Origin of the sequence: Thioclava sp. IC9, from assembly GCF_002213225.1 — a bacterium.
Classification (GTDB): domain Bacteria; phylum Pseudomonadota; class Alphaproteobacteria; order Rhodobacterales; family Rhodobacteraceae; genus Thioclava; species Thioclava nitratireducens.
The window spans coordinates 1-48,123 of the sequence record NZ_NBNX01000011.1 but is presented as its reverse complement, the minus strand read 5'-3'; the positions used below and the strand labels follow the sequence as shown (position 1 = coordinate 48,123).

Here is a 48,123-nt window from a genome sequence, read left to right as displayed (position 1 = left end):
TCCCGAACCGCCGGCCAGATGAAGGAACTCTCCTCAAGCCGCTTGTAGGCCATCACCAGCCCGGTGCCGTCCCAGAAGAGGATCTTCAGCCTGTCTGCACGCTTCGCGCGGAACAAAAACACGGTGCCAGTGAACGGATCCTCCTTCAGGACCGATGCGACCTGCGCGGCGAGACCGTCGTGGCCTTTCCTGAAGTCGACCGGCTGGGTCGCCACGAGGATACGGACGGTGTGGGACGGCATCATCACGAGGACGACCCGAGCGCATGGACGATCTCGGCAATCCGCACTGCCGGGGTGTCGGCGGCAAGCGCGATCGTCACGTCACCGAAGACGAGGTGGAGGCTGTCGTCCGACTGCCCCGAGGGCTGCGGCGCCTGCGGGGGCTTCGGCTCGCACAGGACAACCGGCGCGAAGGCAGTCGGCTCATCCGACATCTCGGCGGCGGGCAGGACCAGCTTGCCCTGTTTGGCCAGGCATCGCCACGCCGACAACTGGTTCGGCTTCATCCCGTAACGCGCCGCCACGGCGTTCACCGTCGCGCCCGGCTCAAGTGTCTCCGCGACAGCCTGTGCCTTCACCTTCTCCGGCCACCGGCGGTGCCCGCTCTCGAAGATCTCAACTCCCAGCGATCTGAGAAACGCAGTCTGAGCATCCATTGCGAAACGCACTCCCATCTTGAGATGGGTATCACCTCGCAGTCCGCGCCGGCGTAGACAACGTGCCGCTCAGACACCGCTTACATTCGGGCGATGTGTCGCTGCTTACGTGTTCAGCCGAGTGGCTTCTACGCGTGGCTGAAGGCCCCACTGAGCAAGCGAGCTCAAGAAGAGGAGCGGCAGATTGCTCTGCTGAAGGAGGCTGGGTAGAAAGTGGCAAGGTCTACGGTCACCGCAAACTGCATGACGACCTTCCCGAGCAAGGCGAAAGCGTCTGCCTGAACCGTGTTGCCCGCCTGACCAAGCTGGCCGGCATCAAGGCGCAGATCGGTTACAAGCGTCGACCGGGGAAGTATGGCGGCAAGCCCTCGGTGGTCGTCGACAACACACTGGACCGGCGGTTTGACGTAGCGACACCGGACAGCGTCTGGGACGAGACCTTGTTCGCCATTGGTTCAAGAACAATGGTCGAGTGACATCACCTATATCCGCACGCAGGAAGGCTTCGCCTATCTTGCCGTTGTCATCGATCTCTTCTCGTGTCGTGTCGTCGGATGTCCGTGTGCTTATGAGCACTTTCCGAGGTGACTGCCCGAGTTGTCCACATAATTCGACCAAACCGAGAGATTATCGAGATTTTTCAAAACCGATTTTTCACTCGCCTCGGCTAAACTGAGATCACTCAGAAAGCAAAGGACAACATCATGCTCGACATCCTCCCCAACTCGGGCCCGCGTCATGACTTCGCGGTCTTCGCAACCAGCCTCGCCTATACCAGCGCCGAAATCGCGGCGGCGTTCGAATATCTCGACCGCAAGGAACGGCGCACCAACCCTCCCGGAGACTTCGATCATCGCGGGCGCTTCTTCGCTGCCGAACGCACGATTGCCGTCACGTTTTGCCGCGCGCCTTCGGCTGCCTGGCCATTCTCCCAAATGCTCGCTGCCCGGACCGCCGATCATTGCGCCGAGCTCTTCGACGTCGACGAAGCCAAGCATGTGAAGCGATTGGCGCTTGCCTTCGGGCGGTTTCGCGGCGGCGAAACTTTCGAAGATTTGCGTCCCCTGCTCACCCCTGGCATCCGGGCGCGTCAGGCTCGCTCCTGACGCCCATTTCATTGGTTCGGGTTGCGGGCCGGAAAGTCCCTCCAAGAAGAAATGCGAGGAGCATCCGGCGCTGACCAGCTGGATCTGCCTAAGCCCGCCGACGCACGACATGGTCTGCGCGAGAAGCGGGCATTCGTCCGACAATCAGGCGCGCTGAGCGAGTTGCTCGAACAGCGCGCGACGCAGGCGGCTCAGCAGCGCGACGCGGCGATAGATCAGCAGGTAGATCAGGAAGACCACTCCGACCCCGCAGCCAAGCGCCACGGGATCGCCGGGCGCGACGACCGTGATCGTGCAGGCGATCAACGAGAGCGGCCAGAGAAAAACACTCGTAATCGGATTGCGCATCCGAGGCACACCGATCACCTCCGCTATTCGCTTGGCGCGGCTACGATAGACAAGACTGTGCAAATGGAGCCGATCCGCTTCTCCGGGGGTCGTCCCATTGCGTTTCGCGCGTCGACGGATCGACACAAGCGTCTCGATCCAAGGATAGGATAAGGCTAGAACCGCGATCAGCGGCGAGTATTCCGGATTACGCACAGGCAGGATGATCCCGATTACCGCAAGCACGAACCCCGTCGTATAGGCCCCGGCATCGCCGAAAAAGAGCTTTCCAGCGGGAAAGTTCAGCACGAAGAAACCCGCGATTGCGCCGATCATTAGCAGGCATATCGCGAGAAGCGCTACGTCGTCCGAGCGCGCCGCAAGGATCGCAAAACAGCTCAAGACAATGAGGGCGGTGCCCGACGCGAGCCCGTTGACTCCATCGATGATGTTCAACGAATTGGCGATGCCGCCGATCGCCAGAACACTCAGTGCGATTCCGAAGGCCGGATAGCTCAACAGGAAATCGAGCCCCGGGATATCCGCGCGCTCGATATGATAGCCAGACACCAAACAGAATATCAGCCCGGCAAGAACCGTCGCCACCAGGCGCCATTTCGCCGAAACTTTCTTGGTGATGTCCTCGATCACGCCGGAGAGAAACGCGGGGAGCGCGCAGAGGCAAATCATCCACCAAAGCCTGCGCGCCTCAACCGGCAACATGACTGCAGCGAGACAGGCGCCCAACAACACTGCGATTCCGCCGATCCGCGGCGTCGGAGCATCATGAATCTTCTGCACGCCATCGCTGCCGTCATGTGTCAGCGTGCCGTGAAATTTCTGAGAGACGACGATGAGGCCGGAGAGAAGGAAGGAGATGGCAAAGGCAGCGTCGAGATAAGAAGGCAATGCACCAATTCCTTCAATCAATCCCCTAGAGCCTGGCGAAGCGCGATGCGCGCGAACTGACGTTCGGAGAATTTAAACTTATTAATTAAAAGCCGGTTAACATTCTCAGGACCTCTATCCAAGTCAAAACGGCCAATCCGCCATGGGCGGCGAAGCATTTCACTATTGAGCCATGCTGCGCATCAGGGCCAGGCAACAATGGCGATTGCGGATCAGCGCCGAAGCACCGACAAGAGCTTCATGGACACGATCTTCTTCATCGCCTCCAAGCTCGCAGCCCTCCTGCTGCGCGCGGAAACTTGGGAAGCGCTTTTGCTCGCAGGCGCTCTCCTTGCGCTCGTGAGGAGTCGCATACGCGCGTCGCGCAGGATGCTTTCTCTAGCGCTGGCAGCCCTGCTCGCTCTGGGCATCTTTCCTCTCGGCGATCTCCTGATCGCCCCGTTGGAGCGAACCTATCCGACCAACCCACGACTTTCTCACGTCGACGGGATCATCCTCCTGGGCGGCGCGGAGGATGGCGACGGCACGGCCCGCCACCATCAAGTCCAACTCAACGCCGCCGCCGAGCGCGTTACCGCTGGGCTCGCCCTGGCGCATCGCTTTCCAGATGCAAGGATCCTGCTCTCTGGCGGCAGCGGCGCCCTGCGCGACCTGGCAAGAGAAAGCATGCCCGGCGCCGAGGTCATGGCAGCCGCCTTTCGGGAAACGGGTATCCCGCAAACGCGGCTCCTTCTCGAGAGCCGCTCGCGCAACACCAGTGAGAACGCGCGCCTCAGCCACGATCTCGCGCAGCCCAAACCGGGCGAGATCTGGGTGCTCGTCACGAGCGCCTTCCACATGAGACGTGCGATGGCGAGCTTTGAGCGCGCCGGATGGGACGGGCTCGTCCCCTACCCTGTCGATTATCGCGCAGAGGGGTTTCTCGATGGCATCGGCTGGGATCTCGCGGGCCATCTCGACACGCTGGATCTCGCGATCAAGGAATGGGTTGGCATCGCGGCTTACGCCGCGAGCGGGAGATAGGTTATCCGGGTGGTAACGAAAGCACGACTTGTTTCATCCTCCGGAGGGAGCATCTATAGACGGGTCAAACAGATTTTTCCCGGGCCGTCGCCCAAAAAAGAAGTTCTCCTCCCTCGCCCGCAACGCGCTTGAAGGACATGTGTGCTCGAATAGCGGTGCGCTATCTTGCCGAGCCAAGAGCACTCAACTCAGCCCGACCTTTCCCTCCCTCTGCCGATCCGATAGGAGGCTCGCGACCGGATCGAAGAGCGGGGCAAAGCGCGGCATGCATATTCTCATGACGGTGAACGCGGCTTGGAATATCTGGAATTTCCGACGCCCTATCGTTGAAGCTCTCATTGCTGACGGTCACAGGATCACCCTGCTTGCCCCGCGCGATGACACTGTGCCGGACCTCGAGGCGCTCGGCTGCCGCTTCATCCCGCTCGAGATGAGCGTGAAGGGTTTGAACCCGGCAGAAGACTTCAAGCTGATGCGACGCTACAAGCGCATTTTACGCAAAGAGCGGCCCGATATAGGCCTGAGCTACACGATCAAGAATAACATCTTCGGGGCCCTGGCGGCAAAAGCTGCGGGCGTGCCCTTCATACCGAATGTCACGGGCTTGGGCACGGCCTTCCTGTCCGGCGGGCTACTCCAGCGCGTCGCGGAGATGCTCTATCGGCGCGCTTTCGCGAAGCTTCCGGTGATCTTTTTTCAGAACGAAGACGATGCGGCACTTTTCCTCGACCGGCGCTTGATTAAAAGCGACCAAGCGAAGCTCCTGCCAGGCTCGGGGATCGATCTCGAGCGCTTCGCCGCGCAAGAAATGCCCACCGAAGATAGCCCGCCCACCTTCCTGATGATCGCGCGCCTGTTGCGGGACAAAGGCGTGCTGGAATTCGTCGAGGCCGCCAGAACGACAAAAGCGCGCCATCCCGAGGCGCGCTTTCAATTGCTTGGGGCGGTGGGCTCTGAGAACCGGACCGCGATCGATGTCGAGACCGTCGAAGGCTGGGTCGCCGAAGGTGTGGTGGAATATCTGGGCACGACCCCAGACGTGCGCCCAGCGATCAAGGCGGCCAGTTGCGTCGTGCTCCCCTCCTACCGAGAAGGTGCGCCGCGCACCCTGATCGAGGCCGCCGCCATGGCCCGTCCTCTTATCGCAACCGATGTGCCCGGCTGCCGCGCCGTCGTGGATCGCGGCGTCTCGGGTTATCTGTGCGAGGTTCGCAACGCGGCGAGCCTAGCCGACGCGATGCAAGAGTTTCTCGCGCTCCGCCCTGAGCAACGCGCTCAGATGGGCTGTGAAGGTCGCGCCAAGATGGAGCGGGAATACGATCAGCGGATTGTGGTGAAGGCCTATCGCGAGGCGATTGGCAGGGTTACGCGAGGCTGATCCACCCAAGCCTCGCGCCAGGATATCACGCGGCGCGACGCCCCTGCCCCTCGGACAGCCATGTCTCATTTGCCTCAAGCCATGCGAGCAGCATCAACACCGTCCAGAGCTTCTGACCATTATTTGCCCGCCCTTTGAGGTGCTGTTGCCAGAGCCGCTCGATCGGATCGAAAGAGAGGCTGGCGAGCGCAAAAAGATGGCGCTGCGACAGAAGCCGCTCGGCCCAACCGCGCAACTCCATCCGGAGCCACTGATCGAGCGGGATCGAGAAGCCCTGTTTTGGTCGATCAATGAGCGATCTCGGAACATGCCGGTCGAGCAATCGTCGCAATGCGACTTTCCCAACACCGTCTTTTATCTTCATCGACATGGGGAGCGCCCAGGCCGTCTCGACAACACGTGCATCAAGAAATGGAGCGCGCGTCTCGAGAGAGGCATGCATAGCTGCGCGATCGACTTTCACAAGAATATCTCCAGGGAGGTAGCTAACGCTATCCCATGCCATCATCTGCTCAGCCGGGGTGACCCTTGCGAGGAACTCATCATGTAGGATCGCTTGACCATCAGACTTCGCTCTATCTGGTATGACCTCGCTCGGCTGCGCGAATGTCGTCGAAAAAGTGCGATAGAAATCTTCAAAACTCTCCGCTGCAGCGATGCCGGGAGCCAGTCGCGCCAGCTTATCGACGGCCGTAATCGGCAAACGGAACCGCTTGGCGATCTTGCGCGCGGGGCTCTCCTCGGACACGAGAAACGGCCCGATAGCCGCAGCGAGCCCAGCCCCGGCCTTCCGACCGATCTTAGGCACGCGTTGTGCGCGCGCCCAGAGCCCCGGGCCGACGACATGCCGGTTATACCCGCCAAATACTTCGTCCCCACCGTCACCGGATAGCGCGACCGTAACAGCCTTGCGCGCCTCGCGACACAGAAGCGCCGTCGGGATCTGCGAAGAGTCAGCGAAAGGCTCGTCATAGATTTGCGGCAGGCTCGGCACCAGATCGAGCGCGTCCTGTTGGGACAGGATGAATTCCGTATGCGCCGTCCCCAAATGCTTGGCGACAGCGGCGGCATAAGGCGCCTCGTTGAAGCGGGACTCTCCGAACCCGATCGAGAAACTGCGCACCTGCGTTTGGCTTTGCGCCTGCATTAAGCTGGTGATGAGGGAGCTATCCACGCCGCCTGAGAGAAAGGCGCCAAGTGGCACGTCACTCAGGCTCTGCTCGTCCACCACCTCTTCGAGACGCGCCGCCAACTTGTCGAGGAGAACGGTCTCGGATTGTCCTTCGGAATACCCTCTCTGTGAGAGCCCCTTTTCGGCGAGATCAGCGAAAACTTCGAAAGAAAGCCGCGTCGCCTCGGAGCTCTCCTTGGACAGGGTGACGATCTGACCGGGCGCGACTTTCTCGACACCCTTGAAGATACACGCGCCCTCGGGAACGTAGCCGAACTCGAGATAATCATGGATCCCGCTCGCACTGAGCTGGGGCTCCAGTCCTGGGGCCTCAAGCAAGGCTTTCAATTCCGAGGCAAACGCCCATCCCGAGGCAAGCCGACTGAAATAAAGAGGCTTCTCCCCCATCCGGTCGCGGGCAAGCGACAAGCTGTTGGTTTGCCGATCCCAAAGCGCCAGAGCGAACATGCCCTTTGCGCGGCGAAGCGTTTCCGCGAGCCCCCAAGCGACGATCCCGGCAAGAAGCGTTTCGGTATCGGAATGCCCGCGCCAAACCTCATCAGATCCGGCTTCAAGCTCCCGCCGCAGCCGCAAATGATTGTAGATTTCGCCATTGAACGCGATGACGAACCGTCCGCAAGCCGACTGCATGGGCTGCGCCCCGGCCTCGCTCAGATCGAGGATCGAGAGGCGACGGTGGCCGAGACCGACAGATCTGGCCTCATCGAACCAATGGCCTTCTGCATCCGGTCCGCGATAGGTGATCGCGTCGGTCATCGCCTGAAGCGAGACTGCCGCGTGGTCCCCTGAGGGACCGAGAAGACCTGCTATGCCGCACATGACTTAGGACTTTCCCTGCAGGAGTTCGAACCGGTCAGCATCTCAGTTGCCCGCACCGCGCGCGACATCTTCGAGATAGGCGCCGTAACCGTTCTTACCGAAAGTCTTTGCACGCTCACGAAGCGCGTCGACTGAAATCCAGCCTTTCTGAAAGGCGATCTCATCGGGAGAACCAACCTGAAGGCCTTGGCGCGCCTGCAGAGTGCGCACGAAATTCCCGGCATCGAGCAGGCTCGCATGGGTGCCGGTGTCGAGCCACGCATAACCGCGCCCCATCCGACCAACCGTCAACGTGCCCTCTTGCAGATACTGTTCAAGCAGGTCCGTGATCTCCAACTCCCCGCGCGCGGACGGCTCGACCGCGCGTGCGCGCTCAGAGGCTTTCCCGTCGAGGAAATAGAGGCCCGTGACCGCGTAATTCGAAGCAGGCTTTTCCGGCTTTTCGACGATCGACTGCGCGCGGTCATCCTTGTCGAAAGCAACAACGCCGTAACGCTCGGGATCGCTCACCCGGTAGCCGAATACGGATCCGCCTGTCCTGCGCGCATCCGCCTCGGCGAGCAATTCTGGCAAACCATGGCCAAAGAAAACGTTATCGCCCAGAACCATCGCCGAAGGCGCACCATCAAGAAACTCTTCGGCTAGAATGTATGCCTGAGCCAGCCCATCGGGCGATGGCTGCTCAATCCAGGTAAACGCAACGCCCCACTGGCTACCGTCACCAAGGACGCGCTGGAATTGCGCCTGATCTTCCGGAGTAGTAATCACCGCGATCTCGCGAATGCCCGCCAGCATCAACGTGGTTAGCGGGTAGTAAATCATTGGCTTGTCATAAACCGGAAGAAGCTGTTTTGAGACGCCCATGGTTACAGGATAAAGCCGCGTGCCGGAGCCGCCCGCCAGAATAATGCCTTTGCGTTTCGTCATACCGCTTCCAATTCAGTTAACACTTCATTCAATCCCGATATCCAATCGGGTCTATTCAGGCCAAATACGGCCAGGTCGCTGCAGTCGAGCCGCGAGTTGAGCGGCCGTTTTGCGGGCGTCGGATACTCGGCGGTAGGGATATCCACCACCGTCACGCTGCGCCCGGCCTGCGCGAAGATCTCCCGCGCGAAGCCTGCCCAGCTTACATCGGGAGAGCCTGCGAAATGGTAAACGCCGCTCTTCTCGGGCGCGCGCTGCAACTCTTGCGCCATCGTCAGGCAGGCCTCGGCGATCGCCTTGGCGGGCGTCGGTCCCCCGATCTGGTCGGCGACGATCGTCAGGTGATCGCGGCTTTCCGACAGGCGCAGCATCGTCTTCACGAAATTCCCGCCATGGGCCGAGAAGACCCAGCTGGTGCGCAGAATGGCGAAGGGGCCGCCTGCAGCGCGGATCGCCTCTTCGCCTGTGAGCTTGGTGCGGCCATAGGCGCCCAGCGGGCGGGTCGGATCGGTGGGCTTGAACGGCGCGTCGCCCGAGCCGTCGAAGACGTAATCGGTGGAGATGTGAACGACGGGAATGCCGAGGTCGCGGCAGGCTTCGGCCATCGCCGCGGGCGCGTCACCGTTGACGGTTTGGGCGAGCGCCTCTTCTTCTTCGGCCTTGTCGACAGCCGTGTAGGCCGCGGCATTGATCACCGCCTCGGGCTTGGCCTCCCGGATCGCCTTTGCTGTAGCGCCGGGATCATTCAAATCGACCCTATTCCGGCCTAAGAACGCCGCATCGGGCACGAGGCGCCGTAGCTCCTGCGCGACTTGGCCGGTCTGTCCGAAGACGAGGATCATGCCTTGCCCAACCTTTCACCGACGCCGTGCCGCTCCAGCAGCGGGCGCCACCAGTCCTCATTCTCGAGATACCAGCGCACGGTGCGCTCCAGCCCCTCCTCGACGGTGACGCTCGGGCGCCAGCCCAGCTCCTCGCGGATGCGGGTTGGGTCGATCGCGTAGCGCGCATCGTGGCCGGGGCGATCGGTGACGAAGGTGATCAGATCGGCATAGGGCGCATCGCCCGGACGCAGTTTATCGAGAATGGTGCAGATCGTCTGGACCAGTTCGAGGTTCGACCGCTCGTTCTCGCCGCCGATATTGTAGCTGCGACCCAAGGCGCCCTTCTCCAGCACCAGCAGCAGCGCATCGGCGTGGTCCTCGACATAGAGCCAGTCGCGCACGTTGGACCCGTCGCCGTAGATCGGCAGCGGTTTGCCCGCGAGCGCGTTCAGGATCACGACTGGGATCAGCTTTTCCGGGAAGTGATAGGGGCCGTAATTGTTCGAGCAATTGGTGAGCACGACGGGCAAGCCGTAGGTCTCGTGCCAAGCGCGCACGAGATGGTCCGAGCCCGCTTTCGAGGCAGAATAGGGACTGTTCGGGGCGTAGGGCGTCTCTTCGGTGAACTGGCCGGTGGCGCCGAGCGTGCCATAAACCTCGTCAGTCGAGATGTGATGGAAGCGGAAACTCTCGGGGCGGCCTTCACCCTCCCAGTAGGCACGCGCCGCCTGCAGCATGTTGTAGGTGCCCATCACGTTCGTCTCAATAAAGGCGCCGGGACCGTCGATCGAGCGGTCCACATGGCTTTCGGCGGCGAGATGCATTACCGCGTCGGGCTTGTGACGGGCGAAGATCGCCGCCAAAGCCTCGGGGTCGCGGATATCGGCCTGCTCGAACGCATAAAGCGGGCTGTCGGCGACGGGCGCGACATTCTCGAGGCAGGCGGCATAGGTCAACGCGTCGAGGTTCACCACCTCATGGCCGCGCGAGACGGCGAGGCGGACGACGGCGGAGCCGATGAACCCGGCCCCGCCGGTGACGAGGATCTTCATGCTGCGCCCTCCCAGGTGAAGGGGCTATCGAAAGTAGCGAACAGAGGTGCCTCGGCATCCTTGCCGGACAAAACAGGCTCTGTTCCTGCGGAAAGCGGCCAGACTATGCCCAGATCGGGATCGTCCCAGCGGATCGCGCCTTCACACTCGGGCGCGTAGTAATCCGAGCATTTGTAGACGATCTCGGTGCCCGGCTCGAGCGTTACGAACCCATGCGCAAACCCGGCCGGGATCAGTAGCTGCTTGCCGTTCTCGAAGCTCAGCTCGGTGCCGAACCATTGCCCGTAGGTCGGGCTGCCCTTGCGGATATCGACCGCGACATCCCAGAGCCGCCCGCGCCCGCAGCGCACCAGTTTCGCCTGAGCGTGGGGAGGCGCCTGAAAGTGCAGCCCGCGCACCGTGCCCACGGCCTCCGAGACCGAATGATTGTCCTGCACGAAACCAATCTCGATCCCGGCTTCGGCAAATCGCTTCGCCGAATAGCTCTCGGAGAAAAATCCGCGGCGATCGCTGAATCGCTTCGGGGTGATCAGCAACAGCCCATCGAGGCTGGTCTTCTCAATCATCATGAATAGGAAACCTGTGAAGTTTGTTCAGCTATCTGAATAGATGCCGAATTGGTAAGGAACGTAGCATTGCTGGAAATGCCAGGAGAGCTGTGTCCAGACGAAGAAGACAGTCGTGAGCAAGGCATAGGGCGCGAAGGTCCAGAGCTGCCGATTGCGCAGTCCCTGCAGATAGGGAATCCTCACGAAAATCACGAGCTGCAACGGAATGAGGTAATACCCAAAACGATCGCCAATCACGGAAGACACAAAGAAAAGCCCAAAGGAGGCGACCATCAGCCACGCTGCGATCGTCACCAATTTATAGTCTTGCGGAAACTGACGCTTCCAAAGGGGCCGAATTTTCAACAGGTAAAGCGCCCCGGACAAGACGAGGACAAGAAGTCGAAAAGCCGCCCCCGCTGCGTCGACGCCCGTTCCGACATAACGGCCCATCGCCTCATCCGCCGCAGCAGTTTGCGTCATCAAATAGAGACCGGGCAGAGCCAGCAGCATCGAGAACGCCACATTGCGTTTCGTGAATTGAAGATGAATGAACGGCGCAAACGCCAGAAAGATCATCGCACTGCGATGAAACAGAACCGCGAGTCCCACGAGCGCGACGTAGCGAAGTAGCTTCCGATCCACAAATGCGGCGAATGCGAAGCACATGATACCAATCGCCTCAGCTTGGCGGATCGCCGACATCGGCATGTTGATGACGAGGATCGGAAAGGCGAGCACGAGAACAGCGAGCGGATTTGGTTGCCGCCGTGCGAGGGAGTGGAGCCCCCAGAAAAAGACCCCCGACGCGATGACAAGAAGGTAGGTGTAACTCTGTCCCGCTTGCTGCAAGAGCGCGATGATCGCCCAATGAGCAGGCTCGCTATATTGAAAGGCAGAATCTAGCGAACGGCCGTCCATAATATACCAATTCGCGAGATATCCGCTCCAGTCGCAGCCGACTTCATATCTAAATCCGGCAACAACAAAGAGGCTCACGAGAGCGAGCCAGTAGAGCCCGCCCCGCTTAGCCGCGCGCCCGAGCAAGATCAGGAAACTGTAGATCGAGTAATAGACCAGCATCGCGAATGGCTCAGTGGCCGCGGCGTTTTTTTGAATGCGTCACGGCGACATCTCGAAGCATCTGGGCAACGCGGGGGCCCCAGACCTGAAGCGAATACTGCTCTTCGACCTTTTTGCGCCCCGCCGCTCCCATACGGGCACGCAACTTGCGATCGGTCAGAAGCGCGTCAAGTGCCTCCCGCCATTCCGCCTCATTTGAGGCAAGGAACCCGTTCACACCGTGCTCCACGATTTCGGAATTCACGCCCACAGGGGAGGCGATCACCGGCAAGCCACAGGCCATGTATTGGATGAGCTTGTAGCCGCATTTTCCGCGCGCCCAGGGAGTATCCGTCAAAGGCATGATGCCAATATCCATTTTTTGGATCTCGGAAACCTCTTCTTCCTCAGACCAAGCAAAATTATCGACACAGGGATATCGCGATGCCGTCGCGCCGGCACCGATCACGCGCAAGCGCGCGGACATCCGGGAAATCGTATGTTGAAGCATTGGCATCATGGGCTCTAGAAATAATCCCCAAGTGTTCGGGGTCCCAATCCACCCAACAGAAACACTTTTTCTTGCTTCAGCGTCCTTCTCCCTCGGTGAATATACTTCGGAGTCGACGACAGTCGGAACCACTCTCACCTCGGACGCTCCAGCTTTTTGCGCACGATCGGCAAGATAGGAATTGCCTGCGGCCACAAGAGAAGAAATTGCCATTACTCGATCGATCTTGTGCCCCATGACCCGGCGCACGATCGCGGAACGATGAATATCATAATTGTGAAATATGGCGTCATCATAGTCGCTCACAATCGGCACGTGCTCTGGCAAAAATGCGCGCTCAATCAGCCAGGGAAGCCACGGCAAGGCTTCTTTTTCGATCCACACCAGATTCGTATCACGAAGGACTTTGAAGGCCGTGAAACGCCGCCAAAATGCGAAAACAGACTGGGCCGACGTGTTCTCGCCCGCATACCTTCTCTGAAGATACAAATCCCCAAAAAAAGGCAATACCTCTAGATATATACCAGCGGCTTCCAAATATGGAGAAAATTGCATTATTCGTAAACGGCTGGATGCCCCGAGCCGGCCATAGCGCGAAAGCGCATGAATGCGAATTGGTTTAGGTTTGCTTTCGGGTCGCAGACACATCATTGCGACGGCCTATGCAGGATGTCTTCGTAAAGATTGCGATAAGCCGCGATGCCGCTCTTTAGCGAAAAGACCTCTTCAGCGGCTCGCCGGCAGCGATCGGGTAAATCAGGATCTTCAAGCAGCGACTGGAGCTTGTCCCAGGCCACATTCATATCTTCTTTTGAAGCACTCTCGACGAGCACACCGACGTCGTACTTGCGAATAATTGCGGCAACATCGCCGACGCCATCATTCGCAACAACAGGCATGCCACAGCCGAGAATTTCCCCCATGCGGGTTGGGCTGCTTCCAAGCTTTGAAAGCCCATTTGTGAAAAACATCACCGATGCCGTCTGATCACGCAAGATATCCGGGACTTGTTCTGACGGACTCGGCGCGATCTCAAGTCGCTCGAGAGCCGCCTCGTTGCCGCGAAACGCGGCGCGCACCTCTTCAGGGTCATCGCGCGTTGTGAGAGCGATCCTGATATTTGGCCTTCGCTCAACCGCAACGGACAAAAAGCTTACGAGCCAATCCAACTTGAACCAACCGCTTAGGACTGTTCCCAGACAACCGATCTCAATCGCGTCAGGCTTATTCTCGGCAGGCACGAACCGGTCGAGATCGGCGCAAGTCGGAATGACAACAATACACTGATTGGCGAGCTCTGAAGAATAAATCTGACGAAGGTGCTTGACCGCTGCATCGGTTAGCGACACGACCCCTGCAGCTGACTTCAGGCAGGCCCGCTCAGCCATGACAATCGAGCGATAAAGAAAGGATCCGCGACGAAGCCTTCCGGCAGTAATCAATTCCTCGGGCCAAAGCGCACGCATGTCAAAAATGAACGGCACGCCGGTCGTGCGCGATACGATCATCGCAACAGCGGCCGGAATGTAGGAACGGGCATGAATTAATTGCGCTTGTTGGCCGCGCACCTCGCGGCGAACAAGCCACACCATCCGCAGCATCGACAAAGCAGGCGCGATTACCTTTGGCCGGGGTCGAAACCGCTGGGGTAACCAGCGAATGCCTAGCCGCTCACACTCAGTCCGCAACGCGGTAAAGCGCGCTATATCGTTCCTGTCCTCGTCCTTTTCGTATGTTATCAGAGTTATTCGACAATCTGTAGAAAGCCCTCGCAGATAGGCCAGCACTTGGCTCTGCCCAAGTGGCTCCATAAGCCCGTTGCGCGTCAGGTAAAGCGTGGGTGTCATGAAAGGCCCAATAGTTTGAGATATTTGCGAGCGGCGATCTCAGGTGCGAAATCAGCAGCGCGGCGCTTCAGCGCTTCGGCGTTCGCTGGCGCTGACAACGCAGCATCAATGGCTGAAGCCAGCGCATGCGCGTCGCCAACCGGGACGAGGTAGCCAAGTTGCCCGTTCTCAAGGATTTCTGCGGGCCCCGAAGGACAGTCCGTTGACACAACAGGCAGACCAAAAGAAAGCGCCTCAACAATCACATTGCCGAAGCCTTCATGGTCCGAGGACAGAACGAACAAATCGGCGGTTGAATAAAACGGCGAAGGGTCGGGTTGAAAACCTGCGAAGATCACCTTATCTGCGACACCTAATTTTTGCGCGAGCGCCCGCAAGTTAGCTTCGTTCTGGCCCCTTCCTAATAGCATCAATCGAGCCTCGGGATGCTCCAACATCGCAAACGCGCGGAGAAGAAGGTCATGGTTTTTTACTGGCTTGAGATTTCCGACGGACAGGATGCGTGGTCCAGTTGCCCCCCATGCGACGTTCGCTGTATCCAGTTCTTTGGGTGCGGGGTTGGCACTAGGTCGGATAGGGTTATGGATTGGAACAAAGCTCTCGCTCCCCATTCGCGATAGGACGGCCATATCGGAACACGTCCCGCGCGAGACGCCGATACGCGTCGTCGCGAGCCGATAGCCAATAAAGGTGGAGCCCCGCAATGCGAGCCTGTGGATCGCGCCGCGCGGCGCATACTGCTGTGACAAGATCGCATGTTCGCTGATAAGCACCTTCCCCCGAAATCGCGCGAGACGTGCGGCCACGGGCGCTATCACGGTGAGTGGCCACATTGCGACAATCAACGCAGCGGGACGGCGGCGACGAAGGTAACGGGCGAGGGCGAAAGGGACGTTGCGCGCTCGCGGGCTCGCGAGATCGACGATGCCGAATTTGCGCTGAGCTTCAAAAAGAAACTCACCTTCCGCTCGCATCAACACAAACTCCACTTGATGACCAGCACGAGCAAACTCATGGGCAAGATCGAGCATAACCCGTTCCGCGCCTCCACCGCGTAAGTCAGGTAGTAAAATAGAAATTCGCATTATGCCCCGAACATGACGCAAAAGGCGTCTTTGGTAGCACTACGCGCCCCCATGGCAAAGAAAGGTGAACCGAAATACCCACCTTTCCGGAAGATAGTCTCGAAAGATCTTAATCGAGACGATAACCGATTGCCATTGTAAAGGTCGGCACGCAAGCGTTGAATCACTTCGAGCTCGCGAAAACTGTATGCACCATTACGAAACGCCGAAGACCATTTTAAGTCATCCACATACTTAGACAAATACTCCATATATCCTGAATATTCCCCAGCGACATCGGCGAGAAAATCGTAGTGATCGGCCGACACAGATCGTGCCTTGCTTACTCGTTCTACGAGCGATTGCTGAGCGTAATCGCCCGTCAACGCATCATCATGTCGCCTGTAAAGTGCTGCCGGCTCATCCAGAACAACAATCCCGCCGATTGCGTTTGCAATAATGCAAGTCCACTTGTCGTGAGATATTTGAGGGTGCGCGGCGAAGTAATTCCTAGGAAGGGATTTCCTATCCCAAAGCTGCAAAATCCGTCGATCGACGGTTTGAAGACAGCCAAGCCAGACCCAAAATCCGTATTGAGTGTTCGCGCCGTAGCTACCTGGCGAAATCTTATCAGGAAACTTACGCCCCCGCGCGCTGAGCATTTTATCACTTAGCCAAGCATTCTGAAGAACCATACAACAGTTCGGCGTCACTTCAATAGCTGTTACAGCATCCGATAACTTATTTGGCAGCCAAACATCATCTTGATCGCAAAAGGCGATCCAATCCCCATTACACCGCTGCGCTGTAGAAAGGAAGTTCCCGGCGAAGCCGAGATTTACTTCGTTCCTATGAATATGAACCGGAAACGGGGCATTCCTTCGAAAATTTTCAACGATCTCGAGAGTGCTGTCAGTCGAGCCGTCATCACCAACAACAAGCTCATCAGGCAGACGCGATTGAGCAGCTAAACTATCCAGCTGCTCGGACAAAAAGCCGGAACCATTGTAGGTAGCCATAGCTACAGATATTCTTGTCAACTTGAGCTCCGCTGAAAAAATTTGATGATATTCCGCATTTTTTTATAGATTGATCCGCCCCTTCCAATCAATGACACAAAAAACGATCGGCACGTCAAATCTGAATAAAAATTGGCTACAGGAAAAATCTTGAAAAGTATTCGGATGCGTGTAGAGAGCATAATTGCGGATTCTAATTCGAATGGAAACCGGGTAACAGGGAAAAGCTGGCTGCGCACATCAAAAATATCCACGTCACCATCTTTGAGTAACGCCCAAGTGGGAATGTCTAAGGGTTTATTGAGATGTGTTTTTTCGACACGCTCCTGAAACTTTGAATCAGAATGCCACATATCCACTGTTTCTTTCATTAGATTAAGGTCGTAAGGCAGAATTCCATTGGTGAGGTACTTATCTAATGAAGCATTCAAATCAACCAAAGTTGACTGACGGACCTGCTCCAAAACATTGTATCCGACAGCTCCATGTTTAAGCGAAAAAATCGGAACGCCAATCGACCCAACAAGGGTTAGGACGGTCCCCCCCGTCAAAGGAAAGCTATCAATATATCCAAAACTTCTCTGGATGAATGGAATTATGTTTTCTAAAGGCTGATAGCCACGGAACTCCAAAAAATCGTTCCTTTTATACTCCGACCACCAAGGCTCCGCCCCTGTTTGGCCAAAGATAATGAGGGGAATCTCGTGTCTGAGCGTCAGGCTATTTACGAAACGTGGATAATTCAGATCACCATATGGGCGCACCTTATCTCGTCGCGCCATAGTTACAAGAAAACGTTCGGCCGACGGCTTCCAATGAATTTCCTCTAAAATTGGCGAAGGTATACCAATAAAGCTCTGGGAATCGGCGATCCGATACCTTTTCGTGATTGCCGCTCCGTAACCACTAACTTCGAGAAAATTCACCCTATGAAGTGGCTGAAACGAAAATGTATGATCAGCATGATTAACGAAATTCACTTTGCATCCCGCGGCGCTGGCTCTATCTGCAAAAATACAAGCATCAAGGTCACGAGGATGATTGTGCAAGTACAGCGTTTCCGTCGGGAGAACTTCAAATAGTTCATCGAGGTCACTTGCTATATATGTCGATACACCAATATCACGCAACGTATCAATAATCGTATGGGGCACCCTTGAAATGACAGAAACCTTGTCACCTGATTTTATTTGACTTTCGACCATACGGGAAAAAAGCTGGGTATGCCCTCCGGTTTCAAGCGGATTAGTGATATAATGAACCGCTCCCAAAAGCTCTCGCTTGGGCTTACTTTTTGAGTATCTTTGTGTCATGCGGATCTGAAAATCTGAATCAACAAAAATATCTGTCAGATTATGACTCAGAAAATCACCGTATAGGTAGGCGAGCGCCCTTGCTTCGCTCTGAGAGTTAGAGGAAAGAGCCCGCGACCGTAAGAAGTTTGCGAGACTTGCACGTTCACTGAAGTCGCGTTTGCGCATATCAATTCAACTCTGAATGGAACAGCTGATTGAAGCGAAAAGGCGCGCGGGCCTCGCTTGGCAACAGTTTTTTCGCAGATGCTCGCCTCACCGTTACCAGATATGATCCTTTTTGCCCCTTCGCCATTTTTTCCATAATTTCGAATGCCCCCTTGGGCGAGCAGTCATCCGAAAGAGCATTCTCTCGCAGCGAATAAGCCAGCGGAAACGTGACTTTGACCGCTTGACGGCTGCATTTCTCTTGATTGTAGGCAAAGAGCGCGAAAGTGACGAGCTGGCGCTCTTTGGTGTCTTCGGAGAGTTCCGGGTTGCCGTAGGTTTTCAGCGTTGCCTGATCATCCATGCTCTTACCTTTTCGCCGAAGGCCGCGATGCGGCCGAGCTTGCCCTTTGCCTCGGTCAGCTTCGACAGGCGCGTGAGCGTCCAGAACCCCATTGCGACAGCGCCCAGAGTTCCGATTGTCGCGCCAAGCGGCGCAGACCAGCGGCTGGCGATGTCCACGGAAACCGCCGTCAGCAGTAAGACGATTGCCTGTCTGCGCACGGCCGCGCTCAGCCGAAAATCAATTCGCGAGCGCGCCTGCCAATAGACCAGAGGCAAGTAGATAACATACATGGCAAGAAATGCGATACCTGTCGCGGTCACACCGAGGATCGGAAGTCCAATGAACGTGCCAAGAGCGAAAGCCGACATTCCCGCAGTCTCGGTTCCAACAAAGGTCTTGCCCGCCCCCGACGCCATGATGACAAATCCCAACGGCCAGCTCATGACCTTCAGAATATCGCCCAACAATTGCCAGCGCAGGATCTCGACCGCAGGCGCAAAATCGCTGGTATAGAGCAGGCTGATCACCCAGGGCACGAAGCCGAGCATCATCAAAAGGATCGGCGCCGTGAGCAGCAAGGCGACTTCGGTTTGCTCGTTCACCATTCGTGTTGCCGCCTTGGGATCGTTGATCACGGCTGTCAAACGGGGAAAATAGTCGGCCCCCATCGCGCCGAGCACAGCGCCAAGATAGGTCATTCCGATAACCCATGCCGCCTGAAATTGCCCCAGAGCATCAGGCCCGAGTTCGCGCTGCACCAGTGTCCTTACCGCGAGCGCGCCGACGGTCGCGACAACGCCACTCAGCATGAACGCGAATCCAAGCCGCGCCATCTCGCCCCACTCGCTCATCATTTCGCGCAGGATCGGCTGACGCCCCTCGAGCGGTCCGAGGCGCGACACGAAGAGATGGCCAAGCATGAAAGTCACTGCTGGCGAAACAAGCACGACAGCAATCAGGCCTTGCATTCCCCAGACCCAAAGGATGAAGATATTCGCGATCGTCCCGAGTATCCCGGCAAGGACATTAACCCGAGCGAGATCGCCGATCCTGCGCATGCCGGTGAGAAGCGCACTCTGTGAGACCGCGCCGACATTGAGCGCCACACCGATCGCGAGCCACCCGACATATTTGGACTTTTCCGGTTCGTCTAGCATTTGCTCGGCGATGACCCCGCGCAAAAGCCAGAAGCCTAATGCGCCAAGCGACGCAAGAATCAGCGCCCCCCAGAACAGAATACGACGGGTTCGTCCAATTTCGGCCGCGCCGCCTTCCGCATGCGCGGTCGCGATGCGCCGGGTGCCGACATTGCCGATCCCGAGCCCCGCAACCGTCGTCGCAGTCTGAATCAGGTTGGCATAAAGCCCGATAAGCCCCACGCCCGCCGGCCCGATCAGGACGGCGACAATTTTCATCCGGATCAGGCCAACTAGGATATTGACCACCTGCGCCGCGCCGATAATCGACGAGGAGCGCAGAATCGTCCGATAAGAACTCGTCGTACTCACGTGAGAGAATCGCGAATAGCTTCGATGCCACAGGCGGCATCCTCATGGCCTAGCTGCGGCCCCATCGGCAGGCTCAACACTTCCTCCGCCAAACATTTCGCGAGCGGTAACGCTTCGGGTGCGAACCCCATCTCTACATAGGCCTCCTGCATATGCGGCGGAATCGGGTAGTGGATCAACGTGCCGATCCCGGCTTCTTTCAGCCGCGCCTGCAAGACATCGCGCTCAGCCGAACGAACGACGTAGAGATGCCAAGCTGGCTCGGCCCAATCGGGAACATGCGGCAGGATCAACCCGCTGTCAGCGAGGCCTTCGGTATACGCAGTAGCGATGTCGCGACGCCGCTTCGTCCATACGTCGAGATGCGGAAGCTTCACCCGTAGAACGGCGGCCTGCACAGGGTCGAGGCGCGAATTTACGCCTTTGACCTCGTTCACGTATTTCTCTCGGCTACCATAATTTCGCAGAACACGGATGCGATCTGCGAGATCCTCGCGATTGGTTGTGATCGCGCCGCCATCACCGAGCGCGCCGAGGTTCTTGCCTGGATAGAAGCTCCAGCACACTACGTCGCCATGTGCGCCAATACGCTGGCCTTTGTAACGCGCACCGTGGGCTTGGGCCGCGTCTTCGACAACTGCGATCCCCTTTTCCCGAGCGAGCTTCACGATCGGATCGAGATCAGCCGGTTGCCCATAGAGGTGGACAGGCAGGAGCACCTTGGTCCGATCGGTGATCGCCGCCGCAAGCCGTGCCGGGTCGATATTATATGTCGCGGGATCGGGCTCGACAGGGACCGGGTTCGCCCCGACCGCGCTAACAGCTAGCCAGGTGGCGATGTAAGTGTTCGATGGCACGATGACCTCGTCACCGGGGCCGACGTCAAGGGCGCGTAGCGAAAGAATTAACGCATCGAGACCATTGCCAAGCCCGACTGCATGAGATGCACCGCAATACCTTGCCCATTCGGCTTCGAAAGCCTCGACTTCGGGGCCGAGGACATACCAGCCACTCTCGAGAACACGAGTGACGGCGGCGTCGATCTCAGCCTTCAACTCTCGGTAAGCGGCGCCGAGGTCTAGGAAGGGCACATTCATGCCTGCCCCCCCCGGACAGCCGCGATGAACTCGTCATAGTCGCGGTAGTAATCAGCCTCATCATAGCGGTGCGAAGCAAGAACCATGCAAACGGCTCCTTGGCTGAAGGCATCCATCTCACGCCAGATCATGCGGTTGATATAAAGGCCCTTTCGCGGATCGCGCAGCCAATATTCCGATTTGGTTTGGCCGTCGTCGATCTTCATTCGAAAGCTTCCGGACAGAGCGAAAACGACCTGCTCCAACTCCCTGTGCGCGTGCCCTCCACGCTCTGCATCTACCGGAACGTTGTAGAGATAATATACTCTCTTGATGTCAAACGGCAGATGATTACCGCCCTCAATAAATGTCAGATCACCCCGTGGATCGTGAATTTGCGGTAAGTCTACCATACGGACAGAGCCAATATCATTACCTTCGGTATTACCGATCATTTTTGTTCCTCCAATACCGCAAGATGTTGTCCCAAATCGGCTTCGTAGCGGCCTCTTAGGTATTGAAAATAAAAATTTTCGTCGTCACGTCCTAATTCATCCATCCCAAGCCGACGATAGAATGCCGCAGCATGGTTATTGCCATGACGAACGTCGATTAGGGCCATCGTTTTGCCCAGCGCATGAAAGCCTATGCCGAACGAAAGAACCGCGCTTTCGAGTGCCGCTTTCTGCGGCTTGTTTTTATCAAGGATCCAGCTACCCCAAGTGAAATGATCGTCCTCAATATCGTAAAGGCGAACCACGCCACAGCGCCTACCATCGTCAAGCCGCTCGGCTACGTAGTAATACTCAGCTCCCTCCGCTTCACGAAGCTTGTAGTCCTCGATCCAGCGGCGCTGATCCTCAACCGTGCCGGTAACGGCAGACAGATGCGCGTTATAGGCAGAATCCGTCCGCAATGCATGAATGTATCCAGCATCATCGGACTTCACCGCCCGCAACTTCAGCCGGGGCCCCGAAACCTCCAAAGGAGCCAGCGGCCTCACAAACGAACCTCGCTTGCCCCTGCGGGAAGAACGCTCTTTAGGTCGAACAGCACATGCCCGTCTTTTCCGAACGCGCGCAATCCGCCCTCCCCCATCTCGCGGAACTCTTGATGGGCAACAGCGAGAACAACAGCGTCGTAAGTGGCGAAGGTAGGCTCGGCGACTGGCGAAATACCGTATTCCGCCTGAGCCTCATCCGCGTCGACCCAAGGATCATGGACATCTACATGCATTCCATAATCGCACAACTCTGCCATTACATCGACAACCCGCGTGTTGCGCAGATCTGGGCAGTTCTCTTTAAAGGTCAGCCCGAGCACCAACACCCGAGACCCCGCAACCGGAACACCGCGCCTCAGCATCGCTTTGACGAGTTGTCCCGCGACATAAGCACCCATCCCGTCGTTGATCCTGCGTCCAGCGAGGATGACTTCGGGATGATAACCGATCGCCTCAGCCTTATGGGTCAGGTAGTAAGGATCGACGCCGATACAATGCCCACCAACCAGGCCCGGACGGAACGGTAGGAAGTTCCACTTGGTCCCAGCAGCACGCAACACCGCGTCGGTATCAATCTCAAGGCGGTTGAAGATCTTCGCGAGCTCGTTGACCAACGCGATATTGAGGTCACGTTGAGTGTTCTCGATGACTTTTGCAGCTTCGGCTACACGGATGCTTTCGGCCTTATGCGTGCCAGCCGTGACGATCGAAGCATAGAGCGCATCTACCACATCCGCAGCCTCCGGGGTCGAGCCCGCAGTAACCTTCTTGATTGTAGTCAGCCGGTGCTCTTTGTCGCCCGGGTTGATCCGCTCGGGGGAGTAGCCGCAGAAGAAATCCTCGTTGAATTTCAAACCTGAAACCTGTTCGAGCACGGGCACACAATCCTCTTCGGTTGCCCCAGGATACACCGTGCTCTCATAGATCACGATATCTCCACGCTTCAGCGCTCGGCCCACAGTTTCCGAGGCCTTGATCAAGGGCGTCAGATCGGGGCGCCTATGCGCATCGATCGGCGTCGGCACGGTGACGATGAAAATCGTCGCCTCCGCCAACCGCGTCGGGTCGTCGATGAATTCCAGATGGGATGCCTCGGCCAATTCCTCGGTCGAAATTTCGCGCGTGTGATCACGTCCAGCGCACAGCTCGGCGATGCGGTCGGAGTTGACGTCAAAGCCGATCACTGGACGGAGCTTGCCGAGTTCCACGGCAAGCGGGAGACCAACATAACCAAGGCCGATCACCGCAATTGGGCTATCTGCAGTCAATTTCATCTTAAACTGTCCTTCATTTCCGGTAATAGTCTCGGAACCACTCGACAAATTGCGCGATCCCATCTTTGAAATCAGTCTGGGGGCAATAGCCTGTCAGGTTCTGAAGCAGAGTCGCGTCGGCCCAAGTCGCGGGCACATCGCCCATCTGCATTGGCATGTAGTTGCGTTCGGCTTTCTGCCCGAGGCAGTCCTCGATCGCATCGATGAAGTCCAAAAGGCGCACTTTGTCGGAATTACCGATATTCACCACACGGTATGGCGCGACCGGAGACAGACTATCCCATTCCGGGATCTCGTCGCGCGACGCTGGACGCACTGGCACCGCATCAATTAGCAAACGGATACCGCGCACAAGATCATCGACATAGGTAAAGTCGCGATACATGTCGCCGTGGTTGTAGATATCAATCGGGCGACCATCGAGGATCGCATCCACAAACTTGTAAAGCGCGAGATCCGGTCGGCCCCAGGTGCCGTAGACCGTGAAGAAGCGGAACATTGTCGTCGGCAAATTCCACAAATGGGCATAAGAATGTCCCATCGCCTCGGTCGCCTTCTTTGTCGCGGCGTAGATCGTAAGCTGGGTATCGGCCTTCTCGGTCTCGGTGAAGGGCATCTCTTCATTCGCGCCGTAGACCGACGAGGTCGAGGCCATCAGGAGATGCTGCACTTCCAACCGGCGCGCCGCCTCCATGACATTGAAAGTGCCAATCACATTCGCATCGATATAGGCCCGCGGGTTTTCCAAGCTGTATCGCACACCCGCCTGCGCTGCGAGATGGACGATCACATCGGGTTTGAACTCATCCGCGACTTGATCGAACAGGATCTGATCTTCGAGCATCCCTTCCGTTGCCGAGAAACTTTGGTTTTGCAGCAGCATCGCATGGCGGCGTTGCTTGAGATTAACGTCGTAGTAATCTGTTATTCCATCATAGCCGTGAACGCGAAAACCTTCTCCTAGAAGAAACTTCGCAAGATGGAAGCCGATAAAACCGGCCGTCCCGGTAATAAGGATACGTTTCAAATTTTTTCCTTTTCTTCTATTTTACGTCACGCATCCGACCCGAAGCATATTGAAAAATCGTCGGGTGATACCACTGCCTGCTTGTCGCACTTTCAGGAACAGGGTTGGGCATGAGTCGTTCACCTCGCGCCACCATTTGAAGAATCTTATTGAGAGCAGGGAGGGCCACCGCCTGCTGAAGCAACGGGTAGGTTGCAAAATTGTCAGCTCGTGTCGGTGTCGTACGCTCCTGAGCGAGAATGTCGCCTGTATCGACCCCCTCGTCCACCAAGTGCAATGTTACACCGAAATTACTTTTATCATCATTCCATAGCGCCCAATAGCCGCCGTGGACGCCGCGATAGGCTGGGGTAATGCCAACATGAGTATTAATGAATGGCGAATCCACAGCGTTCATAACGATCGGTCGAAGAATGCGGGTGCCATTAACGATAACCACGTCAGGCGCGCGCGCGCGCAGGCGCTCAGCTACCTCAGTGCTGTTGACGTTGGCCACATGGATACGGTTTGCACGGACGTCGGTGGCGAGGCTCAGGCCATTGGTCCTCAATATCTCGTCTAATCGCCCGCGACTAGTGCGGCGCAACCATGGCAAGACCAGCGCAATGAATGCTACCTGTCCGGCCACTGCCGCCAACCCTAAGCGCCGCACCCGGCTGCGGAGGATAGTCTTGCGTGGCACAGGAGCTTCGATGATAACCTCGATTTCGTTATATCCAGAGCTTTGAAGCCAGTTGAGTAAGATTTCGGTCGATGGCCCTGATCCACCAAGAATAGTTAAACGCATGTGGCAGCCTTCGTCATACTACTCGTTTCCCAACCGTAAGCGTCGTGCAGGCTGCGGTAATGCTGAAGAACCGCGATCAAACCACCGAGGCTAGCGTCCAAGCCACGGCCAAAATTATGTGGATGCCACCAAAGGTGGTAGTCTGCTCCTGACTGCGCAGCGGCGGTCATCCCGCGTTCAATGTTTCCGATGTGTAACGGATGAAATAGTGCTAGTTTTCCGCTCGCAGGACGTAGGAATCGACTAGCGGGAAGGTTCGTGCATATACCGGATTCTGCTCTGGCAACGTGTGGACCCAGAAGGCCTGTGTATGCATCTGCCAACCGTAACGCGCGGCGCACCCGAGTTTGCTCCGAACTCTTCGCGGAACGATAGGCCCATTTTTGGGGGTTCCCTCTAAACGATGAAATCCCATAGCTCTCGCATATTTTAAGATGTTCGGGTCCAAATTGATTACGAGGGAAAACAATCGATTTAAGTTCGATATTTCGAGTCCGAGCAAGGAAACATGCTGCGCGAAGATCGGCCTCAAAATCCTCAGTTTTCTGACCATCCTCGAGGCAGTAATAGTGAGATAAAGTATGAGTGCCTATTTCCTGGCAGGGTGTTCTGACAATTCGATCAACCAAAGAAGCGCCAAAATAATACGGATCTCGGCTTTCTTTTGACCCGACCTCATCAAGATACCTATAACTTGACAAACGTGGATTCGAATAGAGGGGCCGTTCGTCCACTGGCGGCAAACACGCCATTAACTCATCGCGGTCTGCGCACATCGCAAAACCAACGGTAGCCCAAGTCGCGTAGATTCCATATTCAGCAAAAAGATCGAGTATTCTCGGAATTGCCTCGCGAGCACCAATTATATTCTGACCGTAGGCGTTGCGATCAGAATGATCCCGAACCCCCCAAAGCAGCTCAAAGTCGAGCGAAATGATGAAGCGACCGCTCATTCCTTTATCTCCTTTTCCGAATGCGTTTTTTCCGAAAAAGTGATACCTCCTTTCTTGCTCAGCTCCCCACGCAGATCTTCGATTTCAGATTTGAGCGCCTCATACTCGGCAACCTTACGCTCGAGAAAACGACGCGTAAGAGAACTTTTTTCGGCAACCCCTTTCGGCGTCAAAATATAAGCGTAACGATGCTTGTGTTTTGAAGCCGAGAAGTTGCCGAGCTTGACTAACCCTTTATCGACAAACGCCTTGAGGACGTAGTTGATCGCTCCAACGCTGATGCCGACATGTTGGGAGAGCTCACGCTGGCTGATTGAAGGCTTCTCTTCGATAAGGCGCAGGATGCGATACCTTGCATCTTCGCGAGCTCGCTCCTGAACCTCGCTCATCGCCGCGCCCCATCATCAATTGCTACCGCACGAGAGCGGACCGCGGTCCGCCTCGTGGCAATGGTTTGTTTTTTTGAATACATGGCAAGCATGACGTTCAATTTTGAACGTAGCTCATCGCCTGAGAATGCACAACCGAGGAGGAGGAAGCGGCGTGGACCTTTCGTCTATGTCAGCAGAGGACCGCCCAGCGCTGGCCATCTAATGGCGCGCCGCTTCCCGATAGGCAAGCGAAATACATATTTCTAGCAGCTAAGTGCGAAGTTCCGCCCACCAGCGACAAGGTTTGCGCGTTCAAGGTTTGCGCACTTAAGACCCTGAGACCTTCATTGAGGAAGACCGGGCGCAACGGACAAGAGGCGCCCCACCCGAAAGACCGCGCAGTGACTGCGGTAGCCCCGCAAACGTTGAATGAAACCCTCAAGGGTCATGATGATCATTACCGAAGCGTGGCTCTGAGTTGTGAGCGGCGCTCTATGTCAAATTTTCTTTTCATAAAGTTGAGTGAGTAAGAAGAAAATTTGACAGTTCGAGCAAAGCCAACTCAGCGACCAGCGGCATCGCGAGGACAACAACTCAGAAAGCGATCGGCTCAAGTAGATCCGCAATCATTGCAAGTCGCCCCCCTTCCCCGTAGCGCTCGCGCCCCAGAGCATGCCCCATGATATCGCGCCGGATCCGCTCATCGATCTCAGCTGCAAGCATCCGATCTTCAAACGCATGCCGCAAGCTGTAGAGAGAATGCCGCTCGCTCTCGAGCAGGCCTGCATCCCGCAGATAGGTGTTCACAGTGGCACTCAGCGTGGCCGAGCTTTCGCGATAACGCGAAAACCCATCCGGGAACGCTCGCATCGCCTCGAGCGACACCCCGTGCAGCGGCATCACCCGTTCCGCATTCTGCGTCTTCAGAACCCGCCCGATCGGCTGCAACAGCAAATGCGGGATCGGATCCTCGAGCCGGATTTCCTCGGGTCGTAGCGCTGCAATCTCGCTCGGACGCAGCCCGGTATTCACCATCACGAGCAAGATCGCCCGTGCCTGCGGCTCCAGCCCATCGAGCGCACCGGGGGCCAGCAAGCGATCCCGGACCCACGGATCGGAGAAGGAAGGCCGCCGCGCTGCTTTCCCCTGCCGGAAGCCGAGATCCTCGAGCGGCAGTTCGAGCCCGAGCCGCTTGTCGCGGATCACGCGCCTCAACACCGCACTTAGATGCGTCAGGTCCTTATTCGCGGAATTCGCGGTGAGCCCTTCGCACGCCATCCGCACTGCCCACCAATCGCGAAAATCGAGGAAATCATCGCGCGTCAGATCATCAAGCGGCTTGTCCCCGACAACCGCGATGAAATTCTGCACCGCCTTGAGATGCGGATAGCGCCAGCGCCGCACCTGATCCGCGCTCTTGCCCAATGTCTTGTCGCGTGCGAGCCCCCAGAACAGCTCGAGCGCCCGCGATACGGTGATCAACGGCAGCTCCGCCCCACCAAGAAGGGAGTCCGCTCCAAGCGGGTCGCGCATCTCGTCACTGGTGACCAGATCGATACGCGCGAGCAGCTCTTGCACAGGCAGACGCGCCACCTTGCGCGCATCGAGAAACCGGTAGCCTCGCGCCTTGGCAAACCGCTTGGCCGCAGCAAACCGCGCCTCCGCGTCTTCCGTGTCGCCATCGAGCATCGCCTCCCAGACCTCGATCTGCTCGGCCCAGAGCACCGGCGCCTTTTGTCGCGCCACCGTCTCAGACCCAGTTCGAAGGCTGATCACCACCTCGCGGCGCGGATCGACAGCGGCATACCCCTTGGGAACTCGCCGACGCAGATGCCAGACTTCGCCACGCTTGGTGATATTCATCGCACATCTCCGGTAAAGAGCCTTGTGTATCGCCATGTGTAGCACAAAAGCCTTCCCTAGGGAAGCGAATTCAACGTAAATAATTGATTTATTTATATTTGGATACGATTTCTAATTGAAAATCGAGGTGGATATGTCGGAGAGGAATTCCGACAATAAGCCCTGAGAAATGCTCATAAGATTACCCCGCCCTCCGTTCAGAGTCGGCGGGCGTGATCGACAACCTGAGCCAGCACTCCAGCGGCCATCTCTAGTGCAGACCTCGCATGCGCGACATATCCGAAGGGTTCGACGAGCCGCGCAATTTCCGCGTCCCCCACTCCGGCGGCGCTCAACGCCGCTTCGCGCAATTGACGCGCTCGAAGGCTTCCCTGAGCCCCAATGTAGAAAGCGGGCGTCTCCAAGGCATGCCTCAAAAGCCGGGTTTCGCGCTCATGGTCGTGGAAGAAAAGCGTGACGGCAGTGCGATGATCGACATGTGCCGTGTCGGGCCAGGTCTTGCCGGAAAACGCGCATGCGCCTGCGATGCCGTCGCGCGTCTCCTTGGCTCCGGCATATAGCGCGACCGGCAATCCCGCTGCCTGCGCAAGCGCGGAAAATCCTCGAGGCTCGGGACCATCGCCAAAGACCAGAACGCGCACCTTGGGGCGCAACGTTATTGTCAGACCGCCAGGCGTCGCGCCGTTTTCGATCTGACCATCCGGCAGCACCGTCAGCGTCACATTTTCACGCGCGACCAGACGGCGTCGCGCCACGTCCAGAATCTCACGTTCCGAGGCCGGCAGCAAGGTGACTTCCAGCCCGCCCCCACAAGGCAATTGAATATCCATGAAAGGCGACCCACGCCCGTAACGCAGCACTTTCGGAGCGCCTGATTTCAAAGCCTCCACCGCATGAAGCGCGACGTCCTCATCGATACATCCCGACGACAAATTACCGAACCGCCGCCCGGCGCCATCGACGGCCATGCCCGACCCGAGCGGGCGATATGACGGACCCTCGACATGACTGATGAAACATAGACACATTGGCGCCGGCCCCATGAGCCGGGCCAAGGGCCATTCGGTCTCGCATAGAACTGTCGTCGACTGATCCATGCCATTTATCCTCTTAGGAAGGGGGGCGTTTCTCTGCATATCTCGATCGCGGATCGGCGGCTCAGCTTGCGCCGTCATCCGTGCGACCAAGCTCATCCAATCCCGTTACGTCCGGCCCCCGCGGCCTACCGTGACTTCTTCGGACGGTTTGCACCACGGGCTCACGTCTACTCCTCCCTCCAGGCCCTACGCGCCGCGCTTTGCCCTGGGAGAGAGGAGAAGATCAGTCAAAGCGCCCTGATACCTCTTAACCGATGATCAGCACTGGAAATGCGGCCACTAGGATCAGGACACCCAGCATCACGCCGACATAAGGCAGCGCACCGGCGAAGATGGATTCCAAGGAGACACTCCTGTCTCCAAGCGTCGAATGAACCGTGAAGATCGAAATTCCGAATGGCGGCGTGAGCAACCCGACCTCGACCGCAATCACCGTGATGATGCCGAATTGGATCAAGTCGTAACCGAGATGCTGCGCAATGGGAGCAGCAATAGGAACCACGATCAACAGGATCGAACTGCTGTCCAGGATCATCCCCAGAAGCAGCACCAGCAGCACATAGACAACCAAGAAGCCAACTGGACCGAAGCCGCTGCCGCTCACGAAGGCACCGATAGCCGCGGGGATACCCGCGACGGCCAGCATCTGGCTGTAAAATCCGGCGGCAACCAGCAGCGCAAGAATTCCGACAGAGATCGTCCCGGTCTGGCTGAGGACCGCCCAACATCCGCGCAGGTTGAGGCTGCGTCGGAAGACTGCAATGACCAGCGCCGCGAAGGCTCCGACGCCCCCGGCCTCAGTTGGAGTAAAGAATCCGGAATAGAGCCCGCCCAAAACGAAGGTCACCAGAACGATGATTGGGACGATCTTTCTCAGAAGCTGTCCCGTCGACAGGTCATCATAGGCCTGCGCCCCGGGTTCGGTAGTCTCGCGTTTAGATGAGGCGAAGACGATGCCCGGCGCGAATTTCGCGGCCAATAGGATCCAGAGCACGAACCCCGTCGCCAGCAGCGCGCCAGGCACCAGCCCCGCTATGAACATCCGGCCGATGGATTGTTCGGCCAGCACGCCGTAGATGATCAACAGCAGGCTCGGTGGGATGAGCATGCCGAGAACCGAACTGCCCGCGACGGTGCCTGCGGAGAAAGAGGGCGAATAACCGTGGCGCGTCATCTCGGGCACGGCGACCTTGGTGAACACTGCCGCCGAGGCGATGGAAACGCCGGTTACGGCGGCAAAGACGGTATTGGCCGCCACCGTTGCAATGCCCAGCCCGCCAAGCAGACGGCGCAGCAGCGTCTCGGCGACGTCGAACGTATCCTTCCCGACATTCGAGATGCTCACGAGGTGCCCCATCAGAACAAAGAGCGGGATCGTCGCGAAGAGATAGTTGGCAACGCCGTTATATGCGGCGATAGACATGAGCCGCATGGAAAGATCGAAGTTGCCGCGGAGAATCCAGACGCCGGCAAAGGCTACGACCAAAAGTGCGACGGCGATCCGCATCCCCAAAAGCACGAGTGCGAAGAGCACGCCGATGAGGATCAGCCCGATAGTGATGCTGCTCATATCAGAAGTTCTCCTCGGTCCGACGGCTTAGCAGGGTTTCGACTGCCGAAAACACGGAGGCGAGACTGGTGACCGAAGCCCCCAAAACCACCAAGAGGTGAAAAGGGAATGTCGGCAGCGTCCAGACGCCGCGCACCCCGAAAAACTCGGAGCTGACCCAGGCATCATGCGTATCGGGCCAAGCGGCCAACGCCACCAGGCCGAAGATGACCGCTCCGGCGAGTCCAAACATGCCGTCCAGTATTTGCACGGCGCGGGGCGACAGGCGCTGGAGGCCGCGCATGACGAAATCTGAGCGGATCAGCGTGCCATTCAGCGCGGCTGCCGGTAAAAGCAGAAAGACGATGGCTACAACCGAGCGGGCCGCGATCTCCGCGACGCCAATGATCGGCGCGGCCAGAAAATTGCGACCGGCCACATCGGCGACGATCAGCAGCATGATGGCAAAAATCCACAGCACACCCACCGCCGCCATCGCGTTCAGGGCAAGCTGGAGCCCGCGCCGAAGCGCGGGCAGGCTGGTAGCTAGGAGACTGGCGCGTTGCATAGAGCCTCCGTCATTTGCGCGCGGGATCGAAGCCATGGCTTCAGATCCCGACGGTCCAGTCGCGCGCAGGTTTGATTCCACGAGCGGCGAGTTCGCCAAAATACGCCTTGAGCACCGTGGCCGCCGACGTGCCGTTGGCATCGAGCCAAGGTTGGGCGACATTGGGGAGCGTCTCGGCCCAGCGTTCGCGTTCTGCCGGGGCCATTTCGGTGATCTGCAGGCCGGCGCCCTTCATCTCGGTGATCGCCTCGGTAGTGCGCTTCGTGATGTAGTCGCCATGCGCGCGCGAGGTGATACGTCCCGCCTCTTTCAGAGCGGCTTGGACGGGCTCGGGCAGACTTTCGTAGAAGTCCTTGTTCACCGCGATCCCGCCGAAATACATCGAACCGAAGCCGACCCGGGTCAGCTGCGGCGCAACCTCGTAGACGCGTGTGGGCTGGATGCCGCTCGCGAAGGAGAGCGTGCCTTCGGAGACGCCGGTCTGGATGTCGGTATAGTAGGTAGTCAGCGCGCCATCTACCGGCGTGCAGCCGGTCTCCGCCAGCCAATTGGCCGAAGTGCCCGGCGCGTTCAGGCGGCGGTTCCGGACGTCATCGACCGAGTTGATGGGGAAGTTCGCATAGACATCGTAGCTGTCGGTCACCAGCGAGGACAGATGCACCATGTTCTGATCGGTCCAACCGGCGCGCAGTTCCGGGAGTTCGTTGGTCAGTTTGTCGAAGATGTCGATTGTGACGTTGTGATCGACATTCGCGAACGGGGTGAAATAGGTCACGTTCTGCAGCGGCATGGCCGAGCCTTCCCAGACCGTCCCCACCATCCCCACATCGACGATGCCGTCGCGCACAGCCGTTCGGGTATCCTTGAACTTGTAGAGCGTGCCGCCGTAATTCTCGTTCCAGGTCACGGAATACTCGCCGCCCGCGTCCGCCAACAGCTTGTCGAGGGCCGGTTGCAGCGTGTTCTGCATGGCGTAGACCCAGATATTGTTGGTCGGGTGGCTCGACCCGATCTGAATCGAGATGTTTTGCGCCGCGATGCTTCGGGTGTTCAGAAAGGGCAGCGCCAAGGCTGCCGAGGACATGGCCACAAAGGCCCTGCGCGTGGTTGTCATTGGTATCCTCCTCCCAAGGATGGTTCTTGTCATGCGCGCTTGTCTCGTGTCTGGCCTGACCTCGCTGCGCGCCAGCGGATCAGGTTGGCCGTGCCTCCTCAGGTTGGGCCAACGCGTCGGAAAAGTTTCTGAAAAAGGCTTCGGTCAGCTTCTGCGCCGTGGCGCCTAGTAGTCGGTTGCCGAGAGAGGCGAGCTTTCCACCCACCGCGATATCAGCATCGTAACTTAGGCGCGTGCCGTCCTCCTCGGGCACCAGCATCACCTGTGCCGCTCCCTTGGCAAACCCGGCAACCCCGCCCGAACCCTTGCCGGACAATGTGCAAGATTGGCCGGGCACGATATCACTCAGCGTCACCGCGCCTTTAAAGCGGGCCGAGACCGGACCGATCTTGAGCTTCACCACGGCGGTGAATTCGGTTTCGCTCAGCTGTTCGAGGCTTTCACAGCCGGGAATGGCTTCGGCCAGCACGTCGCGGTCGAAGAGAGCCGCCCAGACAGTCTGGGGATCGGCGCTCAGGAGCTGGTCTCCTTCAAGCTTCATGAATCAGTCCTTTACTTACGGGCCGCGTCGAGCGCATCGAGAATGCGCAACGGCGTCATGGGGGTCTGGGTGATCCGTGCGCCGAAGGGGCGCAGCGCGTCGTTCACCGCATTCATCGCGGCGGCGCCGGCAGCGGCGGTTCCCGCTTCGCCCACGCCTTTGGCGCCAAGGATCGTGTCCCCAGTGGGCGTTTCGATATGGGCGATTTCGATATCGGGCATCTCGCAAGCCATGGGCACGAGATAATCGGCGAGCGACCCGTTGGTGAGCTGACCGTCCGCGTCGTATTGGCATTCCTCGAAGAAGGCCGGTCCGAGGCCCTGCACGACGCCGCCCCGAATTTGTTCGTCGACCAAAAGCGGGTTGATGATGCGACCGCAATCCTCGACGACCCAATGTTTCAGGATTCGGACGATGCCGGTTTCGACGTCGACCTCGACCAGACTTCCCTGGATGCCGTTGGTAAAGTCGAACGGATAGCCAGAAGGTGCGAAATGATGCGCGACGGTCAGCGAATGATCGACCCCGTCGGGCAGCGTGTCGGGTCGATAGGTGGCGACGCGGCCAATCTCTTCGAGCGTTATGCGCGCCTCGCCCGTGGCGACATCGACAACCGCGCCATCTTCGAGCCGTAGTGTCGCCGGATCGGCCTGCATCAACGCACCCGCCAAGGTCAGAATCCGCTCACGCAGCTTGCGGCCGGCCCGCAGCGCCGTCTCGCCGCCTATGCCCGCGCCCCGGCAGGCCCAGGTAGCGCCACCGCTGGGCGTGGTCGCGGTGTCGCCCGTGGCGACGCTCACCCGCTCGGGCGAAACACCCAATTGATCGGCAACCACCTGCGCGATGATCGTCTCGGTCCCCTGCCCCTGCTCGGTGACAGAGATGGCACAATGGATGTCGCCAGAGGGCGTCATCCGCACCACCGCACCGTCCTGCGCCGAAATCCGCGCCCCGCCGACGCCATAGAAGGCAGCGCCGGGATTGGTGATCTCGACAAAGGAGGCAATGCCGAACCCGCGATAGATGCCCTTTTCGCGAAGGCGCTCTTGGTCGGCACGTAGCGCGTCGGGATTCATCATCTCCCGCAGCTTCGCAAGACAGGCCTGATGCGAGAGTTTCTCGAACTGGTAACCGGTTGCCGACACGTGCGGATAGGCATCATCGGCAATCAGGTTGCGGGCGCGGATCTCGAACGAGTCGAGGCCCGTGGCCTCTGCCGCCCGCTCGACCAGCGCTTCGGTCACAGCACAGGCGATGGGGTGCCCGACCGCGCGATACTGGCTCGTTTGCACCTTGTTCTGAAAAGCGACCGAAAGCCGGCCGCGATAATGGGGCATTTTGTAGGGTGCGCCCATGAGGCGGATCACTTGGTTGCCCTCGGCCGCGCTGGTCCGGGGATAGGCCGAAACCGCGCCGACCGGCGCGAGATCATCGACGTCCATTGCAAGGATCGTGCCGTCCTCGTCCAAAGCCATACGGCCTTTCACGATGTGATCACGAGCGTGGATATCGGAAACGAAGCTTTCCAGCCGGTCGGCCACATAACGCACCGGGCGCTCGAGGATCAGGCTCGCCGCGACGACCCCCATCTCCTCGTTATACACATGCAGCTTCATACCGAACGAACCGCCCACATCAGGCGCGATGACCCGGACCTTGCCCTCCGGCAGACCGAAGTGACGAGCATAGACATCCTGAAACTGGTAGGGGGTCTGCGTGCCGTGATGCACGGTGAGCGCGCCACTCGAGGGGTCAAAATCAGCGATCACAGCGCGCGGCTCGAGCGTGACCGCGGTGTGGCGGCCAAAGGTGAAGCTGGCCTCGACCACATGCGCGGCATGGGCGAAGGCCTCGTTCACCGCTGGCGTTTCCAACAGCGCCTCGTAGCAAAGGTTGTCCCGCGCGGCGCCATTCGCCAAGGGCGCTCCGTCCTGCAGGGCGAGGGCGCCATCGGTCACCGGCTCGGAATCCTCGATTTCCACCATCACCAGGTCAGCGGCATCCTCGGCCTCGGCCCGGCTCTTGGCGAGGATCATCGCCACCGGTTGCCCGGTCCAGAGCACTTCCTCCTCGGCAAGGATGTTCATCGGCGGGCTCTGCATGCCTGCGAAATGCTCGAGCGTGCCGACCCACGGCTTGCAGCGGGCGTTCAACTCGGCGGCAGTCAGGATCCGCACCACGCCGGGGGATTGTTCAGCTTCGCTCGTGTCGATTTCCAACAGGCGTCCCTTTGCCATAGGACTACGAACGAAGACCGCATGCAGCATGCGCGGCAGGGCGAGATCGCTCACGAAGCGGCCCCGACCTGCGAGATGGCGCCGCGCATTCTCGCGTCGCTGGGACTGGCCGATATGCAGGGTCATTTCACCGCCTCCGTCTCAGCCGCGCGGTCGCGAGCCGTGGCGTGAATGGCGTCCACGATGGCTTCATAACCTGTGCAGCGGCAGTAATTGCCCGACAGTGCGTCTCGGATTTCGTCTCGCGTGGGCGCAGGATTTGCCTCGAGCAACGATTGGGCGCTCATCAGCATCCCATTCGTGCAGAAACCGCACTGCAGCGCGTTGCGGTCGTGAAACCGCGCCTGAAGATCGGCAGCGGCCCCCGTCTCGTTCAGCCCCTCGATCGTCTCAATCGTGCTGCCCTCGGCCTGCACCGCCAGCACCAGGCAAGCATGCACCGGCACGCCATCCATGCGCACCAGACAGGCCCCGCACGCGCCCATTTCACACCCCAGATGCGTGCCGGTCAAACCCAGATCCTCTCGCAGAAAATCGGCGAGACTGGTGCGGGGAAGAACGGCTTCCTGAACCTGTTCGCCGTTCACGGTCGTGTTCAAAATAACCTTCATTGAACAGCCTCCATCCGGTTCAGCACCCGTCCGAGAAGGACGCGCGCGAGTTGCAGGCGACGCTCTGCCGGGAAACCGGGATCGTCGGGCGGGTCGAGATCGGTGGCCAAAGCAGCTTGCGCGCGGGCGATGGTGTCCGGCGAAAGCGGACTGCCTTTCAAAGCCTCTTGTGTCGCAGCGGCGCGCACCGGAGTAACGCTCACCGAAAACAGCGAGATCGAAGCCTCGGAAATCACTCCGTCCTGCACATCGGCTTGCGCAGCAACCCCCACCATCGCGTAGTCGCCCCGGCGGCGTGCGATCTCGTCGAAGCCGTAGACGCGGCCTTCCGGAGGCAGCGGCACATGGATCGCGGTCAGCACTTCGCCAAGAGTGAGCGCGGTTTCGTATAGGTCAATAAAGAAATCGTCTGCAGAGATCATCCGCTGGCCGTCAGGACCCGTGACCTCGAGATCCGCCCGCATGGCCAGCACAGCTGCCGGGAATTCCGACGCCGGATCGGCGAGCGCCAGATTGCCTCCGATCGTGCCACGATTGCGAATTGCCGGGTGCGCGACATGGGGCGCCGCGCGGGAGAGCAGTGGCGCATGGCGCGCGATCAGAGGATTGGCGAGGACTTCGGAATGGCGGGTCATCGCACCGATGCGTAGCGTTTCCCCCTGCAAATCGACACCGTGAAGCTCGGCAATGTGCGAGATGTCGATCAGCCGCGACGGCGCTTGCAGACGCAGCGCCATCGAAGGCACAACGCTGTGCCCGCCCGACAGATAGACCGCATCGCCTTCCGCCTCGGAATGCAGCGCCCACGCCTCTGCAAGACTGCGCGCACGCAGATATTCGAACGATGGTAATTTCACTTGTCCTCCTCTGGTCTGCAGCTCTCCCCAGCTACAAAGTGACCATTTGGTAACTTCTATAATGCAGGAGTATCGCGATCGGTCAAGATAAAATGACCAGTTGGTTACTACATTGGTTTGCATTAAGTTCGAGAGGAGAGGAAAGAGACCGGTATGACCTCAGAGAAAAAGACAGGAAATCAAAGGCCGCGCCGCAAAAATATGCGCGGGGAGGAACGCGAAAAGCTGATCGTTTCCGAGGCGGTTAGGTTCTTTGCGGAATCCGGTTTCGAGGGACAGACACGCGAACTGGCCAAGCGCATGGGCGTATCCCACGCCGTCATCTACCGACATTTCGAGAGCAAGGACGCCCTGATCGAACGCGTCTACGAGCATGTTTTTCTCGAGCGCTGGAACCCGGACTGGGACCAGCTCGTGCTTGAAGGCGACCGCTCTCTTCAGGACCGCCTGACACAATTCTACATCGAATACTCAGAACGGGTGTTCGACTATGATTGGGTTCGAATTTTCGTGTCGTCGGGGCTTAAGTCTTACGGCCTGACCGAGCGCTACCTTGATATCATTCGCACAAAGATCATCGAGCCGGCCGCAGTGGAACTGAGGTCATCTCGACGCAAAGGCCACGCTACGCCTGTTGCCGACGAAGTGGAGCTTCTTTGGGGCCTCCACGGCGCGGTATTCTATATCGCCATTCGGAAATACGTCTACAACATGCCAGTGGAAATCGATGTCGAGGCAACTGTGCGCGCTACAGTGAAGAATTTCTTCGAAGGCGCGCTTCCCGACGGGTCACTTACTAAAGGCCGCGGCGCAGCGTCTTACTGATCTGAAGCCCATCTGTCCTATGAACTTTCGAAGTGTCCGCGAGTTCATATACGGTCGGCGCGACGTCGTTTCCGATCAGGGCATATCGGCGGTTATCCTCGTCGTATCATCGCCAATTTCCCAGCTTTGCGCCGGCATCAGTATGGTTCATACACCAGTAAGCGTTAATACTCTCTGTCCGTAGCTCACCATCGAAGCTCGACGAAGACTTCTTCCGCAGCCTTACGGGTAGTGAGAAGATCAGAATGACCTCGATCATCGCAGCCGCCCGGCGGAGGAAAGAAAGAGGGCAAGCCTCTTGAAAGCGAAAGAACCCTCAGGTCGCTGTAGCAGTTCTCCCGAATCGCCGAAGCTTCGCTCTGGCCCGTCGCCTTTGCGACATCTCTTAGTTGCGGGCAGTCGTCGCCACCAAAAGCGACCGGGATCGTCCCACGCCGCGCAGGGTCTGGCATCTCCAGCGGACCCTGCGCGATCTCATCGGCGAGCCGCTTCAACGACCCCTAGCTGCTCGCGGTCTACACCCAGCGGATCGAAGCGCAGCAGCACGGAGACCCGCGCCGCAGCGATTTCCGCGCCCCCCGAGGGCAGGTCAGCCTCCAGCCGGTCCGCGAAACGACGCGTGGAGCGCATCACTCATCCCGCCACCTGCTCCGCGATGGCAAGCACACGCGCATCCGCCCCTTTCGGCGCAGCCAGCATTGTCATCGCATAAGCCGGGTTCAAGCCCGGCGTAGGCATGGCAATCGCGCAGCCATCCACGAGGTTGATCAACGAGGTGTTACGCAGCATCTCGACATTGAGGCGGTCGAATTCGGCTTCGACCTCGGCAACGCTGGGCGGCAGGCGCATCAGCGTCGGGCTCAGCAGCGCATCGAAAGGCTCCATCAGCCGTTCGAAAAGCGTGACGATATCAGCGCGCGCGGCATAGGCTTTCTCGATTTCCTCAGGCGTAAGCGTGAGCGCGAAACGGATGCGCGACAGCACGCGCGGATCACCCACCACGTCGAGCTTTTCCAAATCGTCGCGGTAAATCTCGAGCGCTTCGACGGCGACGATAATCTTGTTGAGCACCACCGCCTTTGCGATTTCCGTCATGTCGACCGGCACGATCTCATGGCCCAGACCTGCGATCCGGGCTTTCTCCGCCTCGAACAGCGCCGCGACCTCGTCGGACAGACCATTGGTGAAGGCGCCTTCGGGCACCACGAAGCGCAGCGGGCCGTCTTCTGCCGCGGAAAGCGGCGCGCCCGCCATGACGTCGACCATTTGGCGCAGCAGACCAAGATCGCGCGCCATCGGCCCCGCCACGTCATAGGTCGGGGCGAGCGGATGCACCCCGGTATCGTCGATGAGCCCTTGGCTGGGCTTATAGCCCCAGATGCCGTTCGCCGCCGCCGGGATGCGCAGCGAGCCGCCGGTATCCGTGCCGATCGCGGCATCGGTGATCCCGAGGCCCACGCAGACCGCCGCACCCGAGCTTGACCCTCCGGGCATCCCGCCCGGCACCAGCGCGCCCGAGGGCGTGCCGTGATGCGGGTTGAGGCCCACCCCGGAATAGGCGAATTCGGACATCGAAGACCGCCCGAACATCAACGCCCCCGCGGCCTTGAGCCGCGCGACCGAGACCGCATCCGCCTCTGCCGGCGCGCGGTCCTGCAACAGGCGCGAGCCCGCGCTCGTGACCTGCCCGGCCTCGTCATAGAGATCTTTCACCGAAACCAGCGTGCCCAAAAGCGGCATCTCCTCGCCCGCTTCGTGACGCGCCTCTAGCGCCTCCGCCTCGGCACGGATTCGCGCCGGGGCGAACTCAGTGAAGATCGCGCGTCGCTCCGACTCTGGCAAAGCCTCGACCTTGGAGATGGCAGTTTCGACCTTGATGAGAAATGGTGATGTCATGCGACCTCCGGCAGATTGCGCGTCTCGTATTCATGGGCGATCGCGCGCCCGTTGCGCGGATCTTCCATCTGCATACGAAAACGGGCCGCCGAACGCACCCCTCCCTTCGCGCCGAACGTGCCGCAGAGCATCGCGACAGGGCCGTCCTCGCCCAGATCGGCAAGACCGGCACCGGCAATCAGATCGGTCAGAGGGCGGATCGCGGCGAGCGTGCCTTCCTGATACGGCACCCACTCGCCCCCCTCTTCGATCCAGCTGCGCAGCACGATCTCTTCGAGGTGGTCGGAGACACTCTCCCACGACCACAGATCAGATGCGCAGGGCTTGGCGCAGACCTGTTTCGACAGCGCCACCGAATGCGCTTCAAGCGCGCGGTCAGTATGGTCCGAGGCCAACCCGAGATAGGTGCGGCCCTCGACCGCGACGATCAGCGGTTCGACCTCGCCCGAAGTCTCGTTCCCCACCGCCTCAAGCACCGGGGCTTGCGTCAGAAGCTGCGCCGCCACGCGATAGTAAAGCGGTGTGGCCGAAGGCGCGGGGACCCCAAGCGCCGCCAGTTCCTCGATGTGGTGGGCGATGGCATCGGCGTCGCGCCCGGTCCAGCCAGCGACGATGAGATGCGAGAGGTCCAGCGAAAGCGGCGCGCCTTCAGCGCGAAAATTGAGGGTCATGGGAACTCCTGTCAGAGAATGGACGGCAGCCAGAGCGCGAGCCCGGGAACCGCAATCAGCAATGCAATCATCGCGAGCATCACCAGCACGTAAGGAATGACGCCGAGGATCACCTCGTTCATCGAGCCCTTGCCGCGTGTGCTCTGCACCACGAAGAGGTTGAGACCGACCGGCGGCGTGATCAGCGCCATCTCGATCAGCACGATCATCAGCACACCGAACCAGACCTTGTCATAGCCCAGACCCGCGATGATCGGCACGATGATCGGGATCGTCGCGACCATCAGCGAAAGCGTCTCGATGAAGAAGCCCAGCACGAGATAGAGCAGAACAACCAGCAACAGCGTGCCAAGCGGCGGCAGACCGGTGTTTTCCAGCAGGTCGGTCAGTTGTCGCCCGAGCCCGGCGGAGGTCATCGCGAAGTTCAGGAAATAGGCGCCGGTGATCACCAGCATGATCATCGCCGAAATCCGGATCGTGCCATGCAGGGCCTCGCCGATAGTCGCGAGTCCCAGCCCGTTGCCCAGCGTGATCGCGATGAGGCTCGCGATCACCACGCCGATGGCCGCGGATTCCGTGGGGGTCGCCCAGCCCGCGTAGATCGAGCCGATGACGACGGTGAAGAGAATGATGATCGGGATCAGCTGGATCAGGCTGCGAAGGCGCTCACCCCAGGTGAAGCTGCGCGACGGACCGCCAAGCGCGGGGCGCGCCCGGCAGATCAGCGCGGTGACGACGACGAATGCGAGAGCCATCAGGAGGCCCGGCAGAAGCCCGGCGGAAAAAAGCTGCGGGATCGAGGTCTCGGTGAGGAAGCCGTAGACGATCAGGTTGATCGAGGGCGGGATCAGAATGCCCAAAGTGCCGCCCGCGGCGATCGCGCCTGAAAACAGCTTCGGATCATAGCCCAGCTTGTCGGCCTGCGGCATCGCGACGGTCGCCACCGTGGCGGCGGTCGCGACCGACGAGCCCGAGGTGGCCGAGAACATCGTCGCGGTGGCGATATTGGCATGGATCAGCCCGCCGGGCAGCCAGCTCAGCCATTTGTCGAGCGCGGCATAGGTGCGCGCGGCCACGCCGCCCCGGACGAGGATTTCGCCCAGGAGCACGAAGAGCGGAATCGCGATCAGAGTCGAGGAGGAAGAGGCCGACCAGATCACCTGCCCCAGCCCGCGCAGGAGCGGGAATGCGGAATAGAACTCACCCACGCCGATGCCGAGGATGAACAGCACGATGCCAACGGGGATCGACAGGGCCATCAGCCCCAGAAGAGAGAAAGCGACGGTCCAGATCATTGGTCAAGCTCCGATCCGAGGCCGATCGCATTGGCCAGTTCCGTGCGGCGCCCGGAGGCGAGATAGGCGATGCCGATCAGGCTCAGGGCGGTGGCGCTGAGCGCGAACCACGCCCAGCCCGCGAACCAGATGCCCTGCGGAATCCACAGCGGGGTTTCAAGGGGTGTATTGGCGCGCGAGCCGCGCTCGATCGTCTTTTGCAGGACCGGCCAGCAATACCAGGCGATCAGCAGGACGACCCCGTTGGTGACGATCATCGCGAACAGGTCCATCAGTCCTTGCCCCACCGGCGCAAGACGTTGGCGGATCAGGTCGATGCGAACATGGGCGCGGTCGAGAAGCGCGCAGCCAAGCCCCCAGCTGGCGACCGCGGCCATCACGTAGCCGGAAATCTCGTCGGAGCCGCCCAGGCTGCCCCAGCCGGTCTTGCGACCGACCACGTCGACCAGCACGAAGAGCACGGTCGCCACCAGCGCCGCACCAAGGATCAGCGCGACGAGGCGGTTGGCGCGCCTGAGCGCGCCTTCCAATGTTGTGAGGAATTTCACGTCGGGCGCTCTCAGTTCGCGACCGGGACGGTCACGCCCACGGTCTTGCCGACGGTATCGTTCCAGCGCTTGGCCCATTCCGGACCGGCACGCTCGGCCCAATCGGGCAACACCTGCTTCTCGAGCGCGTCACGGGCGGTCTTCATGTCGGCATCGGTCGCCTCGACCAGCGTCATCGACGCCGGATCGCCCGATTTGCATTCACCGTCGCCCGTGAGGCAGGCGATGTCATTGGCGAGACCGCCTTCCGCCGCGGCCCAGGCCTTGTCTTCCAGACCGGTTTTCACCGCATCCTTCAGCTCGGTCTGCATCTCGGGGGACAGTTCGTCGTAACGATCCTTGTTCATCGCGATCACCACCGGATCCCAGCCACCCAGCGGCAAGGTCATGAGATGGTCGGACACTTCCCACCAGCCGGCCGAATAGCCCGAACCTGCTCCGGTGACGGCGCAATCGATCACGCCACGCTGCAACGAACCGGGAACTTCGGAGAAGGCGATGTTAACGCCCTCTGCACCAAGCGCCTCGAGAAGCTTGGTGGTCATCCGACCCGAGCCGCGCACCTTCTTGCCCTTGAGATCGGCGAGCGAATTGATCTCGCCTTTGCAGAACACGACCTGCGGCGGATAGGGCGCGATGCCCAGAAGCTCGGAGTTGAAGCGGTCATGCATGATGTCGACGACCATCGGGCGGGCCGCATCGACCATCGCCTTGGCCTCGTCGGCGGTCGTTGCGACCAGCGGCACGTCGAGCCCTTCCAGCTCGGGCGCATCGCCCACGGTGTAATCGGCGACCGTCTGGCCCACGTCGAACACGCCATCGCCCAGCATCCGGTAGACGTCGCCGCCGGCGATCCCCATCTGGTCGAAGCTGGTCAGCTGGGCCGAGAAATCGCCATTGGTCAGCTTCGGCAGTTCCTCGGTCCAGAACGGCGTGGTGAACTGCTTGTAGAGCGGCAGGCTCGACCAGCTCCCGACCACGGCAAGCTGTTCCTCGGCGAGGGCTGGCCCGGCCAGCAGCGCGGCCGTCATCGCGGTCATCATGATCTTTTTCATTGTTTAACTCCTGTTGGGTTTTCTTTTGGTTTTCGGTCGGCGTGTCAGACCGGATAGACTCCCGTCAGACGCCGTTCCGCGTGGCTTGCGGGGATGTCCGTGACCAGCATGTGGCCCGGCGCGTGGGTGATCGCGAGCCCGGGTTTCGCGGTCGCGATCGCGGCTTGCGGGGTAACGCCACAGGCCCAGAAGACGGGGATATCGCCGGGCTCGATAACAGGCGGATCACCATAATCGGGCGCGTCGATATCCGCGATCCCGATTTGGCTCGGATCGCCCAGATGCACCGGCGCGCCATGGGCGAGCGGGAACCGCTGGCAGATCGAGATCGCCTCGATCGCGTCCGCCGCAGGCATCGCCCGCATGCTGACCACAAGCGGTCCCGAGAACTGCCCCGCGGGGCGCGTGGGCAATGACGTGCGATACATCGGCACGTTACGATCCGCGGTGATGTGGCGCACCGGAAGCCCCGCGCGGATCAGCGCATCCTCGAAGCTGAACGAGCAGCCCAGCGCGAAGGAGACCATGTCCTCGGTCCACAGATCGGCAATATCGCTCGGCTCGTCCACCAATTCGCCGTCGCGCCAGACCCGGTAGCGCGGCACATCGTGGCGTAGATCGATATCGCCGAGGCTGGGGAGCGACGGATCGCCCGGCTCGCCCACAGCCAGCAGAGGACAGGGGCGTGGGTTGGCCTGACAGTAGCGAAGGAATTCCGCTGCATCGGTTCCGCGTAGCATGACCAGGTTCGCCTGCAGCGCCTCGCCCCCCTGTCCGGCCGTCGGCGCGGTGAACCGCCCAGCGCGGATTTCGGCACGCAAAGCGGCTGGCGAAGCGATCACGGATTTCGGTGCGTTCATCTGGTCCTCCGGTTTGGATGATGATCCCGCGCCACGACCGATTAGATCAATAGTTCAATTTTCTTCATTATTGATGCTCTCACAGGATCATTCCCGCCCAGCTGCTACCGCCGCCTGCGTCACGGCACGACCGATTTCCTCATTGCGTTCAGCATCATAGCAGATCACGAACTCCAATGACGGCAGGCGCGCCTCGGGGGTGACGTCGATCTCACGCAGCATCGCGTGCGGCCACGCCTCGACGATGGAGTGCGGAATCGTGCCAATCCCGAATCCCTGTTGCACCAAGTGCAGCACCGTCGCCAGCGAGGCCGATCCATGCACAGTCGCGGGCTTTCGCCGTCCGGGGCTGAGGGTCTCGATCACCTGCCGGTGCGGGCTCGTCGTCTTCGGGAAGGACACGATCGGCAAGGCGGTCAGGTCATCGATCTCCGCGGGCTGCGGCAGGGTGAAATGCGCAGGAGAGACGAACCAGCCCATCGTCACCGGCGGCAGCGGCGTCAGCGCGATCCCCCGGGGCGCCTGATCGCGGAGCATGATCACCACGTCGAGCGCATCGTCGCGCAGCGCCTGCCCCATCTGGTCCGATGTATCGACCGAAATCTCGAAGCGCAGCAGCGGGTGATCCTGCCGCAACGACGTCAGCATCCGGGGCAGGATCGTGTGGGTCATCGTCTCCGCCACGCCGAGCCGCACCACCCCCGCCATCACGCCATGGGTCAGCTCACTCAGGATCCGATCGCGCTGCGCGATCAGAACCTCCGCCTCGTCGACAAGCCGCCGCCCCGTCGCACTGAGACGGACGCCGCGTCCGTCGCGCTCGAAGATGGTGATCCCCATTCGGTCCTCGAGATGCCGGATCCGCCGCGAAATCGCCGATTGCGCGAGTCCCGTTGCATCGGACGCCGCGCGGAAGCCGCCGTAGCGCACCACGGAGCGGATGATCTCGATGTCGCGAAAACCGAACATGACGCGATGCTAAGCGGTGCCCTGGCGCGACTGTCAAGCGCATCGGTCGAACGCGTGTCAGCTGGCGACCCGCTGATCTCGCGAATCTCGGTCAGTGGTGAGGGCGTCGCGCGATAAATCTCGGTGGTGCATTGGCAGCGCTCTGAAAGGGCGTAGCCTTCCGCGGCCACAACGGATTGTGCAGTTCCGCCTATCCTTGTTCGGGATCCTAGAGCGCACGACCCACCACCGGCGCACTTTCGACCAGCAGTGCGGTGTCACGCGCACTATCAGTCCGCTGATCGAGCTGGTGGCTAAATCGGGTCACATGCCGTTTCTTGGCGGCTAGCCATCATTCGTTGAGCGAGCCACGAAGGTCCGCAGCGCGAAGAGAGCGCACAGTTCGGTGTCGTCGGCGCGACGAACTGCTTCACTGTGTCATCAGATACTCCGCGACGGCCTGAGGGGGGCGCTCGCCCCTAATCGTCAACCCGAACGGTTTCGCTCAAGAGTGTGAAGTGGCGGGGGCTGAGTTTGGCATGCCAAGTGACCCCGTCGGGATCGTGACGCAGTTCGGTCTCTGCCTCACCGCGCTGGAAATTTTCGATGACCTGAGTGCCGAGCCCCTGACGCGAGGGCGGCTCGACCGGCGGACCATCACGCTCCTCCCAGGAGAACGCGAGCGCTCCGCTGTCCGGAACCACGCGCCAGCGCACCGCGACCCGACCGTCGGGGATCGAGAGCGCACCGTATTTAGCCGCATTGGTGGCCAGTTCATGGATCACCAGAGCAAGGTCGAAGGAGGGCTTTTCAGCCACGAGCACCGCAGGCCCCTCGGTCACAAGTTGTCCGGCAGCGCTGGTGTAGGGCGTCACGTGATCTCTCACCAAGGCATCGAGCGGACGGGCCGTGGTCCCTTCTTGCGCGAGTTTGACATGCGCATCGGTGAGCGCGCGGAGCCGGCCCGAAAAGGTCTTCGAAAAGCTTTCGAGATCGGCGGCGCGGCGCACCGTCATTGAGAATAGCGACTGCAGAACCGACAGGCTGTTGCGCGTTCGGTGGCGTAGCTCGCTGAGCAGAAAGCGGCCCCGTTCCTCCTCCTGGTAAAGCCGATCGATCAGGTCGCGGGTCTCGAACTGCAGCTGACGCGCGTCGGCCTGAGCTTCGAAGACGCTTTGCAACACGGCGGCCTTGACCGGGCGCTCGAGAAGTATCGGCGGAGGCCCGTTTTCCTTGCGGTTGATGATCTGAATCGCGGGCGGAAGGCGGCTGATCTGACTGAGAAGAAACACCGACGGCAGCCGCGCCCACGCGGGTTCGGCCGCGAAAGTGGCGTTCAGAGCCTCACCGGTCTCACGGCCCGCGCCCTCCTGGCTAATGACGACAAAAAGAACGCCATCAGGGTCCTGCGCATTTAAGGCGGCGGCGAAGGCGCGCGCGGTGATGCAGGTTCGGACGGCAAAGCCGCACCGCTCGACAACCCGCGCCAGGGCTCGAGCATCGTCCTTGAGCGGCGCGAGGATCAGGACCGGCGGCATCTCGGAACAGGGCTCGGACATCGCTTCACTCTGCGCTGAGATCGGATGCATCTCTGGCACGCTGCTCGGCTTCCTCGGACAAGGGAATGATTTCCACAGCGCCGGACCGGATGATCAGCTGTTCGATATTGCGCCGGTGTTCGCTGTGACGTTTTTTTGAGCACGGCGATGGACCGTCGGATTTCCGAGTGCGCCTCGTATTGGCGCAGAAGGATAATGGAATCGGCGAGAAAACTGGCATCGATGGTCGTCCTTGGCGGCTCACCCAAGAGGCCGTGCTGGGTCATGGTAATGGTGACCAGCACTTCACGGCGGGTAAGATGCTGTAGCAGCGCCTGCATATGCGTCATCACATGGCTGCGCTCCGGCAGTGCCTCGAGGTAACCGCTGAGACTATCGATGACCGCGACGCGGGCGCCGTCATCCACAGCGCTCAGCACCGCATTCGCAAACTCGCCCGGAGAGACCTCGGCGGGATCGAAGTGTCGCAACCTGAGGTGGTCAGTGTCCTCGTAACCCTCCACGTCAAGCCCGACGCCTGCGGAGCGGTTGCGCAGCACTTCGGGGCGCTCCTCGAAAAGGAACATGGCCGCAAGCAGTCCACGCTCGGATGCCGCGCGCGCCAACAGGGTGGCGATGGTCGACTTGCCGGTGCCGGACTGGCCCGAGATCAGCGTGGTGGTGCCGAATTCCAGCCCGCCGCCCAGAAGTTGAGCGAGCGGTTCGTGCGGCGGCTCAAGCCGGTCCTCAAGGGTGGCAGGTTGCGCCTCATGCGGGATGACACGCGGGAAAACCTCGAGCCCGCCAGTGTCAATGCGGAAATCATGCCAGCCCTCCCGGAACGGGGCGCCGCGCAGTTTGACGATTGTCAGCCGCCGCTGGGTGATCCCGATGGGCGGCGTCGTGCTGTCGAGTTTGATGACGCCGTGGACCACGCCCTCGGCGTGACGTTCCCCATCCGGATGATCGAGATGGTCAATCAGCAACGCCGTGCAACCGCGCTCGCGCAAGTCGCTGCGGAGTGTGAGAAGCTCGCGCCGGTAAGCTGAATCGGTCGAGGAAAGCATTCGCAACTCCAGCAGGGAGTCGAACACGACAATTTCGGGGTCGGAGTTTTCAAGTTCGCCGCGCACCCCCTCCGTCAATTCGACAAGATCGGCCTCGTCGCTCTCGACCGAGATGCTCCGCTCGCCTCCGCCGAGTTCGGGCGTGTAGACCTTGACGCCGGACAGATCGAACCCGTGGGACTTCGCGATCATCTCGATTTCAGGCCGGGATTGCGCCACTCTGATAAAGAGCGCGCGCTTCCCGTCGGCGACCCCTTCGGCAAGGAAATGTAGCGCGAGGGTGGTCTTGCCGGTGCCGGGAGCCCCCTCGACGAGCATGATCCGCCCAGCGCGGTAGCCTTCCCTCAGAACTTCGTCGAGACCGTCAACCCCCGTAGACCCCCTGGCAGCTTGATCAACCACTTTACCGCTTTCATGGAGCCGATCTTTCCTGATCAGGTCCATTTTCCTGCTTCATCATGGCCGGTTTCACGACAGGATCAGTCCCGCCGCCAGAGCCTTCCACTCCACAAGCTGACACCGGACGGACCTTGAGGTCCTCGCTACCGGCCAAATTCTTGAGGTTGATCGCCGCATTGATGTCGCGATCGTGCTGCGCGCCGCAATTGGCGCAGGTCCATGAGCGGACCGAGAGCGGAAGAACCTCCGCTTTGGTGTGACATGCCGAACAGGTCTTGCTGGATGCAAAGAACCTGTCGGCGGCAACAAGAGTGCCGCCAAGGCGCGCGAGCTTGTAGCTCAGCTGCCGGCGGAACTCGAAAAACCCCATATCCGAAATGGCACGGGCAAGATGCCGGTTCGCCATCATGCCGCGGACATTGAGGTCCTCGATGACCACTGTGCTGGCTTCACGCGACAGCTTGGTCGTGAGCTTGTGCAACCCGTCCTGACGGATATTTCGGATACGTGCAT

At 59.6% G+C, this 48,123-nt stretch carries 47 protein-coding genes and 2 pseudogenes; 5 read left to right on the top strand and 44 right to left on the bottom strand.

Annotated features, from left to right (window positions below; all coding sequences use genetic code 11):
• Together tnpB and B6V76_RS20280 are read right to left on the bottom strand one after the other, a co-directional pair.
• Window positions 1-245, bottom strand: a 245-nt coding sequence (tnpB, locus tag B6V76_RS18665; RefSeq protein WP_141104946.1) for an IS66 family insertion sequence element accessory protein TnpB, incomplete at its 3' end; no start/stop codon positions are given.
• Window positions 246-436: 191 nt separating this feature from the next.
• Window positions 437-658: pseudogene (locus tag B6V76_RS20280) on the bottom strand (transposase); the annotation flags it as partial.
• 84 nt (window positions 659-742) lie between these two features.
• Here B6V76_RS20280 and B6V76_RS18655 point away from each other — a divergent pair.
• Together B6V76_RS18655 and B6V76_RS18650 are read left to right on the top strand one after the other, a co-directional pair.
• Window positions 743-1,213 (top strand): annotated as a pseudogene (locus tag B6V76_RS18655) (IS3 family transposase); the annotation flags it as partial.
• Between the two features lie 149 nt (window positions 1,214-1,362).
• On the top strand, window positions 1,363-1,764 hold the full coding sequence (locus B6V76_RS18650; protein WP_088728183.1) for a hypothetical protein: 402 nt from the start codon (window positions 1,363-1,365) through the stop codon (window positions 1,762-1,764).
• Between the two features lie 144 nt (window positions 1,765-1,908).
• On the opposite strand, the gene B6V76_RS18645 is transcribed toward B6V76_RS18650, so the two are convergent.
• Window positions 1,909-3,000, bottom strand: a complete 1,092-nt coding sequence (locus tag B6V76_RS18645; RefSeq protein WP_088728182.1) for a glycosyltransferase — start codon at window positions 2,998-3,000, stop codon at window positions 1,909-1,911.
• A gap of 240 nt (window positions 3,001-3,240) precedes the next feature.
• Between B6V76_RS18645 and B6V76_RS18640 the strand changes: the two genes are divergently transcribed.
• Together B6V76_RS18640 and B6V76_RS18635 are read left to right on the top strand one after the other, a co-directional pair.
• Window positions 3,241-4,023 (top strand): YdcF family protein, encoded by a 783-nt coding sequence (locus B6V76_RS18640; protein ID WP_166504639.1) that lies wholly within the window; start codon window positions 3,241-3,243, stop codon window positions 4,021-4,023.
• A 28-nt stretch (window positions 4,024-4,051) separates the two neighbouring features.
• Entirely contained in the window at window positions 4,052-5,401 is a 1,350-nt protein-coding gene (locus tag B6V76_RS18635; RefSeq protein ID WP_206184245.1) for a glycosyltransferase family 4 protein, read from the top strand.
• Window positions 5,402-5,426: 25 nt separating this feature from the next.
• On the opposite strand, the gene asnB is transcribed toward B6V76_RS18635, so the two are convergent.
• From asnB to B6V76_RS18490, 30 genes are all read right to left on the bottom strand, one after another.
• A complete protein-coding gene (gene asnB / locus B6V76_RS18630) occupies window positions 5,427-7,412 on the bottom strand; it encodes an asparagine synthase (glutamine-hydrolyzing) (RefSeq protein WP_088728179.1) in 1,986 nt (661 codons plus the stop codon).
• Between the two features lie 42 nt (window positions 7,413-7,454).
• Window positions 7,455-8,339, bottom strand: a complete 885-nt coding sequence (gene rfbA, locus B6V76_RS18625; protein ID WP_088728178.1) for a glucose-1-phosphate thymidylyltransferase RfbA — start codon at window positions 8,337-8,339, stop codon at window positions 7,455-7,457.
• Window positions 8,336-9,181 (bottom strand): dTDP-4-dehydrorhamnose reductase, encoded by an 846-nt coding sequence (gene rfbD / locus B6V76_RS18620; RefSeq protein ID WP_088728177.1) that lies wholly within the window; start codon window positions 9,179-9,181, stop codon window positions 8,336-8,338. Before rfbD ends, rfbA begins: the two co-directional genes overlap by 4 nt.
• Window positions 9,178-10,215 carry a dTDP-glucose 4,6-dehydratase gene (rfbB, locus tag B6V76_RS18615; RefSeq protein WP_088728176.1) on the bottom strand — a complete coding sequence of 346 codons (1,038 nt, stop codon included), beginning with the start codon at window positions 10,213-10,215 and terminating at the stop codon, window positions 9,178-9,180. The genes rfbD and rfbB overlap by 4 nt, the downstream gene beginning before the upstream one ends.
• Window positions 10,212-10,784, bottom strand: coding sequence for a dTDP-4-dehydrorhamnose 3,5-epimerase (gene rfbC / locus B6V76_RS18610; RefSeq protein WP_088728175.1), 573 nt, complete (start codon window positions 10,782-10,784; stop codon window positions 10,212-10,214). Before rfbC ends, rfbB begins: the two co-directional genes overlap by 4 nt.
• Window positions 10,785-10,808: 24 nt before the next feature.
• Window positions 10,809-11,846, bottom strand: a complete 1,038-nt coding sequence (locus tag B6V76_RS18605) for an EpsG family protein (protein ID WP_088728174.1) — start codon at window positions 11,844-11,846, stop codon at window positions 10,809-10,811.
• Between the two features lie 10 nt (window positions 11,847-11,856).
• A complete protein-coding gene (locus B6V76_RS18600) occupies window positions 11,857-12,987 on the bottom strand; it encodes a glycosyltransferase family 4 protein (RefSeq protein ID WP_206184243.1) in 1,131 nt (376 codons plus the stop codon).
• Complete coding sequence (locus B6V76_RS18595) at window positions 12,984-14,147, bottom strand: glycosyltransferase (RefSeq protein WP_240497899.1); 1,164 nt, start codon at window positions 14,145-14,147, stop codon at window positions 12,984-12,986. Before B6V76_RS18595 ends, B6V76_RS18600 begins: the two co-directional genes overlap by 4 nt.
• 32 nt (window positions 14,148-14,179) lie before the next feature.
• Complete coding sequence (locus tag B6V76_RS18590; protein ID WP_088728172.1) at window positions 14,180-15,268, bottom strand: glycosyltransferase; 1,089 nt, start codon at window positions 15,266-15,268, stop codon at window positions 14,180-14,182.
• Window positions 15,268-16,287, bottom strand: coding sequence for a glycosyltransferase (locus B6V76_RS18585; RefSeq protein WP_276206144.1), 1,020 nt, complete (start codon window positions 16,285-16,287; stop codon window positions 15,268-15,270). The genes B6V76_RS18590 and B6V76_RS18585 overlap by 1 nt, the downstream gene beginning before the upstream one ends.
• Window positions 16,284-17,747 (bottom strand): hypothetical protein, encoded by a 1,464-nt coding sequence (locus B6V76_RS19765; RefSeq protein ID WP_141104945.1) that lies wholly within the window; start codon window positions 17,745-17,747, stop codon window positions 16,284-16,286. The genes B6V76_RS18585 and B6V76_RS19765 overlap by 4 nt, the downstream gene beginning before the upstream one ends.
• Before the next feature lies 1 nt (window position 17,748).
• The gene (locus B6V76_RS18580; protein WP_088728170.1) at window positions 17,749-18,090 is read right to left on the bottom strand and encodes a hypothetical protein; all 342 of its coding nucleotides are present in this window, start codon (window positions 18,088-18,090) and stop codon (window positions 17,749-17,751) included.
• Window positions 18,069-19,580, bottom strand: coding sequence for an O-antigen translocase (locus B6V76_RS18575; RefSeq protein ID WP_088728169.1), 1,512 nt, complete (start codon window positions 19,578-19,580; stop codon window positions 18,069-18,071). Before B6V76_RS18575 ends, B6V76_RS18580 begins: the two co-directional genes overlap by 22 nt.
• The gene (locus B6V76_RS18570; protein WP_088728168.1) at window positions 19,577-20,677 is read right to left on the bottom strand and encodes a DegT/DnrJ/EryC1/StrS family aminotransferase; all 1,101 of its coding nucleotides are present in this window, start codon (window positions 20,675-20,677) and stop codon (window positions 19,577-19,579) included. Before B6V76_RS18570 ends, B6V76_RS18575 begins: the two co-directional genes overlap by 4 nt.
• Window positions 20,674-21,111, bottom strand: coding sequence for an FdtA/QdtA family cupin domain-containing protein (locus tag B6V76_RS18565; protein WP_088728167.1), 438 nt, complete (start codon window positions 21,109-21,111; stop codon window positions 20,674-20,676). The genes B6V76_RS18570 and B6V76_RS18565 overlap by 4 nt, the downstream gene beginning before the upstream one ends.
• Window positions 21,108-21,659 carry a GNAT family N-acetyltransferase gene (locus B6V76_RS18560; protein WP_088728166.1) on the bottom strand — a complete coding sequence of 184 codons (552 nt, stop codon included), beginning with the start codon at window positions 21,657-21,659 and terminating at the stop codon, window positions 21,108-21,110. The genes B6V76_RS18565 and B6V76_RS18560 overlap by 4 nt, the downstream gene beginning before the upstream one ends.
• Window positions 21,656-22,933, bottom strand: a complete 1,278-nt coding sequence (gene tviB / locus B6V76_RS18555) for a Vi polysaccharide biosynthesis UDP-N-acetylglucosamine C-6 dehydrogenase TviB (protein ID WP_088728165.1) — start codon at window positions 22,931-22,933, stop codon at window positions 21,656-21,658. Before tviB ends, B6V76_RS18560 begins: the two co-directional genes overlap by 4 nt.
• Window positions 22,934-22,946: 13 nt before the next feature.
• Window positions 22,947-23,960, bottom strand: coding sequence for an NAD-dependent epimerase/dehydratase family protein (locus B6V76_RS18550; protein ID WP_088728164.1), 1,014 nt, complete (start codon window positions 23,958-23,960; stop codon window positions 22,947-22,949).
• A 16-nt stretch (window positions 23,961-23,976) separates the two neighbouring features.
• Window positions 23,977-24,747: a formyl transferase gene (locus B6V76_RS18545; RefSeq protein ID WP_088728163.1), complete on the bottom strand. Its 771-nt coding sequence runs from the start codon at window positions 24,745-24,747 to the stop codon at window positions 23,977-23,979.
• Window positions 24,738-25,700, bottom strand: a complete 963-nt coding sequence (locus tag B6V76_RS18540) for a polysaccharide deacetylase family protein (protein WP_088728162.1) — start codon at window positions 25,698-25,700, stop codon at window positions 24,738-24,740. Before B6V76_RS18540 ends, B6V76_RS18545 begins: the two co-directional genes overlap by 10 nt.
• Window positions 25,697-26,089 (bottom strand): MarR family EPS-associated transcriptional regulator, encoded by a 393-nt coding sequence (locus B6V76_RS18535; RefSeq protein ID WP_088728161.1) that lies wholly within the window; start codon window positions 26,087-26,089, stop codon window positions 25,697-25,699. The genes B6V76_RS18540 and B6V76_RS18535 overlap by 4 nt, the downstream gene beginning before the upstream one ends.
• 576 nt (window positions 26,090-26,665) lie before the next feature.
• Entirely contained in the window at window positions 26,666-27,934 is a 1,269-nt protein-coding gene (locus B6V76_RS18530) for a DUF6538 domain-containing protein (RefSeq protein WP_088728160.1), read from the bottom strand.
• Window positions 27,935-28,131: 197 nt separating this feature from the next.
• The gene (locus B6V76_RS18525) at window positions 28,132-29,031 is read right to left on the bottom strand and encodes an XdhC family protein (protein WP_166504638.1); all 900 of its coding nucleotides are present in this window, start codon (window positions 29,029-29,031) and stop codon (window positions 28,132-28,134) included.
• A gap of 247 nt (window positions 29,032-29,278) precedes the next feature.
• Window positions 29,279-30,601, bottom strand: coding sequence for a TRAP transporter large permease (locus B6V76_RS18520; RefSeq protein ID WP_088728158.1), 1,323 nt, complete (start codon window positions 30,599-30,601; stop codon window positions 29,279-29,281).
• Window position 30,602: 1 nt separating this feature from the next.
• On the bottom strand, window positions 30,603-31,148 hold the full coding sequence (locus B6V76_RS18515; protein WP_166504637.1) for a TRAP transporter small permease subunit: 546 nt from the start codon (window positions 31,146-31,148) through the stop codon (window positions 30,603-30,605).
• Window positions 31,149-31,188: 40 nt separating this feature from the next.
• Entirely contained in the window at window positions 31,189-32,262 is a 1,074-nt protein-coding gene (locus B6V76_RS18510) for a C4-dicarboxylate TRAP transporter substrate-binding protein (protein WP_240497896.1), read from the bottom strand.
• A gap of 79 nt (window positions 32,263-32,341) precedes the next feature.
• Window positions 32,342-32,803, bottom strand: a complete 462-nt coding sequence (locus B6V76_RS18505; RefSeq protein ID WP_088728156.1) for a carbon monoxide dehydrogenase subunit G — start codon at window positions 32,801-32,803, stop codon at window positions 32,342-32,344.
• 11 nt (window positions 32,804-32,814) lie between these two features.
• Entirely contained in the window at window positions 32,815-35,166 is a 2,352-nt protein-coding gene (locus B6V76_RS18500; RefSeq protein WP_088728155.1) for a xanthine dehydrogenase family protein molybdopterin-binding subunit, read from the bottom strand.
• The gene (locus B6V76_RS18495; protein WP_346426018.1) at window positions 35,163-35,639 is read right to left on the bottom strand and encodes a (2Fe-2S)-binding protein; all 477 of its coding nucleotides are present in this window, start codon (window positions 35,637-35,639) and stop codon (window positions 35,163-35,165) included. Before B6V76_RS18495 ends, B6V76_RS18500 begins: the two co-directional genes overlap by 4 nt.
• Before the next feature lie 8 nt (window positions 35,640-35,647).
• Window positions 35,648-36,508, bottom strand: a complete 861-nt coding sequence (locus tag B6V76_RS18490) for a xanthine dehydrogenase family protein subunit M (RefSeq protein WP_088728153.1) — start codon at window positions 36,506-36,508, stop codon at window positions 35,648-35,650.
• A gap of 153 nt (window positions 36,509-36,661) precedes the next feature.
• On the opposite strand from B6V76_RS18490, the gene B6V76_RS18485 reads away from it, so the two are divergent.
• Window positions 36,662-37,333, top strand: a complete 672-nt coding sequence (locus B6V76_RS18485; protein WP_206184237.1) for a TetR/AcrR family transcriptional regulator — start codon at window positions 36,662-36,664, stop codon at window positions 37,331-37,333.
• A 474-nt stretch (window positions 37,334-37,807) separates the two neighbouring features.
• Here the strand turns inward: B6V76_RS18485 and B6V76_RS20025 are convergent, their stop codons facing one another.
• From B6V76_RS20025 to B6V76_RS18435, 11 genes are all read right to left on the bottom strand, one after another.
• Window positions 37,808-37,963 carry a hypothetical protein gene (locus tag B6V76_RS20025; RefSeq protein ID WP_166504636.1) on the bottom strand — a complete coding sequence of 52 codons (156 nt, stop codon included), beginning with the start codon at window positions 37,961-37,963 and terminating at the stop codon, window positions 37,808-37,810.
• A 3-nt stretch (window positions 37,964-37,966) separates the two neighbouring features.
• Window positions 37,967-39,229 carry an amidase family protein gene (locus B6V76_RS18480; RefSeq protein ID WP_088728152.1) on the bottom strand — a complete coding sequence of 421 codons (1,263 nt, stop codon included), beginning with the start codon at window positions 39,227-39,229 and terminating at the stop codon, window positions 37,967-37,969.
• Entirely contained in the window at window positions 39,226-39,900 is a 675-nt protein-coding gene (locus B6V76_RS18475; protein ID WP_088728151.1) for a DUF2848 domain-containing protein, read from the bottom strand. The genes B6V76_RS18480 and B6V76_RS18475 overlap by 4 nt, the downstream gene beginning before the upstream one ends.
• Window positions 39,901-39,911: 11 nt before the next feature.
• Window positions 39,912-41,195: a TRAP transporter large permease gene (locus B6V76_RS18470; RefSeq protein WP_075777415.1), complete on the bottom strand. Its 1,284-nt coding sequence runs from the start codon at window positions 41,193-41,195 to the stop codon at window positions 39,912-39,914.
• Window positions 41,192-41,743 (bottom strand): TRAP transporter small permease, encoded by a 552-nt coding sequence (locus B6V76_RS18465; protein ID WP_088725835.1) that lies wholly within the window; start codon window positions 41,741-41,743, stop codon window positions 41,192-41,194. The genes B6V76_RS18470 and B6V76_RS18465 overlap by 4 nt, the downstream gene beginning before the upstream one ends.
• An 11-nt stretch (window positions 41,744-41,754) precedes the next feature.
• Window positions 41,755-42,798, bottom strand: coding sequence for a TRAP transporter substrate-binding protein (locus B6V76_RS18460; protein ID WP_088720639.1), 1,044 nt, complete (start codon window positions 42,796-42,798; stop codon window positions 41,755-41,757).
• A gap of 44 nt (window positions 42,799-42,842) precedes the next feature.
• Window positions 42,843-43,658 carry a putative hydro-lyase gene (locus B6V76_RS18455; protein WP_088728150.1) on the bottom strand — a complete coding sequence of 272 codons (816 nt, stop codon included), beginning with the start codon at window positions 43,656-43,658 and terminating at the stop codon, window positions 42,843-42,845.
• Between the two features lie 87 nt (window positions 43,659-43,745).
• Entirely contained in the window at window positions 43,746-44,627 is an 882-nt protein-coding gene (locus B6V76_RS18450) for a LysR family transcriptional regulator (RefSeq protein ID WP_075777411.1), read from the bottom strand.
• A gap of 458 nt (window positions 44,628-45,085) precedes the next feature.
• Window positions 45,086-46,144: a sensor histidine kinase gene (locus tag B6V76_RS18445; RefSeq protein ID WP_166504635.1), complete on the bottom strand. Its 1,059-nt coding sequence runs from the start codon at window positions 46,142-46,144 to the stop codon at window positions 45,086-45,088.
• A complete protein-coding gene (locus B6V76_RS19755) occupies window positions 46,129-47,655 on the bottom strand; it encodes an ATPase domain-containing protein (protein WP_141104942.1) in 1,527 nt (508 codons plus the stop codon). The genes B6V76_RS18445 and B6V76_RS19755 overlap by 16 nt, the downstream gene beginning before the upstream one ends.
• Window positions 47,624-48,123: RNA-guided endonuclease TnpB family protein (locus B6V76_RS18435; protein ID WP_141104941.1), on the bottom strand; the 500-nt coding region annotated here is incomplete at its 5' end. The genes B6V76_RS18435 and B6V76_RS19755, both read right to left, overlap by 32 nt.

Coding starts and splice junctions, on each gene's coding strand:
- B6V76_RS18595 (WP_240497899.1), bottom strand. CDS start 14,147: ATGGAGCCACTTGGGCAGAGCCAAGTGCTGGCCTATCTGCGAGGGCTT.
- B6V76_RS18545 (WP_088728163.1), bottom strand. CDS start 24,747: ATGCGTTTAACTATTCTTGGTGGATCAGGGCCATCGACCGAAATCTTA.
- B6V76_RS18480 (WP_088728152.1), bottom strand. CDS start 39,229: ATGACATCACCATTTCTCATCAAGGTCGAAACTGCCATCTCCAAGGTC.
- B6V76_RS18535 (WP_088728161.1), bottom strand. CDS start 26,089: ATGAGCGAGGTTCAGGAGCGAGCTCGCGAAGATGCAAGGTATCGCATC.
- B6V76_RS18650 (WP_088728183.1), top strand. CDS start 1,363: ATGCTCGACATCCTCCCCAACTCGGGCCCGCGTCATGACTTCGCGGTC.
- rfbD (WP_088728177.1), bottom strand. CDS start 9,181: ATGATCCTCGTCTTCGGACAGACCGGCCAAGTCGCGCAGGAGCTACGG.
- B6V76_RS18470 (WP_075777415.1), bottom strand. CDS start 41,195: ATGATCTGGACCGTCGCTTTCTCTCTTCTGGGGCTGATGGCCCTGTCG.
- B6V76_RS18525 (WP_166504638.1), bottom strand. CDS start 29,031: ATGGATCAGTCGACGACAGTTCTATGCGAGACCGAATGGCCCTTGGCC.
- tviB (WP_088728165.1), bottom strand. CDS start 22,933: ATGAAATTGACTGCAGATAGCCCAATTGCGGTGATCGGCCTTGGTTAT.
- B6V76_RS18590 (WP_088728172.1), bottom strand. CDS start 15,268: ATGCGAATTTCTATTTTACTACCTGACTTACGCGGTGGAGGCGCGGAA.
- B6V76_RS18520 (WP_088728158.1), bottom strand. CDS start 30,601: ATGAGCAGCATCACTATCGGGCTGATCCTCATCGGCGTGCTCTTCGCA.
- B6V76_RS18485 (WP_206184237.1), top strand. CDS start 36,662: ATGACCTCAGAGAAAAAGACAGGAAATCAAAGGCCGCGCCGCAAAAAT.
- B6V76_RS18510 (WP_240497896.1), bottom strand. CDS start 32,262: ATGACAACCACGCGCAGGGCCTTTGTGGCCATGTCCTCGGCAGCCTTG.
- B6V76_RS18640 (WP_166504639.1), top strand. CDS start 3,241: ATGGACACGATCTTCTTCATCGCCTCCAAGCTCGCAGCCCTCCTGCTG.
- B6V76_RS18505 (WP_088728156.1), bottom strand. CDS start 32,803: ATGAAGCTTGAAGGAGACCAGCTCCTGAGCGCCGATCCCCAGACTGTC.
- B6V76_RS18580 (WP_088728170.1), bottom strand. CDS start 18,090: ATGGATGATCAGGCAACGCTGAAAACCTACGGCAACCCGGAACTCTCC.
- B6V76_RS18450 (WP_075777411.1), bottom strand. CDS start 44,627: ATGTTCGGTTTTCGCGACATCGAGATCATCCGCTCCGTGGTGCGCTAC.
- B6V76_RS20025 (WP_166504636.1), bottom strand. CDS start 37,963: ATGCGCTCCACGCGTCGTTTCGCGGACCGGCTGGAGGCTGACCTGCCC.
- B6V76_RS18475 (WP_088728151.1), bottom strand. CDS start 39,900: ATGACCCTCAATTTTCGCGCTGAAGGCGCGCCGCTTTCGCTGGACCTC.
- B6V76_RS18605 (WP_088728174.1), bottom strand. CDS start 11,846: ATGCTGGTCTATTACTCGATCTACAGTTTCCTGATCTTGCTCGGGCGC.
- rfbB (WP_088728176.1), bottom strand. CDS start 10,215: ATGAAGATCCTCGTCACCGGCGGGGCCGGGTTCATCGGCTCCGCCGTC.
- rfbA (WP_088728178.1), bottom strand. CDS start 8,339: ATGACGAAACGCAAAGGCATTATTCTGGCGGGCGGCTCCGGCACGCGG.
- B6V76_RS18570 (WP_088728168.1), bottom strand. CDS start 20,677: ATGAATGTGCCCTTCCTAGACCTCGGCGCCGCTTACCGAGAGTTGAAG.
- asnB (WP_088728179.1), bottom strand. CDS start 7,412: ATGTGCGGCATAGCAGGTCTTCTCGGTCCCTCAGGGGACCACGCGGCA.
- B6V76_RS18500 (WP_088728155.1), bottom strand. CDS start 35,166: ATGACCCTGCATATCGGCCAGTCCCAGCGACGCGAGAATGCGCGGCGC.
- B6V76_RS18565 (WP_088728167.1), bottom strand. CDS start 21,111: ATGATCGGTAATACCGAAGGTAATGATATTGGCTCTGTCCGTATGGTA.
- B6V76_RS18460 (WP_088720639.1), bottom strand. CDS start 42,798: ATGAAAAAGATCATGATGACCGCGATGACGGCCGCGCTGCTGGCCGGG.
- B6V76_RS18600 (WP_206184243.1), bottom strand. CDS start 12,987: ATGATGTGTCTGCGACCCGAAAGCAAACCTAAACCAATTCGCATTCAT.
- B6V76_RS18540 (WP_088728162.1), bottom strand. CDS start 25,700: ATGAGCGGTCGCTTCATCATTTCGCTCGACTTTGAGCTGCTTTGGGGG.
- B6V76_RS19765 (WP_141104945.1), bottom strand. CDS start 17,747: ATGCGCAAACGCGACTTCAGTGAACGTGCAAGTCTCGCAAACTTCTTA.
- B6V76_RS18455 (WP_088728150.1), bottom strand. CDS start 43,658: ATGAACGCACCGAAATCCGTGATCGCTTCGCCAGCCGCTTTGCGTGCC.
- B6V76_RS19755 (WP_141104942.1), bottom strand. CDS start 47,655: ATGGACCTGATCAGGAAAGATCGGCTCCATGAAAGCGGTAAAGTGGTT.
- rfbC (WP_088728175.1), bottom strand. CDS start 10,784: ATGATGATTGAGAAGACCAGCCTCGATGGGCTGTTGCTGATCACCCCG.
- B6V76_RS18515 (WP_166504637.1), bottom strand. CDS start 31,148: ATGCAACGCGCCAGTCTCCTAGCTACCAGCCTGCCCGCGCTTCGGCGC.
- B6V76_RS18530 (WP_088728160.1), bottom strand. CDS start 27,934: ATGAATATCACCAAGCGTGGCGAAGTCTGGCATCTGCGTCGGCGAGTT.
- B6V76_RS18445 (WP_166504635.1), bottom strand. CDS start 46,144: ATGCCGCCGGTCCTGATCCTCGCGCCGCTCAAGGACGATGCTCGAGCC.